The organism is Pedobacter heparinus (assembly GCF_032678725.1).
GTDB lineage: Bacteria > Bacteroidota > Bacteroidia > Sphingobacteriales > Sphingobacteriaceae > Pedobacter > Pedobacter heparinus_A.
The window spans coordinates 1-57,671 of the sequence record NZ_JAVTSC010000010.1 but is presented as its reverse complement, the minus strand read 5'-3'; the positions used below and the strand labels follow the sequence as shown (position 1 = coordinate 57,671).

The 57,671-nt window shown below is 43.7% G+C and carries 45 protein-coding genes (1 of these 45 running past the window's edge); 30 read left to right on the top strand and 15 right to left on the bottom strand.

Translation table 11 applies throughout. The annotated features are described in order from the left end of the window. Positions 1–1,188 carry the 3' portion of a hypothetical protein gene (locus R2Q85_RS15510; RefSeq protein WP_316812712.1) on the top strand. Its footprint begins 807 nt before the window's first position, so only the last 1,188 of its 1,995 coding nucleotides appear in the window; the start codon falls outside the window, past its left edge; it ends in the stop codon at positions 1,186–1,188. Here R2Q85_RS15510 and R2Q85_RS15505 read toward each other — a convergent pair. Then, the gene (locus R2Q85_RS15505; protein WP_316812711.1) at positions 1,185–2,723 is read right to left on the bottom strand and encodes a hypothetical protein; all 1,539 of its coding nucleotides are present in this window, start codon (positions 2,721–2,723) and stop codon (positions 1,185–1,187) included. The two genes, R2Q85_RS15510 and R2Q85_RS15505, sit on opposite strands and share 4 nt — an antisense overlap. A 198-nt stretch (positions 2,724–2,921) precedes the next feature. Between R2Q85_RS15505 and R2Q85_RS15500 the strand changes: the two genes are divergently transcribed. Both R2Q85_RS15500 and R2Q85_RS15495 read left to right on the top strand, forming a co-directional pair. After that, positions 2,922–3,158, top strand: coding sequence for a hypothetical protein (locus tag R2Q85_RS15500; RefSeq protein WP_316812710.1), 237 nt, complete (start codon positions 2,922–2,924; stop codon positions 3,156–3,158). Positions 3,159–3,160: 2 nt separating this feature from the next. Further along, entirely contained in the window at positions 3,161–4,162 is a 1,002-nt protein-coding gene (locus R2Q85_RS15495; RefSeq protein WP_316812709.1) for a hypothetical protein, read from the top strand. Positions 4,163–4,182: 20 nt separating this feature from the next. On the opposite strand, the gene R2Q85_RS15490 is transcribed toward R2Q85_RS15495, so the two are convergent. Further along, positions 4,183–5,076 carry an isochorismatase family protein gene (locus tag R2Q85_RS15490; RefSeq protein WP_316812708.1) on the bottom strand — a complete coding sequence of 298 codons (894 nt, stop codon included), beginning with the start codon at positions 5,074–5,076 and terminating at the stop codon, positions 4,183–4,185. Between the two features lie 384 nt (positions 5,077–5,460). Here R2Q85_RS15490 and R2Q85_RS15485 point away from each other — a divergent pair, with 384 nt between their 5' ends. The 8 genes from R2Q85_RS15485 to R2Q85_RS15450 all read left to right on the top strand — a co-directional run bounded on the left by R2Q85_RS15485 (position 5,461) and on the right by R2Q85_RS15450 (position 16,940). Next, positions 5,461–7,608, top strand: coding sequence for a hypothetical protein (locus tag R2Q85_RS15485; RefSeq protein ID WP_316812707.1), 2,148 nt, complete (start codon positions 5,461–5,463; stop codon positions 7,606–7,608). A 172-nt stretch (positions 7,609–7,780) separates the two neighbouring features. After that, positions 7,781–8,908: an alpha/beta hydrolase gene (locus R2Q85_RS15480; RefSeq protein WP_316812706.1), complete on the top strand. Its 1,128-nt coding sequence runs from the start codon at positions 7,781–7,783 to the stop codon at positions 8,906–8,908. Positions 8,909–9,148: 240 nt separating this feature from the next. After that, positions 9,149–12,313, top strand: a complete 3,165-nt coding sequence (locus R2Q85_RS15475) for a TonB-dependent receptor (protein WP_316812705.1) — start codon at positions 9,149–9,151, stop codon at positions 12,311–12,313. A gap of 22 nt (positions 12,314–12,335) precedes the next feature. After that, a complete protein-coding gene (locus tag R2Q85_RS15470) occupies positions 12,336–14,183 on the top strand; it encodes a RagB/SusD family nutrient uptake outer membrane protein (RefSeq protein ID WP_316812704.1) in 1,848 nt (615 codons plus the stop codon). Positions 14,184–14,204: 21 nt separating this feature from the next. Beyond that, complete coding sequence (locus R2Q85_RS15465) at positions 14,205–15,203, top strand: DUF5017 domain-containing protein (RefSeq protein ID WP_316812703.1); 999 nt, start codon at positions 14,205–14,207, stop codon at positions 15,201–15,203. A gap of 11 nt (positions 15,204–15,214) precedes the next feature. Continuing rightward, the gene (locus R2Q85_RS15460) at positions 15,215–16,033 is read left to right on the top strand and encodes a DUF4397 domain-containing protein (protein ID WP_316812702.1); all 819 of its coding nucleotides are present in this window, start codon (positions 15,215–15,217) and stop codon (positions 16,031–16,033) included. Positions 16,034–16,124: 91 nt separating this feature from the next. Further along, positions 16,125–16,262: a hypothetical protein gene (locus R2Q85_RS15455; protein ID WP_316812701.1), complete on the top strand. Its 138-nt coding sequence runs from the start codon at positions 16,125–16,127 to the stop codon at positions 16,260–16,262. 210 nt (positions 16,263–16,472) lie between these two features. Beyond that, the gene (locus R2Q85_RS15450; protein WP_316812700.1) at positions 16,473–16,940 is read left to right on the top strand and encodes a hypothetical protein; all 468 of its coding nucleotides are present in this window, start codon (positions 16,473–16,475) and stop codon (positions 16,938–16,940) included. A gap of 64 nt (positions 16,941–17,004) precedes the next feature. On the opposite strand, the gene R2Q85_RS15445 is transcribed toward R2Q85_RS15450, so the two are convergent. Further along, positions 17,005–17,643, bottom strand: a complete 639-nt coding sequence (locus tag R2Q85_RS15445; RefSeq protein ID WP_316812699.1) for a DUF6266 family protein — start codon at positions 17,641–17,643, stop codon at positions 17,005–17,007. Positions 17,644–18,080: 437 nt separating this feature from the next. Here R2Q85_RS15445 and R2Q85_RS15440 point away from each other — a divergent pair, with 437 nt between their 5' ends. After that, entirely contained in the window at positions 18,081–19,133 is a 1,053-nt protein-coding gene (locus R2Q85_RS15440) for a Gfo/Idh/MocA family oxidoreductase (RefSeq protein WP_316812698.1), read from the top strand. 43 nt (positions 19,134–19,176) lie between these two features. Continuing rightward, entirely contained in the window at positions 19,177–20,649 is a 1,473-nt protein-coding gene (locus R2Q85_RS15435; RefSeq protein WP_316812697.1) for a sodium:solute symporter family protein, read from the top strand. A 94-nt stretch (positions 20,650–20,743) separates the two neighbouring features. Here R2Q85_RS15435 and R2Q85_RS15430 read toward each other — a convergent pair whose 3' ends face one another. Further along, positions 20,744–22,705 carry a hypothetical protein gene (locus R2Q85_RS15430; RefSeq protein ID WP_316812696.1) on the bottom strand — a complete coding sequence of 654 codons (1,962 nt, stop codon included), beginning with the start codon at positions 22,703–22,705 and terminating at the stop codon, positions 20,744–20,746. 209 nt (positions 22,706–22,914) lie between these two features. On the opposite strand from R2Q85_RS15430, the gene R2Q85_RS15425 reads away from it, so the two are divergent. From R2Q85_RS15425 to nagA, 9 genes are all read left to right on the top strand, one after another. Continuing rightward, positions 22,915–24,282 carry a DegT/DnrJ/EryC1/StrS family aminotransferase gene (locus tag R2Q85_RS15425; protein WP_316812695.1) on the top strand — a complete coding sequence of 456 codons (1,368 nt, stop codon included), beginning with the start codon at positions 22,915–22,917 and terminating at the stop codon, positions 24,280–24,282. Positions 24,283–24,348: 66 nt separating this feature from the next. Further along, positions 24,349–25,701, top strand: coding sequence for a hypothetical protein (locus tag R2Q85_RS15420; RefSeq protein WP_316812694.1), 1,353 nt, complete (start codon positions 24,349–24,351; stop codon positions 25,699–25,701). 20 nt (positions 25,702–25,721) lie between these two features. After that, positions 25,722–27,134, top strand: a complete 1,413-nt coding sequence (locus tag R2Q85_RS15415; protein WP_316812693.1) for a DegT/DnrJ/EryC1/StrS family aminotransferase — start codon at positions 25,722–25,724, stop codon at positions 27,132–27,134. Between the two features lie 2 nt (positions 27,135–27,136). Beyond that, entirely contained in the window at positions 27,137–28,522 is a 1,386-nt protein-coding gene (locus R2Q85_RS15410) for a neutral/alkaline non-lysosomal ceramidase N-terminal domain-containing protein (RefSeq protein ID WP_316812692.1), read from the top strand. A gap of 20 nt (positions 28,523–28,542) precedes the next feature. After that, a complete protein-coding gene (locus R2Q85_RS15405) occupies positions 28,543–29,541 on the top strand; it encodes an amidohydrolase family protein (protein WP_316812691.1) in 999 nt (332 codons plus the stop codon). A 37-nt stretch (positions 29,542–29,578) separates the two neighbouring features. Continuing rightward, positions 29,579–30,853 carry a hypothetical protein gene (locus tag R2Q85_RS15400; protein ID WP_316812690.1) on the top strand — a complete coding sequence of 425 codons (1,275 nt, stop codon included), beginning with the start codon at positions 29,579–29,581 and terminating at the stop codon, positions 30,851–30,853. Positions 30,854–30,880: 27 nt separating this feature from the next. Continuing rightward, positions 30,881–33,019 carry a PVC-type heme-binding CxxCH protein gene (locus R2Q85_RS15395; protein ID WP_316812689.1) on the top strand — a complete coding sequence of 713 codons (2,139 nt, stop codon included), beginning with the start codon at positions 30,881–30,883 and terminating at the stop codon, positions 33,017–33,019. A 23-nt stretch (positions 33,020–33,042) separates the two neighbouring features. Continuing rightward, positions 33,043–33,459 (top strand): hypothetical protein, encoded by a 417-nt coding sequence (locus tag R2Q85_RS15390; protein WP_316812688.1) that lies wholly within the window; start codon positions 33,043–33,045, stop codon positions 33,457–33,459. A gap of 21 nt (positions 33,460–33,480) precedes the next feature. After that, the gene (nagA, locus tag R2Q85_RS15385; RefSeq protein ID WP_316812687.1) at positions 33,481–34,677 is read left to right on the top strand and encodes an N-acetylglucosamine-6-phosphate deacetylase; all 1,197 of its coding nucleotides are present in this window, start codon (positions 33,481–33,483) and stop codon (positions 34,675–34,677) included. Positions 34,678–34,681: 4 nt separating this feature from the next. Here nagA and rfbC read toward each other — a convergent pair whose 3' ends face one another. Genes rfbC through R2Q85_RS15370 form a run of 3 tightly spaced genes read right to left on the bottom strand, consistent with a single transcriptional unit; the run spans position 34,682 to position 37,370 of the window. Beyond that, positions 34,682–35,236, bottom strand: coding sequence for a dTDP-4-dehydrorhamnose 3,5-epimerase (gene rfbC / locus R2Q85_RS15380; RefSeq protein ID WP_316812686.1), 555 nt, complete (start codon positions 35,234–35,236; stop codon positions 34,682–34,684). 7 nt (positions 35,237–35,243) lie between these two features. Next, positions 35,244–35,546 carry a DUF4286 family protein gene (locus R2Q85_RS15375; protein WP_316812685.1) on the bottom strand — a complete coding sequence of 101 codons (303 nt, stop codon included), beginning with the start codon at positions 35,544–35,546 and terminating at the stop codon, positions 35,244–35,246. A gap of 15 nt (positions 35,547–35,561) precedes the next feature. Beyond that, positions 35,562–37,370: a tetratricopeptide repeat protein gene (locus R2Q85_RS15370; protein WP_316812684.1), complete on the bottom strand. Its 1,809-nt coding sequence runs from the start codon at positions 37,368–37,370 to the stop codon at positions 35,562–35,564. Between the two features lie 64 nt (positions 37,371–37,434). Between R2Q85_RS15370 and R2Q85_RS15365 the strand changes: the two genes are divergently transcribed. Beyond that, positions 37,435–38,943: a PAS domain-containing protein gene (locus R2Q85_RS15365; RefSeq protein ID WP_316812683.1), complete on the top strand. Its 1,509-nt coding sequence runs from the start codon at positions 37,435–37,437 to the stop codon at positions 38,941–38,943. On the opposite strand, the gene R2Q85_RS15360 is transcribed toward R2Q85_RS15365, so the two are convergent. Both R2Q85_RS15360 and R2Q85_RS15355 read right to left on the bottom strand, forming a co-directional pair. Further along, entirely contained in the window at positions 38,940–39,299 is a 360-nt protein-coding gene (locus R2Q85_RS15360) for a DUF1801 domain-containing protein (protein ID WP_316812682.1), read from the bottom strand. The genes R2Q85_RS15365 and R2Q85_RS15360 overlap by 4 nt on opposite strands. 121 nt (positions 39,300–39,420) lie before the next feature. Beyond that, a complete protein-coding gene (locus R2Q85_RS15355) occupies positions 39,421–42,693 on the bottom strand; it encodes a heparinase II/III family protein (protein WP_316812681.1) in 3,273 nt (1,090 codons plus the stop codon). A 210-nt stretch (positions 42,694–42,903) separates the two neighbouring features. Here R2Q85_RS15355 and R2Q85_RS15350 point away from each other — a divergent pair, with 210 nt between their 5' ends. The 3 genes from R2Q85_RS15350 to R2Q85_RS15340 are packed head-to-tail and all read left to right on the top strand — an operon-like array spanning position 42,904 to position 47,175. Continuing rightward, positions 42,904–44,802, top strand: coding sequence for a prolyl oligopeptidase family serine peptidase (locus R2Q85_RS15350; RefSeq protein WP_316812680.1), 1,899 nt, complete (start codon positions 42,904–42,906; stop codon positions 44,800–44,802). A gap of 11 nt (positions 44,803–44,813) precedes the next feature. Then, on the top strand, positions 44,814–46,481 hold the full coding sequence (locus R2Q85_RS15345; protein WP_316812679.1) for a HAMP domain-containing sensor histidine kinase: 1,668 nt from the start codon (positions 44,814–44,816) through the stop codon (positions 46,479–46,481). Between the two features lie 4 nt (positions 46,482–46,485). Further along, on the top strand, positions 46,486–47,175 hold the full coding sequence (locus R2Q85_RS15340) for a response regulator transcription factor (RefSeq protein ID WP_316812678.1): 690 nt from the start codon (positions 46,486–46,488) through the stop codon (positions 47,173–47,175). On the opposite strand, the gene R2Q85_RS15335 is transcribed toward R2Q85_RS15340, so the two are convergent. The 6 genes from R2Q85_RS15335 to R2Q85_RS15310 all read right to left on the bottom strand — a co-directional run bounded on the left by R2Q85_RS15335 (position 47,172) and on the right by R2Q85_RS15310 (position 53,425). After that, a complete protein-coding gene (locus R2Q85_RS15335) occupies positions 47,172–48,053 on the bottom strand; it encodes a hypothetical protein (protein WP_316812677.1) in 882 nt (293 codons plus the stop codon). The two genes, R2Q85_RS15340 and R2Q85_RS15335, sit on opposite strands and share 4 nt — an antisense overlap. A gap of 16 nt (positions 48,054–48,069) precedes the next feature. Beyond that, on the bottom strand, positions 48,070–49,323 hold the full coding sequence (locus R2Q85_RS15330) for a metallophosphoesterase (protein ID WP_316812676.1): 1,254 nt from the start codon (positions 49,321–49,323) through the stop codon (positions 48,070–48,072). Further along, the gene (locus tag R2Q85_RS15325) at positions 49,316–50,800 is read right to left on the bottom strand and encodes a sigma 54-interacting transcriptional regulator (RefSeq protein ID WP_316812675.1); all 1,485 of its coding nucleotides are present in this window, start codon (positions 50,798–50,800) and stop codon (positions 49,316–49,318) included. Before R2Q85_RS15325 ends, R2Q85_RS15330 begins: the two co-directional genes overlap by 8 nt. A gap of 23 nt (positions 50,801–50,823) precedes the next feature. Further along, positions 50,824–51,921 carry a vWA domain-containing protein gene (locus tag R2Q85_RS15320; protein ID WP_316812674.1) on the bottom strand — a complete coding sequence of 366 codons (1,098 nt, stop codon included), beginning with the start codon at positions 51,919–51,921 and terminating at the stop codon, positions 50,824–50,826. An 81-nt stretch (positions 51,922–52,002) separates the two neighbouring features. Then, the gene (locus tag R2Q85_RS15315; protein ID WP_316812673.1) at positions 52,003–52,884 is read right to left on the bottom strand and encodes a cupin-like domain-containing protein; all 882 of its coding nucleotides are present in this window, start codon (positions 52,882–52,884) and stop codon (positions 52,003–52,005) included. Positions 52,885–53,233: 349 nt separating this feature from the next. Continuing rightward, entirely contained in the window at positions 53,234–53,425 is a 192-nt protein-coding gene (locus R2Q85_RS15310) for a hypothetical protein (RefSeq protein ID WP_316812672.1), read from the bottom strand. Positions 53,426–53,772: 347 nt separating this feature from the next. On the opposite strand from R2Q85_RS15310, the gene R2Q85_RS15305 reads away from it, so the two are divergent. The 4 genes from R2Q85_RS15305 to R2Q85_RS15290 form a co-directional block, all read left to right on the top strand. Further along, the gene (locus R2Q85_RS15305) at positions 53,773–55,662 is read left to right on the top strand and encodes a class I SAM-dependent DNA methyltransferase (RefSeq protein ID WP_316812671.1); all 1,890 of its coding nucleotides are present in this window, start codon (positions 53,773–53,775) and stop codon (positions 55,660–55,662) included. A gap of 585 nt (positions 55,663–56,247) precedes the next feature. After that, on the top strand, positions 56,248–56,607 hold the full coding sequence (locus R2Q85_RS15300) for a hypothetical protein (protein ID WP_316812670.1): 360 nt from the start codon (positions 56,248–56,250) through the stop codon (positions 56,605–56,607). A gap of 171 nt (positions 56,608–56,778) precedes the next feature. Beyond that, positions 56,779–57,072: a hypothetical protein gene (locus R2Q85_RS15295; protein WP_316812669.1), complete on the top strand. Its 294-nt coding sequence runs from the start codon at positions 56,779–56,781 to the stop codon at positions 57,070–57,072. A 391-nt stretch (positions 57,073–57,463) separates the two neighbouring features. Next, positions 57,464–57,671: hypothetical protein (locus R2Q85_RS15290; RefSeq protein ID WP_410478891.1), on the top strand; the 208-nt coding region annotated here is incomplete at its 3' end.

The following is a 57,671-nucleotide window of genomic DNA, read 5'->3' as shown; positions in this document are numbered from 1 at the left end:
ACCTGCTGTTCCAGTTCAGGGCCTGCATTTTTAAATGTGCTGGCACTTAATCTTGAAAAAATGGCCCCACATCTGGACTTCTTTATGCTGGAGAATGGGGGGCTCAACGTCAATACCGTAAACTGGGTTCACAGGGATGCCGAAGCGGTACACCAAAAGGATATTGCCGATAAAAGAGGCAAGGCAGTTGCCATGGGCCTTTGTTATTCCACCTATACTGCGGGCGGATATTTAGGATGGGGCTTAAGCCGTTTCTGGGGTGTGGCAAGCTGGAGTGGTACTGTGACTCAGAACCTGGAAGAGGACCCGGCAGATGCCATGGAAATAGAAGACATTGTAGGTCCTTATCATCAATGGGAGAAACAGCACAGCGATCTGGATTACAGAGACGGAGAAGATCTGGTTGAGGTGCGGCTTGTAAATAACAGCTATTGCAGAGACAATGGCTGGAGAGGCGAAGACGGACTGGAACATTGGGACAAGGCCAGGGCATGGTCACGTTACCTGGTTAAAAATAACATAGGCTATCGCTTTGTCCGGGCCCTGGAACTTGCAGATGCAGGTGTTTTGGAAAAAGACCACACGCCGTTAATATTAGATAGTGTTGGCTGCGTTTCAGATGCCCAGTTTAATGCCATCAGCCATTATCTTTCCAAAGGCGGGATTGCCTGGCTTGCACTGCCATTTGGCACGCACAATGAAGAGGGATTTAAGCGTTCGGTTCCATTATCGGAAAAACTGAAAACTGGCGGATATAAAAATCTCATGACCATAGATACGGCCACAAAGCTTGATCCGGTAAAGAAAATGATCTCTGAAGGAAAGCTTAAACCTGTCATCACACAATTGGCAGGAGATGCCAGGTGGGCCGTTAGAATCAGATTTTATAAAGACAAGCCTGTTATTCACATGATGAACACCGCAATTGCAGGTGTCCCCCATCCGGGTTTAAAAGACAATTCAGGTGTGGGTATTCTTTCCGCTATAAAATCGCTTTCAGAAAACAACAACTTAAGTTATGAAGTAGACATTCAAAGACTGGCATTAAACCAGGTAAAGGCCATTAGCCCAGAGCTGGGAGACAGGTACGCTGCGGTAACAGTTAAAAAAAACAGAAAGGGTTATTCCCGGTTGACTGTAAACCTGGATGGCGTAAAGGTATATGCAGAAATTAAGGCGCTGGTTTAAAGCAGACGGCGCTCCCATTTCAACAATTCAGCCGTGAACGCCAGATTTTCTACGCCATTATTAAGGTAAGTCTGGCGTATGGCATGATAAACCTCCTGGTTTGCCGCTGCTAATTCCAGCCAGCCCCGCAGGGCCATAAAATATCCAGGGTGCTCATCACCACCATCTACTCTGCGCCTTACGGTTTTACGATCTTTGGTAATCACATTTTTTAATAAGGTATTGGAAAAACGCAACATATCTTCCTTGTTAAACACAATTCCTTCACGATATGCAGCTGCAACCATGCCTATATCCAGTGCACCGTGCGAAGCATCCTCCACATAAGGTGCGGCTTTAAAATACTTTACATTATGGGAAAGCTGGTCTTCCGGAACCCATCCCTTAGTTGTCATAGGCTCATACCAATAGTTCCAGGTATATAAGTTAGCCGCTGCATTGTAGTTTAACCGGTTTTTTAATAACAGGCACATTTTTTTCGAGCGTTCCAGATAGATCTCTTTTCCAGTCAGCCGATGTAAGATCAACTCCGAAGCAACATGCTTACCTAAATAATTTATAGGTGCCGGAACGTTATCGGCAGGAAAAGATTCGCCCCGTTCACAAGTGAGGTAGTGGCCTTCACCTTTGTTGGGGCCCTCCCGCCAGAGGCGTTTTCCCGCATCAGCATAAGATTCCTCCGCAGCCTGGATAAAACGTGATGCTGCCGGCTGTAAGTGTTTCAAAGCAGGATCTGCTTTAACCAGTTCTGCAAATCTGAGCATCGGGTAATAGATAATGCCGATGTAGCCTATATAGGCCAAAGTAATGGGTTGGATCATGATGGTCTGTTTGGCGGGTAAGGTATTACCTTTAACAGTTACAGCAATGAGGTTAGACTTATCTGTATAATGGCCCGACTTTGCACCATAAGGTGCCATCGGATCATTGATTATTTTTTCAGCATATCTTGCATCTGCAGGGTCCAGGCTTAAATCTTCAAATACTTCGTGGCGATTGTGATGGCTGTTGCTTACTTTAATGGTGAAGCGGTTTTTGTTTTTCCTGTCAAAAGGAGCAATCTCCACCCTGGTAAGCTGGTTGTTTGAAGAGGGGGTAGACACAATGGTAATCAGGGTTTTCCCATCTTCGTCTTTAAGTACGCCATTAGCCACAACATATTTAGAACCCATACTCCAGGCAGGTCTGCTTAGGCCCGATCCGTCTTTCACCCCACGTTTATCATCCCGGTGACCCAATACCCTGTCGCCTCTTCTTGCCAGTTCAACCAGGTATTTTGAATCCCCCGTAGCTTCATACAAATCTGCCAGCATATTTAAATTCGCTGTTTCCAGCCAGGCAATCGAACTTGCATCAGGCATTTTTTCCCATGGATCTTGCTGAGATGCATTCGCAAGCAATTTATCTGCCCGGAGTATCGTTAACGCTATCTTATGAACTGTATCCCCTCGCTGATAAAAATGGCTTAGTGCCTTTAAGGGCTGCATGCATGTCAATGTAAAAACGAGAGCAATGCAGGTTCCAAAGTATTTCATGTAGTCGTGGTTTTGGTAGATCATTAGTTGAGCGCGAGAACGGCTCTCAACAAAGATAATTTTTTTTCATAAAAAACGGTAACGTACACAATAATCTCCTATATTAGTATTATAGTCTTTATAAGGAACTTGTAAACCGAAGGACTGTGTTGATAAAAGATTAGATTTAATATACGATCATAACCGATAAGCAATACAGTGGAACACAAAAATGACCGGCGTGACTTTATAAAAAAAATATCTGTAGCCAGCCTTGGCCTGGTTCTGGCCGATGGATTTACCAATACTTATGCCAGCCCGGCCGGACAAACACTTACCGACGTCAGAAGTACCCTCCTTGGTAACCTGTCTCAAAATCCTTCCGAAGCGGAGATAGACCAAAGAATTGTTAAGGTCCGGGAATGCAAAAAAAATGTTGGGTATTTAATGTTCTGAATATGATGATAAGAATCGCATTCGTTATAGCCTTGGCTTTACCATTTAATACGCAAGTATTTGCGCAGCCTGTTTCAGTAAACTGGATGTTAGAAACGCCCAATGCTGCCTGGCAAGCACGCGATTCCCAGGGAGAATTAGTTTACAAAAACAAGCTCTGGATCCTGGGCGGCTGGTTTAACTCTATGGATGCGCCTCCGCGGGACGTGTGGAATTCTTCCAATGGAAAATCATGGCAGCTTATTAACAATAATGCTCCCTGGATCCATAGCGATCTACCGATGTCTATCGTTTTCAAAAACAGGATGTGGATGATGGGAGGGTGGTATAACGGGCGTTTGCCAGGCCATTCTGCCAGTAATAAGGTCTGGTCGTCTAAGAACGGTATTCAATGGGATCTTCAAACTGATAATGCAGCATGGACTCCAAGGTGTGCTTCAGCTGTTGTTGAGTTCAAAGGCAAGCTTTGGCTGCTTGGAGGGATTGAAGATTATTACTTCGGTACTGATAAGAACCTGAAAAATGATGTTTGGTATTCATCCAATGGAAAAGACTGGTCCCAGGCGACAGCTAATGCAGGATGGTCTCCGCGTGCTTACCACCAGGCAGCAGTCCTTAACGGGAAAATATACGTATTTGGCGGTGGTAACTATGTTCCCCAATATCAGGCATACAATGATGTGTGGAGTTCGGAAGACGGCGTTACCTGGGAGCAAGTTTCAGAAGCCGCTCCCTGGCAAGCACGATTATGGTTTTCTTCGGTTGTTTATCGTAAAAGGATCTGGGTGATAGGCGGATGGTCCAATAATCCTTATAAAAACCATGCGGATATTTGGAGCACTAAGGATGGAAAAAATTGGGAGCAACTGAAGTCAAATATCATTTGGAAGGAGCGGCATGAGTCTTCAGCTTTTGTTTTCAATGACAAAATTTGGGTTGCGGGCGGCATGACACCGCCACTTGTAAATGATGTTTGGTCGCTAAAATTACCCAAGAACTGGTGACAGGCCATTCAACAATCCCTTTATCCTGAAAATCCATTTAAGACCTGGTCAGATGTTATTGAATATTGCCCAAACATTTCAAGTAATAATATAGCTCCGTTAGTTTGCAGTAAACCTGCCTGTGTTTCTTTAGTTTCCATTCCCGTTGTGCAATCGCGAAGCAGTGTTACCGAATAGCCCCGGTTAGTCATTTGGGTAGCTCCATAATCACGACTTATAATACAAGCGTTCGTGTTAAAGCCAGCATACAGAAGGAATAATATCCCTTTCTTTTTGCAATAACGATGAAGCTCTTCACCTGTAGCTACTACCGCTTCGTTAGGCTGCGGTGTCACTTTTGGATGGAATGTAAGCTCCGGCAATGAGCGCCTCTCAGTTTCACGGGGTTCAAACGGCCTTCTGAAATCTTTATACTGACCCGATAGGCTACGAAACTCTGCCGGCGGCCATGAATCGTTAGGCGGATTCATTTCTGCCCGTGATACCAGCTTTACCCAGTTGGGATGTTTTATAGCAGCTTCGGGAGAGGGTGCATGTATGATCTGCATTCCCTGTTCCCTGCACTTGGCTAAGAGTGGTACATACTTCTCGTTAATGATCTTTTCTGCGCGGTCTTCAGTCTCTCTGATATAGTGTCTTTGCCACACGTCAAGCAAAACAAGTGCAGTCTGCGACATGGGAAGCTTCCAATCCAGGTTGGCATAACCGGTATTCGTTTCAAGCCATTCTTGTCCGGGATCGACATGCCAACGGTGATATCTTGGTTTAATATGCAGCTTTTTGTCATCAGCGGCAAAGGGCCGTCGGTCAACGATGTTGTCTGCATGTGATTCAAATGGTAAAGCCATCCCCAGTGCCGCACTCAGCCCTGTCACTGAACTCATTTTAATGAACTGACGCCTTGACTTTTTCATTTTCATAGTTTCGAATTGTTTGAACGTGTACCTACACAAAATAAAGAAAACTTATTATTTTTTCCACATGTGGGTTGATATTGCCAGGCTTCTCTAGCAATTTTAATAAACATATTGTCAAAATATGCCGTACCTGCAGTGCTAATCAGACCCAGAGTAAAGCTATGCCGGTACAGGAGAAGAACCGAGGTGGAGGTAATAGTTCGCAAATGCTATGAAGGGATTAAGAAAAAAGCGCAGTTCATATTTTTTTTCATAAAAAACGGTAACGTACACAATAATCTCCTATATTAGTATTATAGTCTTTATAAGGAACCTAGAAGCCGAAGGACTGCGTTGAAAAAGATTAGATTTAATATACGATCATAAAAGATAAGCAATACAATGGAACACAAAAATGACCGACGTGACTTTATAAAAAAAATATCCGTAGCCAGCCTTGGCCTGGTTCTGGCCGATGGATTTTCTAAAACTTATGCCAGCAGCCCGGCCGGACTGGCGCTTACCGACGTCAGAAGTACCCTTGGCAACTTATCCCCAAATCCTTCTGTGCCATTTGTTCCGCAACGGGCAGCAAGCTGGTGGGTTACCATAGAAGATCTGCAATGGTCACAAAAGAAGATCGTTGATAAAATCAAACGAAGGGCTGCAGCCTTTGCCGAAGCTGAAATAGACCTGGCCATCAATTACGGCTGGCATATCCGGTTTGATTTTTCAAATTATTTTGGACAGGTACATGGTTATATGGCCAATGTTTGCGACGAGCTTCACAAATACAACATTAAGTTCATGGACCATTATTCCTGTAACCATGTGGAACGGCCAAGAGGTGCGGCAGATTACAAGGCATTGCACAGAGGGCAACGTCATCATGTACTGTTATTTCACGATCCTAAAGCGGCGCAGTTTGCCCAGTATGAAGGACACTTCTTTAATGATATCTGTGAGGTAGATATCCGCGATGGCAGCAGGGGCTATTCCAGGCAGTATCAGATGGAAACCTTTTGTCACAATAATCCCGCCTTCCTGGATATGCATGGCAGGTACCTGGAACGATTGTTAAAAGAAGTGCCGATTGATGGCATAGAAGTAGATGACATGTGTGATTATTCGGGCCTTACCACCTGCGGCTGTAAATATTGCCGTGAGCGCTTTAAAAAAGATTATGGCCATGAGATTCCCGCATTTGGTGAAAAATCCTTCTGGGGTGATGTAAAAAAGCCCATGCTGCAATGGGGTAACTATGAAAATCCTGCTTTTCGGGACTGGTTAAGGATGAAAACGGACGTGATTGTTGACCATGTAAAAATGGTTAAAAAGATCGTTGGAGATAAACCTTTAATGTCCTGCTGTTCCAGTACAGGCCCTATCGTGCTGAACGGCATCTCACTTGATCTGGAGAAAATGGCTCCCCATCTGGACTTCTTCATGCTCGAAAATGTAGGTACAAATATTAAAAGTGTAGACTGGACACACATGGATGCGGAAGCTTTGAACCAGAAAGATATTGCCGATAAAAGAGGAAAATCCCCTGCAATGGCATTAAGCTATACCATTTATGAAAAAGGCGGGTATTTTGGCTGGGCATTAAGCCGGTTCTGGGGTGTAGGTAACTGGAGTAGTACGCATAACCAGCGATTAGAAGAAGACCCTGCAGATGCCATGGAAATGGAAGATGTGATCCGCCCCTCTAATTTATGGGAAGTTAAACATAGTGGGCTGAAGCCGCAGGAGGGTAAAGATTTAGTAGAAGTTAGGGTGGTGAACAATAAGCTATGTAAAGACAATGGATGGAGGGATCAGGATGGCCAGGAGCACTGGACCCATGCCAGGAACTGGTCAAAAAAACTGCTCGAAAATAATGTTGGTTATCGTTTTGTCCGTTACGAGGAACTGGCCGATGCAGCAGCACTAAAAAAGGAGCAAACGCCTTTGGTCCTGGACGGGGTAGGTTGTGTTTCTGATGAGCAGTTTAAAGCCATCAAAACTTATCTGGCAGCAGGAGGAAAAGCCTGGATGGCGCTCCCGTTTGGGACCCACGATGGAAAAGGATTTAAACGATCGGTTCCGCTAGCTGATGAACTGCAAAACGCGAAATATAAAAACCTGATTTTCATTGAGTCTATTACTAAAACAGATACATTAAATCAACTAATTGATAAAGGGATACTCAAGCCTGTATTGAGACAAACGGGCGGAAGCAAAGGCTGGGTGGCCAGAATCCGTATCTATAAAGATAAACCTGCTATTCATTTCATGAACACTGCGCTAATTGGCATTCCGCATCCCACTATAAAAGACAATTCTGGCATAAGTATACTGTCAGACATCGGTTCTAAAATAGAAAATAACAATCTGCAGTACGAAATACATACAGACCGGATAAAATTAACGGGCTTAAAAGTATCCAGTCCGGAACTGGCCGAAGATCAAAGAAATGTAGCTGTACTTAAAGGTAAAAAAGGTCATTCTACTTTCAATGTGAACTTAAATGGCATTAAGATTTATGCAGAACTGACAAGTTCTGTTTAGATCAGGTTACTTTTTGTTAAAAGAACTTAATTTACAAAGTGTTAATTATAAAATAATATTACTTTTCGTTTGTTTTTGAAAAATATTACCTATATTAGGGTACGTAACCGTAACTATAAAGATCACCAAACAATAACCTGACAATGTACATTGGCATGTAAAATTATTTACTATGAAGCTTACTATTTTTACTAAAAAACTTTTCGCTTTGATGACCTTGTTCATCCTTTTTTCAGGGAGTGGAATTGGTATGCCAAAAGATAGTTTGCTGGTTTACCGGAGTAAATCAGGACAGGAAAAATCTGTAAAAACCAAAGCCGAATGGGAGACCAAACGGAAACAGGTGCTGGACCGGATGCAGCTGGTCATGGGTAAATTGCCCGATAGCAAAAACCTGCCGCCGCTGAATATAAAGGTTACAGACAGCCTTAAAGAAGATAACCATACCCGCTACACCATTCGTTTTACGGTTGCTAAAGATGAAACCCTGACGGCTGACCTGTATGTCCCTCATCAATCCGGGAAAACTAAAAAGCTACCTGCTATACTGGCGCTTCATGGCACAAGTGATGTGGGTAAACGTTCAATCGCCGGAGAAATCCCCAAACCGAACAGGGCCTATGCCAAAGAGCTGGCCCAACGAGGCTATGTAGTCATCGCACCAGATTATCCCAGTTTTGGAGAGCAGAAAAATTATAATTTCGAGCAGGACAGGTACGAGTCGGGTACTATGAAAGCCATATTTAACCACATCAGGTGTGTAGACCTTTTGCAAGCCAGGAAAGATGTGGATCCCGAACGCATTGGCGTTATCGGCCATTCGCTGGGTGGGCATAACGCAATTTTTGTTGGTGCATTTGATCCCAGACTTAAAGTGGTCGTATCCAGTTGCGGCTGGACATTGTTTGAGAATTACAACGCAGGGGAGGATGTCACCAAAAAATTCGGTGGTAAACTGGGCGCATGGGCCCAAACCCGTTACATGCCATTGGTAAGAGATAAATATCAGCTGGACGCAGCGCAAATGCCCTTTGATTTTGATGAGGCAATAGCCGTTCTGGCGCCGAGGCCATTTTTTTCTAATTCGCCAGTGGGAGATGCAAACTTTGACGTTAAGGGAGTTGAAAAGGGAATTTCTAATGTAACTGAAGTATATAAATTTTTAAATGCTGCTGACCGGCTCCAGGTAAGTTACCCTGATGCAGCACATGATTTCCCGCCGGAAACCAGGTTGAGCGCCTATGCATTTATAGATAAAGCATTAAACCATACCAGTATCCATCAAAAATTATTGTTTTAAACCGCGAACGGAATTGGGGAAATAGGATAGATTCCGTTCAAAACAATATAAATAAACGAGTTTAAACTAAATAGGTTAGGTATTTTTTTGAGATGAGCTGATTTTTATAGGTCAATGTGCAGGTTATTGCGCTGGATTTATGAAAACCAATGCTGTTATTAAATATTTTCAAACAAAAGTATCGGGTACGCACACGAACAACATATTACTAATAAAACTTAAAAATTAAACCAATAAAACATGCTGAAAATTTACAACAAAACCAAAAGACCATGGCGAATTCCCTGCTGGGGAATTGCCATGCTGATTTTCCTGACCTCCTTTATGCCGGGGCGGGCGCTATCACAAGATTTAAAATTGATTAACGGTACAGTTACCGAAGCTAATGGAGAACCACTTCCAGGTGTAAGCGTTAAAGTAAAGGGTACACAAAAAGCAACCTCAACAAGTAACCTTGGAAAATACAGCATCCAGGCGACAAGCACGGATGTTTTAGTTTTTTCTTTCGTAGGCTCAGAAACGCAGGAAATTACAGTAGGCGCCAGAACAACGATCAATGTTAAACTGGCTGATGATTCAAAATCTTTAGAAGAAACCGTGATCATTGGTTACCAGACGGTAAGGAAGGCCGACTTAACCGGTGCCGTTGGACAGGTTAAAATGTCTGATATTAATAAAGCACCTGTATCGTCATTTGCAGAGGCACTTGCCGGACGTGTATCGGGTGTACAGGTTTCATCAGGAGATGGACAGCCAGGTAGTAACATGAGCATTATGATCAGGGGAGCTGCATCAATCAATAACAGCACCCAGCCGCTATATGTTATTGATGGTTTCGCTACTGAGGCTGTCGAAAGCACAAGTTTAAACCCCGATGATATTGAATCCATAACCATATTGAAAGATGCAGCAGCTACTTCTGTTTACGGATCAAGGGCAACAAACGGTGTTGTTGTGATTCAAACCAAAAGTGGTAAAGTTGGGAAACCAGTGGTTTCCTACAACAGCTCATATGGTGCCCAGATCGTAACCAAAGAAATTGATCTGATGAGCCCTTACGAATTTGTAAAATATCAGTTTGAACGTAATCCAACAGATGCAGCAGTGAATTACCTTACAAATGGTAAAACACTGGAATCCTATAAAAGCGACAAAGGCATTTACTGGCCTGGGCAGATTCTTCGCACCGGTACAGTGTTTATAAATAACATTGCCGTAAGAGGTGGTACTGACCAAACCAAATATGCCATATCGGGTGGCGGTTTCGATCAAAAAGGAGTACTCATCAACACTGGATACAAAAGATACCAGGGACGTGCAAAAGTTGACCAAAAAATTAGTGAAAAGCTAAAGGTAGGTATTTCTGCCGATTATATGGATGTCTCTGCTTTTGGCACACAGGCATCAGCGAGCCCCAGTGGCATATCCAGTGCGATTTGGTTTAGAACCTGGGTTTACAGGCCAATAGCCGGTAGTGGCACCAATTATGACCTTCTGGAGGAAGCTGGGGATACAGAAAGCATTAACAGTAGTGATATCAGGTTAAACCCAAGGGTAACTGCAGAGAATGAGTACTTATTTAATACTTATATAAATTTCAATGCCAATGCCTATCTTACCTATGACATTACAAAAAACCTGGTTTTAAAGGTTACAGGTGTAAAAAATGCACTTAGAAGGGGGCAGGATCGTTTTTACAATTCAAAAACACCTTCAGCCAGTCCATTGAACCCAAATGCTAACCAGGGGATATATGGATCGGTACTTCAGTCTTTTGCCGATACGTGGTCAAATGAGAACACCCTTACTTATAACAAGCTTTTTAAAGATACCCATTCCTTAACCGTAATAGGTGGTAACAGCCAGACATCTTATAAAACCAAGTCTAATGGCTTTACTTCAACTTTTTTACCTGAAGAAAGTCAGGGTATGGCCGGTCTGAATGAGGGCACGGTTACTGCTCCGGTAGCAACAGCCAGCAGCAATACGCTTTCCTCTTTTTTTGGAATTGTAGATTATAACTATAAATCTAAATATTACCTTAAAGCAGGATTAAGAGCAGATGGATCCTCAAAATTTGCGCAACGCTGGGGCTACTTCCCATCGGGGGCAATTGCATGGAATATGCATAAAGAAAGCTTTATGAAAGAGCTTACATTCATTTCCAATTCAAAATTGAGACTAAGCTATGGCGTGACAGGGAATAACAGGATTGGTGATTTTGACTGGTATGCCAAGCTCGATCTGGATGCCGGGGCAGGTTACTCTTATAACAATTCTCCAAATATAGGAGCTTTCATTTCGGGAGTTGAAAACAGGAACCTGAAATGGGAAAAAACAGAGAGTTCAGATATTGGTTATGAACTGGGCTTATTTGAAAACAAGATTGAACTTACAGTTGATGCCTATCGTAGAACTACAAAAGATCTGCTGATTACTAGTGCTCCGATAGCGGCGCATACCGGATTCGCAACAGCCACCAAAAATATAGGCTCATTGCGCAACCAGGGTTTGGAATTCGGCTTAAACACCGTAAATATCAAAACAAAGTCATTCTCTTGGGAAAGTAGTTTCAACATTACCTTCAATAAAAATAAAATTATAGCACTAAACAGGGACCAGGGATTTATACAAACAAGTCCTTCTTTTGATACCGCTTTTGGCGACATGTACCTTTCAGAAGTTGGGCAGCCATTGGGTATGATGTATGGTTTTGTATGGGACGGCAATTATCAGTATGCTGATTTTGACAACCCTTCACCCGGCACCTATGTGCTTAAACCTTCGGTTCCTACGAATGGAGCTTCTGTGATCCAGCCTGGAGATGTTAAATATAAAGACTTAAACGGAGATGGAACGGTAAATTCATTGGACAGAGCAATTATCGGCCGTGGTCAGCCCATTCATTTTGGCGGTTTTTCCAACAATTTTGGATATAAAGGCTTTAGTCTCAACGTATTTCTGCAATGGTCTTATGGGAATGATATATACAATGCCAACCGGCTTATCCTGGAAGGTAATGCCAATGGCAGAACCGATTTAAATCAATTTGCAAGCTATGTTGATCGTTGGTCACCAACCAATCAAAACAGCAAAAATTTTCGTGCTGGTGGCCATGGCCAGGTGGGTTACCACTCCTCCAGAGTGGTGGAAGATGGTTCATACCTGCGGTTGAAAACGGTTTCACTGGCGTATGCTTTGCCAACAAAATACATTAAAAAATTATTCCTGAGTTCTTTGAGCCTGAATGTTTCGGCGCAGAATTTATTTGTATTGACCAAATATACGGGTATAGATCCTGAGGTTTCGACACGCGGGCCATTCTCAGTATTGTCACCAGGTTTTGACTATTCTCCATACCCACAGGCCAAAACAGTCGTGGTAGGATTAAATGCAGCATTTTAATCATTATTTAAAAAGTATTGATATGAAAAAGAAATATTATTTATTCACCTTACTAATTTTAGTAAGCATAAGTTCGTGCAAAAAGTTTCTTGATGGGCCACAGCCGGAAGATAGTCTTGCCCCGGAGACCTATTATAACACTGCAGCACAATTAGATTTAGCGTTGAGAAGCGTATATGACATTCTTCAAAGTTCGGAATTGTACAGGACCAAGTTCCATTACCTCAAAGGGCTGGAGGCTGACGAAGGCTTTGCCAGGGCAAGCAATTTCAATATTTATCTTAACAGTAATACACATACCGCTTCAACTGCTGATGTTTTTGCTTATTGGAGAGACCTGTATAAAGGGATTGCCCGGGCAAATGTATTGCTGGCCAATGTGGATAAAAACACCGGGATTCCACAGGATTTAAGAAGTCAGATCAGGGGAGAAGCCATGTTTTTACGCGGATATTACTATTTCATGCTGGTACAAAGTTATGGTGGAGTACCATTGGTAACCGCACCTACCACTTCCATTGACAATACAGATCTGGCAAGATCTACTGATGTGGAGATTTATGCGCAGGTCTTAGCTGATATGACGGGCGCTGAGGCCTTAGTTCCTAAAATTACCACACTTGGTTTTAATGGCAGGATCAGTAAATCTGCAGTTCGTGGCATACTGGCCAGAGTTTGCTTAACCATGGCCGGATTTCCGCTTAAAGATGTTTCCAAATATGCGGATGCCAGAAAATGGGCTAAAATGGTTATGGATGATACAGAAGCAGGCCATTTACTGAATCCTAGTTATTCGGATATATTCATTAAAGTTGCCCAGGACAAATACGACATTAAAGAAAGCCTTTGGGAAGTTGAGTTTTCAGGGAACGGAACTGCTACTTTTAGTGCAGACGCAGGGCAGGTTGGATATAACTCAGGTGCGGTTCAGCCAGGAACTCCGGCAACAGTGGGTGCTGCCCCAGGTTATATATGGGCAACAGCAAAAATGCACAACTTATACCAGCCAGGAGACTTGCGTAAAGCCTGGAATATTATGAATTATTCTTTTGTCGGAACAACTGATGTTAAAACTTTCAGGCCTGTACCAACAACCCAGGCTACCCTTTACTCGATCCCAATTGCTAAATGGAGAAGGGAATACGAGGTAGTTACTCCCAAAACTTCCAATTTAACACCTCAAAACTTTGCCATATTGCGCTATTCCGATGTTCTGTTGATGTTTGCTGAAGCAGAAAATGAGATCAGCGGGCCAACACAGGCGGCAAAGGATGCGGTAAACCTGGTAAGGCGACGGGGATATGCAATTGGTGGGATTAAAGCATTTACTTTAACCAATGGCGGAGGAGCTGGTTATACTGCCGCTCCGGCTGTCACTATCACCGGTGGGGGTGGAACTGGCGGCGCTGTAGCTACGGCTGTTGTTTCCGGTGGAAAGGTAACGGCGATAAACTTAACGTTAAATGCGGTTACAGGATATAATTATGGTACTTATACATCGGCACCTACAATTACAATTGCAGCCGCACCCGCTGGCGGAACTACCGCAACTGCAACCGCTACCTTGTATATCAACGCTGATGCTGATATATCTTCTACCGTCAACAAAGATGATTTTCTGTTATTTATCCAGGATGAAAGGTCAAGAGAATTGTGCTATGAATCACTACGTAAATTTGACCTGATCCGTTGGGGAAAATATGTGAGCACAATGCAGCAAATCGGAAGTCAGGCAGCTATTGACGGCGCCGCTGTTACTCATATCATTGGCTGGTACAACGCTACCCAGGAGAAGCACGTTCTGCTGCCGATACCAGGTCAGGAGCTTGTCAATAACAAACTGCTGGTGCAAAACCCGGGATGGAATTAAACGCAATTTAAAACGAACATTATGAAATTAAGATATTATAACTTGTTGGCAGGTGTGCTATTGATGGCCTCCTGCGAAAAAGAATTACCAAGTGTCGATACCCCGAGTTTTGAAGTATCCACGGCATCTACGTCGTATAAAGTTGGGAGTGTTGTAAAATTTAACATTACCGGAACGGCTGGTATCGTATCGTTTTACTCAGGAGAACCTTTAAAAGATTATGCTTTCAGAGCAGGACGTATAGTAGATGCCGGCAATGCAGGTGCCAGGCTGTCTTTTATGAGCGCGGTTAACTTAGGCACACAAGGTACTTTAAGTGCTACAGTTCCACCACACCTTAAAGTAATGGCTTCTACAAACTTTAGCGGCAATTATGACATGAGCAGCATCCAGGCAGCAACCTGGTCGGATATCACTTCCCGGTTCCGGTATGCCATCAACAATACAGCTATAACCTCCAATCCTACACCTCCTGGTTTGCCGGTAGATATTTCTGATCTGATCGTGGCTGGTAAACCAATCTACATTGCCTATAAATATGTAACGCTGCCGCAGGGAGTAAATGGAACAGCGAGAACCTGGTCGATAACCTCTTTTCAGGTGATAAGTAATAAGGATATCAGTGTTGCAGGCCCTGCCATAAATCCCACCATAACCAATTATCCTGGGGCAGGTTTCAGACTGGTTGATCAAAACCCTGTTACTGCACCAGCCAGATCTTCTCTGACTACAACTACAATTAACCTTTTGGGTAATCTTTATGATGCCGTTAACGATGCCGGAAACGATCCATTAAGTGAAAACTGGGCGATTAGTAAGCCTATATTTACAAATACCATTGATTTGGGGCCGGACAAGGCTGTGGCTATTAAAGATCAGGCGAAGGCCACTGCCTTAATAGATCATACTTATATTTATACCCAACCAGGCACCTACAAAGCAACCTTTGTAGCTTTAAATGCTAATTTACATGACAGCAAGGAAATAGTTAAAGAAATAACTATAACCATAACGCCATAAAAAGAAAATCGATGAAAAAATTAAGCTTAAGAATGGTAAGCGCTCCAAGAGTGCTTACCATAAAATCAACTTTGCTGCTTATGCTAGCTATTGCTTCATCAGTGATATCTTGTAAAAAAGACAAAGACAATCCAACTGAAGAGCATATAAAGGCGGCAACTAGTATACGCCTGGTACACAGCTCATATTTAACCAGCGCTGCTACTGCAGATCTTTTTGTAGACGATGTTAAACTGAATGCCGGTGGTCCAGTCACGTTTGCGGGCGCATCTGCTTATTTCCCTGCAACAGCTGGATCCAGGAAAATTGTGGTAAAAGATGCTGCAGGACTTTCACTTGCAGATACCGTGTTAACGATTTCGGACGGTCAGCAATACTCACTTTTCTTAAAAGACCGCGCTTTGGTTGACGAGGTATCGCTTATCGTAAAACCTCTTAAAAGAGGTTTGGTGCCAGTTGTTGATAACAATACTAGCGCACCTGCCAGTGGAAAAGCAAAGATCCGGTTTGTAAATATGAGTTCGCAGCCCTTAAATTCGCTGGCTGCACCAATTACCTTTTCCAGGTTAACTAAGGTGGGTAACACAACGGTAGCTACAGCACTTACACAAACTCTTGGGCTTGATTTGCTAACCTTTAGTTCCGACTACACAACCCAGGATGCTGGGGAGATTACGATCAGGGCGCTAGGCGCCAGCAGCAATACCATAGACTTAACAACAACATTGGAAGCAGATAAACTGTATACTTTCTATGTGGTGTCTACACAATATACCGTGAAAACGCCGACTAAGTCGCCTATATCATTAATTGTAGTACAGAACAAATAACTGTTTGCATACCAGGAGATTGTTTTTTGAAGCATCTCCTGGTATCCTTACTATTATTTAGCTCATTTATTAACTCTCTAACAATCACCTGATGAAAGCGCTCCTATCTTTCTTAGCAATACCCCTGCTTTTCTATACCTCTGCAAACGCTCAGATCCCTTCCAATAAATTTAAAGATACTTATAAAGACCGCGTTCAAAAAGATGACCAATACCAGGGTCACAACTAAAACAGATCTTTATCAAACCACAATATGCCGCCTACCGAAAAGACATAGATGTTGTAGAGCTCAAATCTCAGCAACGCATGGATGAGTTAAACAGGAATATGCCCGGAAGAAAACTGCGGCTTAACAACTGAATTCAAGCAATATGAAGATAGGGAAAGGCTCCGCCCGATCAAATGAAGCCATCACCATTAACCATTTAAAACAATTATTATGAAAAATTTAATCAGCAAATCAAAATTTCTTTTCAAGTCAACTCTTGTAGCACTGGCTTTACTGTTTATTAATGCGATAAGTACAAACGCGCAAACGGTCTATGTTCAATTGGGTTTTAGTCCCGACTATAGTTACTGGACTTCTAGTTTTAACGGTTACACCACGCATGTTCTGTATTGGCAAGATGCTGAAGCTACCATTCCGGCCGCAGATCCTTATCTTGACATTAATGTAGCCTATGTGTCGCGCACCAATTGTGGTTATAAGTATGATCAGAATTTTACTGGGAATACCTCACAAATAGAAGGCAACTATTTTGGACAGCCGTATTGGGCTGAAGATTATGATTACGTCACCCATGAAACAACAACCACTACTACCTGGTACGAGTTAAGGCCAGGTACGGGATATCAGATCGCTAATGAGCCCTACATAATGGGTGGCCCGGCTGATTACTGCCCTTAAGTTTCCATTAACAAGAGCGGACGGATCATATATGATCATCCGCTCTTGAAGTTAATCTGCGTCCTCAAACCACCTCAACCACTCCTAAATACTCATTGGTAGAAGCTATTTTTCCGCTTTCTGAATAAAAGCTGATATAGCAATGCACACCATGACCACTAAATGTTTCAGGAAGGATCAGCCTGGCCATTTTTTCTCCCCTTAACGCAATGTTTTCCAGCTTGCAGAACTGCTGCTCTACAGGATCGTAAACCACCACCGTTACCTGGTCCGTAGCCGAGCACAGCAGTGTAAGGTTTCCATGTTCCCAGGTAAAATCTATCGAATGGCTTACCGTTGAAACTGCCTTGGGCAGCCATGCCCCCAACAATTCCCCCTTACTAAACAACAACTGATCAAAAGCGATGCTTTGCTCAGGGTAAATTCCTGCCACCGCGTTCTTCATATTGTAAGACAGCGCCTGGTTCATTGGTGTATGTTTTTCGATGTTCTGGATACAGTGATCGATGATGTCAGCCAGGCCGAGCAAAAAGCCCCTGAATAAGGTAACCTTGTTCCGCTGTGCAAGCTGTGCTTCAGTAGCTGGTTTGTTGCTTGGTTCAGCCAACGAACGAAAGTAACTGATACCTTTCCAGCTTGCGCCAACCACATTGCCTATTTTTCCCGAGAATGGGCCCAGGATCCCTTGTTTATATTTAGCCATGTTTTTATAATAAGTTAATTGCAGGCAAGATAATTATAAATTTTTTATCTTTTCAATTTACCGCCATAGTACAAACTGGCTAAAGAATAGGGTATTCCTGGTAACAGGGCTTCACATGATCCACACATGCTACACACTTTCTTCACAAAAAGGTACCTGATTGTGAGTTTAGTGTGAAGGAAGTGTGAACCAGGTGTGAAGATGTCCTTTTCTTGTGAAGAACCAGATAAGCCCCTGTTCCGAAACATAAAAAAAACATTTATTTAAAGAATAAATAGGTGATCTGATTTAAAAACTATACTTTAGTAGTATTAACGTGTACGTACCCTTTATTGTAACAACTAAGTTATTGTCGGTAATGATTCAGCTGAAGTACGTAACAATTTAACTTATTTTAGGGAAAAGGAAGCATAGGTTTTTAAAACAATAAATAACAGATGGAAGATAAAGTAATCGGTTTTGGAATAGTAGGCACAGGAGCAATTGCCGGTATTCATGCGCAGGCCATTGGCGCGATAACAAATGCAAAGCTTTTGGGGGCTTATAGCTTAACCAAAGCTAAAGTAACCGAATTTGCAGGACTGTACAATTGTGCTGCCTACAATTCACTGGATGAAATGCTGCAAACAGAAGGTCTGGATATTGTATGTATCTGCACACCTTCCGGTGCACACCTGGAACCTGCGCTAAAGTCTATTGCCGCAGGCAAACATTGCCTGATCGAAAAACCTATAGAGGTTACGCTGGAAAAAACCGATCAGATCATAGCTGCCGCAAAACAGAAAAATGTGCAGGTTGCTGTAGTTTTTCCAACCCGTTTTTATCCCGCCAGCCAGCATTTAAAACAGGCAATAGACAGTGGCCGTTTTGAAAAGCTTGCCTTAGCCAGTTCTTACGTAAAATGGAGCCGCACGCACGAATATTACCAGTCCAATCCTTGGCGCGGTACCTGGAAACTGGATGGGGGAGGTGCTTTAATGAACCAGGCCATCCACTCTGTGGATATGCTGCAATGGTGTATGGGGCCTGTCGAATCGGTAATGGCCATATCCGGCAATGTAAAGCACAAAGATATTGAAGTAGAAGATACTCTGGTTGCCGTACTGAAATTTGCAAACGGTGCCATGGGCACTATAGAATGTTCCACTGCGGTTTACCCTGGCGCTTACAAAAAGCTGGAAATCATGGGTACCGCCGGCACAGTAGTGATGGAAGATAATGACATCATCCAATGGCAATTTGAACAAACCGGGGTAGATGATCATCAAAGGAGTGAAGGGCCTTCAGCGCACTCCTCTAAAGGTGGTGTTGCCGATCCAAAGGCCATCAGTTATTCCGGCCACCAGAAACAAATGGAAAATTTGATAGATGCGATATACAACAACGGAAAACTGTTAATAGATGCCCAGGAGGGGCGTAAATCAGTGGAAATTGTACTTGCCATTTACAAAAGCGCCCAAACAGGCCAGCTGGTAAAGCTTCCCTTATAAATTATGCCATTAACCAATTATACCATATAAACTAAACACATCAATGGAACAAATAGATTACATCGTATTGGCCGGATATTTTTTAGTCCTCGTTTTAATGGGGGTTTGGGGATATACCAAAATTAAATCCTCGGCTGATTTTTATACTGCAGGGGGTAAACTGCCCTGGTGGTTATCAGGTATTTCCCACCATGTTTCCGGCTATAGTGGGGCCGTATTTGTGGCCTATGCTGCCATTGCCTATAATTATGGTTTTACACTGTACATGTGGTGGGCACTCAGTATTGCCATTGCCATGGTGGGCACCGTATTTTTTATTGCACCAAGATGGGCCAGGTTAAGGTCTAAAGCCGGCATACAATCGCCTACCGAATACCTGGCCACCCGGTATAATCTGCCTACCCAGCAGGTTATGGCCTGGAGTGGCGTCATCATTAAAATATTTGATGTGGGTGCAAAATGGGCGGCCATAGGTATTTTGTTAAATGCTTTTACCGGCCTTCCTTTGGGTACAGGTATTTTAACCGCCGGCGTGGTAAGTATGATTTACATTACCATGGGTGGTTTATGGGCCGATGTAGTGAACGATCTGGCTTCCTTTCTGATCCAGTTTACTACTGGTATCATCATGATGGCGATGGTACTGGTGCAATTAGGCGATGGTTTAAACGGAATATTTACCATGTGGGACAGGTTACCCGCGGCACATGGGCAATTGTATAATGGCCCGTACACCCCGGCTTTTGCCATTTCCTTTACCGTAATCTGCTTTTTTAGCTTTAGCGGCGGTACCTGGCACCTGGCTACGCGGTTTATTTCTTCTCCATCGGGCACCGAAGCACGTAAGGCCGCAACGCTTTCCATGCTGATGTACCTGATCTGGCCGTTGATCTTGTTTTTTCCAATGTTTGCCGCGCCTATATTTTTAGAGAACCTCGCTGATCCAACGCAATCTTACGCCTTGATGGCGATGAAATTCCTCCCTCATGGGTTGGTAGGCCTGTTGCTGGCCTCTATGTTTGGCAATACTCTGGCCATGACGGCTGCGGATGCCAATACCATTTCGGCAGTAATCACCCGGGATATCCTGCCGGTATTGTATCAGAAAATGCGGGGCTTTGATCAGAAAAAGCTGCTGGTTATTGCCAGGGTTACTACGTTCCTTTTTATATTTACTACTTTAGTCATTGCATTTCAGGCAAAATCTTTCGGCGGGGTGTTCGGCCTGATCATTACCTGGTTCTCCGCATTGGTAGGCCCGACGGCTATTCCAATGATATTGGGGCTGTTGCCAGCATTTAAGCACAGCGACAGCAGGGCAGCCTTGTTGTCTATCTTTGGGGGACTGATCACTTTTGCCGTAATGAAATCATTTATGACTGTAAGTTTAACCGCAGAGCTTGCTTCTCCAATCCTTACCTCTATGGTTATTTATATTGGCTGCGGCCTGTTTTTAAGGAGTAAAGTGAAACCGGAAGTGGAAGCTTTGCTGAATTCATTAAAGAATGATCATTAGTTAAGGTAGCCATATCTTTTTTTGAAATAGAAAAGGCCGGTATAAAAGATACTTGGTATCCTTTATGCCGGCCTTTGTATTTTGTTTTAATACATTAAAGCTTGTAACTGAACAAGTGCGAGCCACTTACAAAGAAGATCCGGCCGTCGGCATAATCTCCGCCGGCTTTAATGCTGGAAGGAGCCGTAGCTATGCGGGTCAGCTGGTAGTTGTCTGGATTGATCTGTACAATTGCCCCGTCATGGAACAGCATATATATTTCGCCTTTAGGCCCAGCGACAAATATCCTGGGGCATTGTTCGCCGGTTGTCCGGCCAAATTCAGGAAGCAGATCTTTCTGGTGGATTACCTGTTTTTTGACCGGGTCGAATACAAAAAAATCTTTTTTGTCTCTGATGCCATAAACCATTCCATTGGGCATTATGCGCATGTCACTGTATTCCTGGGCTCCAGGGACCAAGGCCTGCTGCCATTCTATTTTTTTGCTGGCCATATCCATGATATAGGCTACTGCTTCCTTTGCTTTCCTTTCTCCACCCGAACCTGGGGTAGTAGTGGTGCCGCCCAATATTTTTCCATTTTTTAAGGGTACAATGCTCATCGTAGACTGGTCTTGCACTACTTCCTTGTCTGTCAGCAATACCTGTTGCCTGGTCTTGTTGTTCCAAAACAACAGACCGCCACCTGTAGCACCATATTCCGGGCTGCCGCCCATAATGATTGTTTTTCCATCCGGATGGGCCATCAGCCGGAATGGCCTGATAATAGTTGGTGATGCTATGGAGAGGTACTGAGGGTTGGAAACACTACCTTTTTTTGGCCAGCCTTTCCAGGGCTGATAGGGGTTCCAATCAATCAGGTAGCCCCCATTGTACACCCCGAAAAACACTTTGCTGTTCTGGTTGACCAGTGCATTAAACTGCCCGAGGGCAGGGCGGTTTACCCAATTGTCGTTTTTAAGGTTGTAATTAAAAAAGCGCATCGGAAAAGCTGTACCACCTACTATAGTCCCATCTGGTGCAGTACCAACACCCATTACAATCGCGCCATCGCTGGAATAATTAAAGGTTACTTCCGTTGTTTTTTTTGTTTTGGGGTTCCATGTAACCAATATCCTGTTCACCAGGTCGAGGCTTTTCAGCAGGCTGCCATCCGGAAATTTATCATGGACAAGTGCTTGAGAACCGGTAATAACAGGTTTTGGTTTTGGCGTCGGATATTGCCCTACCTTGCTGGCTTTGCCTTTGTACAGTTCATACCAGGGACCACTTCCGGTGCTCAGGCTTTGTCCGTAAACTTTTCCGTTTAAATCCCTTAATACTGACGCTATACCTAATTTTCTTTCTGATTCGGGGAGTATACTTTTAATTTCGGCAGATACGGGATCAAAAGCAAAAATCTGGCTGGCGGCATTGCCTAACCCAAAATAGATCCAGCCGCTGTCATCTGCTGTGATCGACCTCGGATATTGTGCCCATTTTTCTTTGTTTACAGATTTATAATCTTTAAACTCACGGGTTTTGGGGTCAAAAGAAACCAGGCCGCTGCTAGGGTAAGTTGCAGCCCAGATTCTGCCGGTATCATCGGCGGTCATAGACATTGCCATTTGTGGCGTGGCCTTGCTCACAAAGGTGAATTTCCTTAATACAGGATCAAATTCTACAAGATGAGATCCATAGAGGGAATAGAGTTTGTTGCCGGCAGACAAGATGGAGGAAAACGGTGTATCCCCTTTGGTGTCAAAAGGGACTGGGAATTCCTCGCTCTTACCGGTCAGGGCATCAATCATCAGTAAGGCATAGCCTCCGCGATGGTCAAATAGCCAGACCAGCACTACGTTACGGCCTTCCCCGTCAACTGTTGATACCACGCCGCGATGGTTACTGATGGGCGATGCAACCCCGTGGTCATAAAAACCACCTCCAAGGTCTTTAGTTTTGCTTTCTACAGTGAAGCCGTTATTGTCTGCAAGCGGACTCACCTGGACATTCTGCTGTGCATGGCCTGTAACAATAAATGCCATGTAAAAGGATAAAAATAGAATTGTTTGTTTCATTTGTTTTGTTTTTGTGGTTACGTACACGTAAATATAAATATACTGGTTATTAAAGCACTATAAAATCTTAATTTAGCGTAAATTATTTGCTATATATATTTTTTTGTTTCAAAAGAATTCCTACCTTAGATATAAATCGGGTACGTACACTAAAAAATACATCATTTATAATCAAATACCCCGGAAAAACTAAAACCAAAACCAAAAACATGAAACCATCAGATTTTTCAAGAAGGCATTTCATAACTGCTGTAACCACCAGCTCATTGGCGGCAGCGTTTTCAAATGTAATTCCCGCATTCGGGCAGACTGCTGCGAAGGACCAGGGAAAATTGGCCATTTTGGGCGGAACACCGGTAAGGACGAAGGGCTGGATCAACTGGCCTGCTGTACTTGCAGATGAAAAAGTGATTGCGTCTATTGTAAACACCACTAAAAGTGGTAAATGGAGCCGCATCCAGAATCCTGCGAACGGTACGGTAGCCACTTTTGAAAAGGAATTTGCCGCTTTACTGAACGTAGGTTATTGTGTTGGTACGGGATCGGGCACACAAGCGCTCAGTACCTGCGTAGAAGCAATGGGCATTGGGCCGGGTGATGAGGTGATTACCTCTCCTTATACAGATTTCGGGACGATATCTGCTATTATCGGTAGCCGGGCACTCCCGGTTATGGCCGATCTGGACAGGGCTTCTTACCAGCTTGACCCGGCAGATGTAGAAAAGAAGATCAATAAAAATACAAAGGCTATCATGCCGGTTCACATGATGGGAATGCCGGCCGATATGGATCGCATTATGGCAATTGCAAAAAAGCATAACCTCCGGGTAATTGAAGATGCCTGCCAGGCCAATTTTGCGCAATACCAGGGCAAGCAGATCGGCACCATCGGCGATCTGGGCTGTTTTAGTTTTCAGGCAAGTAAACAAATGTCATGTGGTGAAGGTGGTGCTGTGGTCGGAAATGACCAGGCGCTAATGGATAAGGTATATACTGTGCAGAACCATGGTACAGATCGTAAGGGTAAAAATGTAACCATTGGCCCCAAATATCGCATGAACGAACTGGAAGGAGCCATTTTAATGGGACAGCTATCAGGCGCGAAAGAGCGCTTTGCCCGCAGAAATGAAAATGCCGCCTATCTGAGTGCTAAACTTAAGGGCTTTCCGGGCCTTATCCCGCAAAAACAATATACAGGTACACAAAGCAGTGGTTATTACCTGTATGCCATGAGCTATCAAAAAGAACATTTTAATAATGCCGACAGGATCAAGTTTCTGAAAGCAGTGGCCGCCGAGGGAATTCCCCTAAGTCCATATATTAAAGGACTGCATACTGAGCCATGGGTTGACCATATTTTAGGTTTGAAAGAATATAAAACCATGTATAGCCAGCAAAGGCTTGCGCAATTCAGGGAACAGGCTTTAAACCTGCCCAAATGCGATCTGGTCGGTCAGGAAATGATCGTGCTGGGCGGGTCTGCCCAGTTGCTGGGAACCAAGGCAGATATGGACGATGTAATTAACGCAATTATGAAAGTTTATGAAAACAGAGATAAGTTAAATACCATAGGATAAATATACCATTAAACACAACACACACACATGAGCCTGAGTCTTAAATATTTTAAATTGTTGTTTTGCATGCTGGTCTTAACCTGCTTTGTAAACGATGTAAATGCCGTTACTGTTGATTCTTTAAAGCAGCTGCAAACTACCCAACTCAGTTTAAGTACTTTTGATGTAGATGCGACACCGCCCGTAGGCACTGACCTGACTTATGATCCGATGATCAATTCCTGGGATTTAGGGCTCAGGGCCAAAGGGTATGTATTGATGGGCGCCGGTAAACCCATTGTAGTTTGTTCGCTGGATTGGATCGGTATTGCCAATGACAGTCAGGATGAATTTAAGCGTGCGATTGCCAATGCGGCCGGCACTACGCCAGACAGGGTAGCAGTACACGCCACGCATGTGCATGATGCCCCGGCTTCCGATTTTGGTGCCGAGAAGATCCTGCTTGATGCGGGTCTTAAGCCCATCTGTTTTGAAGGGACTTTTGCACGTGAAGTGATCCATCGCCTGGAAGTTGCCGTGAAAAATTCGCTGAGTAAGGCACAGCCCATCACTCATCTGGGTTTAGGCAGCGCAACAGTTTATAAAGTTTCTTCCAACCGGCGGATTGTCGGTGCAGACGGCAAGGTTAAGGCGAGCAGGACTTCTGCTACAAAAGATTCTGCCATACGTGCCGAACCAGAAGGCTTGATTGATCCCATTGTTTCGCTCATCAGTTTCTGGAATAAGGACAAACCGGTAGCTGTGCTCAGCTATTATGCTACTCACCCGCAAAGTTATTACCGGACAGGGGTAGCCAACCCTGATTTTCCGGGTGTCGCCAGGTTCATGCGTCAACTGGCAGTGCCAGATGCCCTGCACATTCACTTTAATGGAGCAGGAGGCAACATTACTGCTGGTAAATATAATGACGGTGCACACATCAACCGGCTCATCCTGGCAGAAAGACTGGCCGATGGGATGAAAAGGGCCTGGGATGCCACTAAAAAAGAACCGATTGATGCTTCGCAGGTGGCATGGACCATTGAACCGATCAAGATCCCTTTAAAAGAGGATGTAATCACGATGGAACAGAAGATGCGGACAGAAACGTCTGTGTTCCTGGCTAATAACATGTCTAAACTGGTGCTGCTACGCAGGGAACAGGCTGGAAAAAAAATTGACATGAGCTGCCTTAAACTGGGTAAGGCCCGTATTGTGCATTTGCCAGGCGAACCTTTCATTGAATACCAGCTGGCTGCCAAAGCCTTCCGAAAAGATCTCTTTGTAGCAGTAGCCGGTTACGGCGACTATTCACCAGGCTATATGTGTGATGAAAAAGGTTATGGCCAGGGTGGCTATGAGGCCGGTCAGGCCTCGGCCGCAGATCCTCATATTGAAAAAGTACTGATCACCGCCATACACAAATTGTTAAAGAAATAATTAACCTAACCATAATTCTGATGAAACCTAACACACACAAATCTAACTCAGAAACCAGAAGGAAATTTATCAAATCAACCGGTATATTTGCCGCAGGCTTAGCCCTGATGCCCTCCTTATCTATCGCATCCGAAAGTGATAAAGGGATGTGGAGCTTTCTGACCGGAAAACAAGACGACAAACTGGCTGTAATGGGCGGTAAACCGCTCCGTACCAAAGCCTGGCAAAAATGGCCGATGTGGAACCCGCAAACAGACGAAAAGCGGGTTGTTGACAGCATCAGGAGCGGTGTCTGGTCACGGGCAGGCATAGCCAACGAATTTGAAGCGGCATGGGCCAAAACCCTGGGCTGTAAACGCAGTTTAACTGTGGCCAATGGTACCAATGCTTTAATTGTTGCGCTCCACCAAATGAACATCGGTGCAGGAGACGAGGTTCTGGTTCCCCCCTATACCTTTATTGCTACTGTTTCTGCGGTGTTGTTAAATGGCGCCATCCCTGTTTTTGTGGATGTTGACCGGGAAACTTTCCAGATGGATCCGGATAAGATCGAGGCAAAGATTACCCCGCGTACCCGGGCGATATTACCGGTGCATATTCTGGGCCTTCCCTGTGATATGGACCGCATCATGGCCATTGCTAAAAAACACAACCTGCTGGTGCTTGAAGATGCCTGCCAGGCGCATCTGGCTGAATATGACCATAAGAAAGCGGGCACCATCGGAAATGCGGGCTGCTTTAGTTTTCAGAATTCTAAAAACCTGCCTATTGGTGAAGGCGGCGCAATTGTAAGTAACGACGACATTTTTATGGATAAATGTTTTGCTTACAACAACTATGGATATCCGGCTGGTACGGCTTCAGGGGCGATAGGCAATGGAAGCCCTATGCTCGGGACCAAAGTACGTACCACAGAATATGCCTCCGCGATAGGACTATCCCTTTTACCTTACCTGGAAACACAAACTGCTACCAGAAATGAAAATGCTGCTTACCTGAAAGCCAAAATAGAGAAAATTCCGGGTATCGTGCCTTATAAGCTGTACCCTAAAGTAAACAGGGCTGCTTTTCACCTTTTTCCTTTCCGTTTCCAGCAACAAAAGTTCAAAGGTTTAAGCAGGGCCAAATTTTTAAAGGCTTTAAGAGCCGAAGGGATCCCTTGTTCAAGCGGGTATACACCCTTGCAGAAAATGGATTTTATCAAAAGTGCTTTTGAGTCTAAAAACTTTAAACGCATGTATACTGCCGCCGAGCTGAACTATGAAAAATACATGGAGAACAATAAATGTCCGAACAGTGATATCCTTTGTGATCAGGAAGCCGTATGGTTTACACAAAATATGCTGCTGGGCACAAAGTCTGATATGGACGACATTGCTACTGCTATCGCCAAAATCTACAAAAATGCGGACGAACTAAATAAAATGGGCTAGTGATGAAGAGAACAATTTTATTTTCTATCCTTTCCTGTTTTGCGTTGATCGGCACTGTTGCGGCACAAAAAACTGCGCAAGCTGAAGCGGCCGATTGGAAGGCCGGTATTGCCAGAACTGTAATTACCCCAAAGCAGCACATGGCAATGGCCGGCTTTGCCAGCCGGAACCATCCGTCCGACGGTAAGCTGCACGATCTGTGGGCTAAAGCCCTGGCATTGCAGGATGCCAATGGCAAAAAGGTGTTATTGGTTACTACCGATCTTTTGGGTTTACCCAGAGAAATATCCAATCACATCCGGGATCGTATCAAAACCAAGTTTGGATTAGAACGTGACCAGATCATTTTAAACAGCTCACATACCCACTCCGGTCCGGTTTTGCAACATGCCTTGTCTGATATTTATTTACTGGATGCCGATCAGCTGGAAAAAGTTAAACAATATTCCATAGCCCTGGAAGACCAGATCGTAAAACTGGCAGGCGATGCTTTAAGTAAAATGGAACCGGTTTCGCTGTATGCGCAAAACGGTGTGACCCGCTTCCAGGTTAACCGCCGTAATAATCCCGTAAGTACCTTAACTAAAGTTCCTGCACTGCAAGGTCCAAATGATTATGCGGTGCCGGTGATTAAAATTCTCGATAAGAAAGGTAAGCTGAAGGCCATTGCTTTTGGGTACGCCTGTCATCCCACCACCCTGGAGATTTACAAGTGGTCGGGTGATTATGTGGGTTTTGCACAATTGGAACTGGAAAAGGCCCATCCAGGAGTAACGGCGATGTTTTTTCAGGGTGCGGGAGCCGATCAGAACCCTTTGCCACGTCATACGGTGCCATTGGCCAGGCAATATGGCCGCGAACTTGCTGCTGCGGTTGACCGGGTAACCGAAGAAACCATGCGAAAGTTACCTGCTACCGTTTCTTCTGCCTATTCGGAAATCGATTTGCCACTGGGAGCGATTCCAGACAAACAGGAACTCTCTAAAATTGCTAAAACTACGCCTGTTGCTTATCAAAAGCGCTGGGCAGAGCGTATGATCAGCAAGTTGGATAAGGGCGAGCAGCTGATCCGGACTTATCCTTACCCGGTGCAGGTCTGGTCGCTTGGCGGACAGCCGATTGTTGCCCTGGGCGGAGAACTGACCATTGAATATTCGATTAGAGTAAAACAAGTGTTCGGTCAGGATACCTTTGTACTGGGTTATTCCAATGACGTGATGACCTATATTCCTTCCTGCACCATTTTGAAGGAAGGTGGCTATGAAGGAGATGCCGCCAGGATGGTTTATGGATTGCCTGCAAAATGGGATTTAACGATTGAGGAGAAGATTTTGAGCGAGGTAGCTGCTTTGGCTGAAAAAGCCGGTGTGCCAAAAATTGCAAAATAATTAGACTTTAGAGAAGATTTATGAATCTTAAAGAATCAGAACCTACTGCATCAGCATCCCTATCCCGGCGCAAGTTTATTGCCGGGACAGGTCTGTTGCTGGCTGGAGCAACCTTAAAATTGCAGGCAAACCCGCTCGTTTCAGGCGCCCCGCTTTCCACGCTTTTTGCAGAGCCCATTATCGATATCCATCAGCATACCGATTATATGGGCCGCACCACCGATCAGCTCATTGCACACCAGCGGGCAATGGGTATCACCAAAACCATCCTGTTGCCTTCAGGGCGTCCGGTTAATTCTGCCAGCACGCATTTTGGCGTAGGCAACGGTTTGCAGGCAAAAGCAACTGGAAACACGATCTGTTACGGACTGGCAAAAAAATACCCCAAGGAATTCTTATTCGGAGCTAATGAAGTACCTGATGTACCGGAAGCCATCGAAGAAATAGAACGATACCTGAAGCTTGGGGCTTGTGTGATCGGTGAATCAAAGTTTGGCGTAGAATGCGACTCGCCCGAGATGCAGAAGATCTATGAACTGGCACAGGCCTATAATGTACCGGTGTTGATGCACTGGCAGTATGGAATGTACAATTATGGCCTGGAACGTTTCCACAAAATGCTGGAAAAATATCCTAAAGTGAACTTTATCGGGCATTCACAAACCTGGTGGGCCAATATAGACAAAAACCACCTTGACCAGAAAGTGCTTTATCCGAAAACTAAAGTTACACCAGGGGGATTAACTGATCAGCTGCTCAGTAATTACGAGAATATTTACGGCGACTTTGGCGCGGGTTCGGGTTTAGGCTCGATGACAAGGGATGAAGACCACGCCCGTATATTTATTGAAAAACACCAGGACAAACTGCTTTTTGGCAGCGATTGTACCGACATCACAGGCCATATAGACAATTGTCTGGGCGCAAAGATCATTGCCGAAGTCAGGAAGTTATCGCCTACCAAAAAAATAGAAAGAAAAATTTTATATCACAATGCAAAAAAACTGTTCCGCTTGTAGTACCTCCATTATAGCTGGAACCCATTTAAAAAATAAAATGAGCAATACCTTAATCGCAAAGCAATATTATTCCGGATTCGAACTGGCCCACGATACCTATAATGCGATATCGGCAGCCAGCGATGGCAGGATCTATTATGTGCTTTCTTCAGAATCTTATGATATAGGTGGAAAAATTTACGTTTACGATCCTAAAACAGACCAAACAGCACTGCTGGCCGACCTGACCGAAATCTGTGGCGAAAAAGACGGCAAAACCATACCGCAGGGCAAAAGCCATGTGCGCTTTTACGAAAGTAAAGGCAAACTGTATTTTGTAACCCATGTAGGTGTTTATGACATGATAGACGACATGGAGCGGCTGCATGTTAAAGCTCCGGAAGGTTATGAACTGTATCCGGGCGGGCATATCCTCTCCTACGATCTGGTTACCGGTAAATTTGAAGACCTGGCCATTGCCCCGGAAGGGGAAGGCTTGCTTACCATGGCCATTGATAAAGAAAGGGGACACATTTATGCACTGACCTGGCCACTGGGCTACCTGGTTCACTATGACATGAATACCGGTAAATTAAGAAATCTGGGCCTTCCATGCGGAAGGGGAGAAGCCGGACAGGTAGGGACAGACTATAGGGTGATCTGCCGGTCGATGTTTGTAGATCCGGCCGACGGCACCTTGTATTTCTCTACTGCCGAAGGTGATATCCTTACTTTTAAGGCGACTGAAGCCTCTTTTTCGAAACTGGAAGGTATTGACCTGAAACTGGATTATTTTGGTGCTTACGATGCCACAAGACCTGGCAGCATGGGTTATAACTGGCGCAAAATATTCTGGTATGCACCAGAAGAGGTAGCCTATGGCGTACATGGAAATTCGGGTTACCTGTTCCGTTTCGACCCAAGAAAACGCAGTATCGAAATTGTAGACCGTATAGCTTCCGAACCGTCCCAAAAAAGTGGAATGTTCGATCAGTTCAGCTATGGCTACCTGGGTTTCCAGCTGGGGCCGGATGGTAAAACCATTTACTACCTTACCGGCGGGCCAATCTACATAGATGGCAAACGCCTCAAAGGAAAAGAAAGCATTGCTAAAGGTGCCGCTAAAGGATTAGAGAACCTGCACCTGGTTACTTATGACTTGTCCAACAGAAAATATACAGACCATGGGGCCATTTTTTATGAAGACGGTTCCAGGCCAACCTATGTCAACTCCATTACCATTGATGCAGCAGGCAATGTGTATACCCTGGCCCGGTTTGAGCATAACGGAAATGAGATACAGGACCTGATCAAGATCCCGAACCCTTTTTAACAGACACACCAAAAAACAAAATAAAAAATGAAAACCCTGAACCTTAAAAGAAACCTGATATGGATTGCCATGGTGGCAGTCGTATTTGTCTCCTGTTCAAAAAAGAAAAAGTACCAGGACTCCCGGACAGCCGAGGAATCTATAGGTACATTCGATATGCTGAATGGCTTTAAAGCGGAAGTATATGCTACTGAACCCAATGTTACAGACCCCGTTGAGTTAACATTTGACGAAGAAGGGAATGCTTTTGTCATTGAAATGGGCGATTATCCATATAAGGCAATAAAAGGACAGGGCAAAGGGCAGATCCGGAAGCTCATCGACAAGGATGGTGACGGAAAGATCGATACCTCCGTTGTTTTTGCCAGCAAGCTGGAAAGCGGTACCAGCATATTGCCATGGGAAGGCGGCTTACTGGTAACTGCTGCGCCGAATATATTTTTCATGAAAGATACCACTGGTGATCACATTGCTGACATTAAGGAAGTTTTGTTTACTGGCTTCTTTGAAGATAATTCTGAGGCACAGATCACGAGCTTAAGGTACGGTATCGACAACTGGATCTATGCCAATAATGGCGGCATGGCTGGTGAAATCACCTTTACCCGCAAACCAAATGCCCCTGCCTTGCAGATTAAAGGCGGCGATTTCAGGTTCCGCCTGGACAAAGGTCTGTTCGAGGTAGAATCAGGCGCCGGGCAGTACGGCATGGACATGGATGATCTTGGACACCGTTTTTATACCAACAATTCCAGACACATCTCCAACTCACCCATTGCAGCCAGGTACTTGAAACGTCACGATCACCTGAACTTTAAATCTGTAGTGAACATTTATGCGGCAGAGCCGATCATGTACCAGGCTACCCCTGCGCCATGGTGGCGTGCAGAACGTACAAAAGCACGCAACGCGAATTTTGAAAAGGAAAAGCTGGACAGGAAAGAATATGCGGAAGGCCGCTTTACGGCAGCCTCCGGCGGTACCATATATGCCGGCGATGCTTATCCTAAATCCTATTATGGCACGCATTTTATAGGTGAAGTTGCCGGTAACCTGGTGCACCGTGATGTTATAGAAATCAGTAATGAGGGCCCATTCTTCGCTGCTAAACGTAGTGCCGAAGAAGAGAAACGGGAATTTATTTCTTCTACAGATCCATGGTTCAGGCCATGTAACTTTACCCTGGGTTATGATGGCAACCTGTATATGATCGATATGTATCGTCAGCACATCGAAACACCGGTGTCTATCCCTGATTCCCTGAAAATGGATATGGATTTTATGCGTGGCAACAACTTTGGCCGGATTTACCGTATTGTTTCTACAGAAGGAAAAGCCCAGAAATCGCTTCCACCGCACATGAGGAACCAGTTTACCCAGGAGCTGGTGGCTTACCTGGGTCATCCAAACCGCTGGTGGCGCCTAAATGCGCAGCGTGTAATTATAGAGCGTAAAGACAAATCAGCGATCCCGGCATTGACCAAAATGTTCAACGAGGACAAGAATCCGATTACCCGCTTACATGCTTTGTATACTTTAGAAGGCCTGGATGCCTTGAATGCGGAACTTGTTGGCAAAGCATTAACCGATGCCAATGCAGGTTTAAGAGAACATGGCGCCATTTTAGCCGAACGTTTTCCGCAACTGTCGGATCAACTGGTAAAAACCATTGCCGATCCTGTTGGGCTCGTTTCTTTACAGGCTACATTAAGTGCCGGACAGTTGGGAGCCGCACAGGTAATACCTGCTTTTGCCAGCCTTATCGAAAACAAATACAAAGACCTATGGTTTAGCAATGCGGTATTGAGCTCGAACCCAGGTTCTTCTTTTGAACTGCTGGATCAGCTGGCCAAAAACGGTACTTTCTTTAAAGCCACGGATTCGGCCAAACTGGCTTTTGTAAAAAACATAGCTACAGCTGTCGGATCCAGAAAATCGGCTGCTGAAGTTTCCAGACTGCTCAGTTTCTTGTCATCGCCAATCGCTACAGCAGACAGCAAATGGGTACAAACCAGCTTAAGCGGTCTGGCAGCAGGCTTTAAAAAATCTAAAAATAAAAGTGGTGCTGCAGGCATTGTAAGCAATATCAAAAAAATGGGAGGTAGTGCTGCAGCAGAAAATAAAAAAGCATACCAGGAAGCAGCTGATGCTTTAAAAGAGATTTGATGGTAATAGAAAAACAGATATAGATGAAGACTCAAAACAACTCACGCAGGGCTTTCCTGCAAAAATTTCTTTCGGCAGGGCTGGCCATTGCTGCAGGTAGTGCTGGTTTAGCCAGCTGCAATTCGGAAAGCCCGAAAGAAGGGCAGGCCGCAAAAGATGCTACACCAAAAGTTGGTGCGGATACCTCCGCATCTGCTTCGACAGGTAGTGCTCCCGAGGATTTCAAATGCGGCGACTATTCCAATGTAAGCAAGGAAGAACTGGCTAAACGTAAAAAGCTGGGTTATGAAGAGCATTCTTCTGATCCGGAAAGGGAATGTGTAAAGTGTAACCTCTTTATTCCAAAAGGGGAAGAAAAAACCTGCGGAGGATGTATTCTTTTTAAAGGGCCGGTTAATAAAGACGGTTCCTGCACCTATTGGGTTGAACAGGTTTCCTAAACATATTTAAAACATAAATTAATGCTTCAGCAAACTTATAAAATAGTTAATGGGAAAATCATCACGCCTTATCGAATTATGGATAGAGGAACGCTGTTGGTTAAAGAAGGTAAAATTGCGCAGATCAGCGAGTCTGATATACAGGCAGCGGATGCGGTTGAAATTGATGCCCGGGGGAACTATGTTTCCCCGGGGTTTATAGATATTCATATCCACGGTGGCGGTGGCCATGATTTTATGGATGGGAATGAGACTGCCTTTCTTAAAATAGCTGAAACACATGCCAGGTACGGCACCACAGCAATGGTACCCACCACTTTAACCAGTACGCGTGAAGAACTGCTGAATACCCTGGACATTTATAAGGAGGCCGATAAAAAGAATACCATGGGCGCAAAATTTCTGGGTATGCACCTGGAAGGACCTTATTTTTCACCTGATCAGCGAGGGGCCCAGGATGCGCGTTTCATCCGCAATCCTGACCCTAAGGAATACAAAGCGATCATTGCCTATTCTGATGTCATTAAACGCTGGAGTGCTGCCCCTGAATTGCCGGGGGCCATTCCGTTTGGCCAGTACCTGAAAAGCAAGGGGATCATCGCCGCTATGGCGCATACCGATGCCATTTACGAAGAAGCGCTGGAAGGTTTTGAAAACGGTTATACACTGGCCACTCATCTTTATTCCTGCATGTCGGGTGTTACACGCCGTAATGCTTATCGGTATGCAGGCGTAATAGAAAGTGCTTACCTGATTGACGAAATGGATGTGGAAATTATTGCCGATGGCATACACCTGCCCGCCGCCTTGCTGCAACTGGTTTATAAGATAAAAGGTGCTGCAAAAACTGCATTGATCACTGATGCCATGAGAGGAGCGGGCATGCCGCCCGGCGACAGCATATTAGGTAATATCAATACGGGTATGAAGGTAATTGTGGAAGATGGGGTGGCCAAACTACCCGATCGCAGTGCTTTTGCAGGTAGTGTAGCTACTACTGATCGCCTGGTACGTACCATGATCAGCATGGGACGGGTACCACTTATCGAGGCCATAAGAATGATCAGCAGCACGCCCGCGAATATTATGGGTATTGCCCATAGTACAGGCGCTCTGGTTGAGGATAAACAGGCCGATATTGTCATCTTTGATGACAATATTAATATCCAGATGACCATGGTGAACGGTCAGCAGATCTATACCAATTCTGAAATTTAAAGGATCAGAAAGGGCTTTTAAAATCTGCAAAAAGGGGAAGTACCTGATCTTTATCAGAAAGCAGCAGTGCTGCTTCAGGAATTGTGGCGTTCCAGTTAATGTTCAGATCAGGGTCGTTCCAGATCACACCGATTTCTGAAGCCTTATCATAGTAATTGCTTACTTTATAGGTAAAAATGGTCTGATCTTCCAGGGTTAAAAAACCATGAAGAAAGCCCGGAGGTACCCAAAGCTGTTTGTGGTTCTCGGCACTCAGTTTAATGTCAAAATGCTGCCCATAGGTTGGAGAATCCTTTCTGATGTCTACTGCAACATCCCAAACTGCACCTTGTAATACACGTACCAGCTTGCCCTGTTCAAATGGCTGGCTTTGCGCATGTAAGCCACGCAAAGCTCCTTTTTGTGAAAAGGACTGGTTGTCCTGTACAAAAGCAGCACTAATGCCTGCTTCAGCAAAAAGTTTGGCATTGTAACTTTCATAAAAATAACCGCGGTTGTCTTTCCAGACTTTAGGCTCAATAACTAAAAGGCCCGCTAATGGGGTGGAGGTAATTTGCATAGTTCTGTTAATCGATATATTCCATTAAAGTGCGGAAAGCCACAAATTGATTTTCAAAATGCTTATTGACATCGGCCTGCAATGCCGGGGCAAATTTTTCCTGGTAATCCTGGTAATCGGCCATGTTTGCTGCAACATACTGGGCACAATAGGTTACGCCTTCATTCGGCGAATCCAGCACCTTTAGTAAACGATGGGAAACAAATTTTCCGGCGGCCATTACGGCTGGTATATGTACCTCCTGCATCCATTTCAGCCAACGTTCGGCTGCTGCATCTTCAATGATTGTGGTGACGTTGTATAAAAGCATGTTGCAAAGATAATACTATGTACCAATATTGTCTCCCCTAAGTTTTCTGAAGCGCTTGCGGGCTTCGGTGGTAAACATGCTGCCTGGATAATCGTTGATCAGTTTCTGGTACAGGTTTTTGGCCTGTTCATTGTCTTTTAAGTTTTTTTCGTACAGATCAGCCAGGCTAAACAGGGCATCATCGGCCCAGATGCTACTGCTTTGCTGTATGGTAAGTTCTTTAAGTGCTGCTACAGCTTTATTGATCTCGTTGCTTTTGATGTAGATCTTCGACTTGGCCATTAAAATATCATCTGCCAGGCTGTTGTTTGGAAAGGCAAGGGCAATGCTGTCCAGTTTGGTTATGGCTTTTAAAGGAAGGTTCCGGAATTGCAGCATTTCGGCATCAGCATACATTTTCAGTGCACTACTGTCCAGGGCAGATTGCAAATTGTCTGAGATCAGCAAACTCAGGTTCAACGCATCATTGGCAATCAATTGCGAGGTAGAGGCTTTGAGTACATCGGCCTGTGATTTGGCATAGGCAAAATTGCCCTGGTAAAAAGACAGCCGGGCCGATCGGTACCTGGCCTCATTGCTAATTTCCTGGTTTTCAAACTTCCTGGCCACCTGTTCATAGATCAGAAAGGCCTCCCAGGGTTGCTGGGTAAGGATGTAAATATCGCCAAGTTCCAGCTTAACCTGCCCACTCTCTGTAGCCGAAATGCCGGGGGTTTTGAGCAGATCTTCCAATGCTTTTTCGGCTTCAGGCAGCTTGTTCAGGTAGTAAGCCTGCAGGTTGGCCCATTTTTTTAAGGCAAAAATAGTCTGCCGGGTTTTGCCGTATTCGTCTATGATGGCCTGGTATCCTGCGGCCAGCTCGGTTATCGCTTTTTGATCAAATTGCCCTGCAATGACCAATTGATATTTGGCATTGATCATTTCTACCTTTGCGGGCAGGTACCAGGGGCTTTCCTTGCCCTTGGTCAATACATATTCGTAGGCCTTAATGGCAGTGGGATAGGCCTTGTTGTCTAAAAAGGTGCCGGCAGTATTGAATAAAATTCCCCCGTCATCTTTGGTGCGTTTATCTTGTGCAATCAGCTGTCTCAGGGCCATTTCATATTCCTGTTGCTGCAGATATTGCCAGATGAGCAGTTTGGTATAAATCTCTGTTTGTGGTTCTTTCTGTATCTTTTTTAACAGGGCAGCCTGTAAAATCTGATAATCGCTGTTGTCTTCAAATATAGAAGAAAGTACACTCTCGGCCTGTGGCAACAACTGCGGCATCTGAGGCAGGGCATTGATGTACTCCTGTACCAGCATGTTCTTATCCTTTTTATAGCGGTAAATGCTCAGCAGTTCATAAGTAAAAGGTTTGTCGTCGTTCAGTATTTTTCTTCCCTGTAAAAAAGCAGAAATGGCCAGGTCATAGGCCTGGAAGCCGTAAAAATGATTGGCAATTTCCCTGATCTTAAATTCATCGGGCGGCAGGTTACTGATGACCTGCATGTATAACTTATTTGCTGCCTCAGTTTGGCCTTTATCCTGGTAAATACGTGCCAGGGCTATACCGTATTGCAGGTTTTTTGGGTTTTGCCTGCTCAGTTTTTTAACTAATTTTTCGGCATCATCAAATCGCTTCAGTTTTAACATCGAGTTAAAATAAAGCTCAAAGTAAGCGTCGTTCCTGCTGTTGTTAAAGAGTTTTTCCAGCAATACAACAGCCTGCTGATACTGGCCCTGCTGGTAGTACTGATAGGCCAGGGCATCGTCCACATTATCCTGCGCCAGGCCAAATAAATGTGTAAAAGACAACAGCACAACTGCAAATAATTTCTTCATTCCGTGAACTAAGATCGGGAATTTGGTGAATAAATAGTAAATTCATTTTCTAAATTCATTCGCTATGTCAACAATTGATGGATTACTCAATCTTGAATCGCTGGAGAAAAAAGTATTGGAGTTAAATTCAAAATCTGATGTTTTGCTAATCCGGGTATTGTCTTATTATGTTCAGGGCATTGAAGCGATGTTCCCCGAAATGCATTGTTCCATTATGCAGGTTAAAAATGGCCGGCTGTATGGCTGGGTCGTTTCCTCTTTGCCTAAAGATTATACTGATGAAATTGAGGGGGCGCAGATTACTGATCATGCAGGCTCCTGTGGTACAGCAGCTTTTTTAAAGCAAACGGTAATTGTAACGGATATTGCTAATGATCCGCGTTGGGATGACTACAAGGAAGCCGCTTTGGCAGCTAATCTTCTGGCCTGCTGGTCGAGGCCGATTGTCAATTCGGAAGGTCAGGTTATGGCTACATTTGCCATTTATTACAGTGAAGTTAAGGAGCCTAATGAGGATGAATTAAATATCATTGAGCGGGCCAGCTCTTTGCTAAAGGTGGTACTGGAAAGCAGGCAATATGCTGAAGCTTTGAAATCCAGTAATGAGCTATACGATTATGTAAACAGGGCCACCAACGATGCCATATATGACTGGGATATCATAGCTAACAATATCGAATGGGGTGAGGCTTTTTTCAGGATATTTGGCTATGAGCCGGATGGCGAAAAATTTCCTGTTCAAAGGTGGATTGAAATGATCCATCAAAATGATATTGATCCGGTTACCAGGGGGCTGCGTGAGGCATTAAGGGATCCTGTTAAAACGAACTGGACGTCAGCGTACCAGTTTAAGCGTGGCGATGGTACTTATGCATTTATAGAAGAAAACGGATATGTTTTAAGGAACAGCGATGGAGAGGCCATCCGAATGATTGGTGTGATACGGGACATCACCCGGCGGATGGAACAGGAGCTGGAGCTCAAAGAACATCTGGAGCGTTATAACGCGGTGTCGAAGGCAACCAGTGATGCCATCTGGGATTGCAACCTGTTAACCAAAGAAGTAAAATGGAACAATGGGGTCAAAGAGATCTTTGGGTACGAACAGGTGGAGGAGAATTATCAGTGGTGGTATGATCATGTGCATCCTGATGATGTGGAGCGTATTGTTGCCATTGTGGATAACTGTAAAAAAGAGAAACGCTCACGCTGGACTGCCGAATATCGTTTTCGTTGCCAGGAGGGATGGTATAAATTTGTACTGGACAGGGGCTTTTTGTTATTCGATGAGAATGGGGAAGCGATCCGGATGATCGGGGCCATGCAGGACATTACCGAGCGCATCAATTATATCCATACCATTGAGGAGCAGAACATCAGGCTTCGTGATATTGCCTGGGCGCAGACCCACCTGGTCAGGGCACCCCTGGCGCGCATTATGGGACTTGTCGAGTTACTCAAGGAGCCTGAAAGTCAAAATATAGATGAGCAGCAGGTACTCACTTACCTTCACAATTCGGCAAAGGAGCTCGATGAGGTGATCAGTGGGATCATTGAAAAAAGCAGGAATTAGGATTCCATTATTCTTATCCATTCCTGCACCAGGCCTTCCAAAACCGGTTGCGCTTTTTTTACTTCAGCCATGGTCCGGATTTTAACAAATGCTTTTCCTTTTGTGCCTTTTTCAAGCAGCCCTGATTGGTCATTCAGTAGCTCACCTTTGTGAAAGATTAAGGCTACACAATCTTTAAGTCTCGGATTAAAAGTAGCCATAGGCTCTTTATAGTCAAAGCTGGGACCACCCCATTTAACGTCTTCTTCCATTCGGGAGTCTGCTTTTAAAATGATGGCCCGTATTGCCTCCATTTCAGGTTTTAATGGATGATCTAATTTTTCCATAAACTCATCAACCTGTCTGTTATTGCTCATGATTTGTTTTTTATATTAATATTTCTTTCAACATAGTCAAAGGTAGATTCGCTGGGTTAAAAAGGAAGGGGGTAAATACGACAATTACAGGGGGATTTTTACCTGATAAGACGATTATTGATCATTTTTCAATTAATTTTATAATGGCGGCCCCTTGTGTTTTCCAGGTTCCGGTTTCATTTCGTTTAGCCTGGCCCCAGGTGCTAACCTCCACTGAATCACCTGGGGCCAGTAAACGGATCTCAAACTGGTCCCCTGGTTTAAAAGTGCTACTTTTACTATCCAGGAGAATGTGTGTCCGCTTATTTGTCATGTTCCTGATCATCGCTTTTTTCCTGCTCTGACTGTCCACTAGCCAAAAGCCATTATAACCGCCATTGTAATCGCGGTTTGCTGTACTTATTGCGGGCAATCCTGTTTCATAACTGTAATTATAGGTATAAGGCCGTGTGTGTGGAAAAGGTGCATCGGTCACAACGCCATGGGTTTTAGGATCGTAACGCTTTACTTTCCCAACTGCATGTACATTGCTTGAAGCATCGAGCATAAGCCAGCTGTTTCTGCCATCAGCCTTTGCTGCATTTACGCGCAAAGCATAGGGCCGTGCAAGGGCAACCCTGTTTACCCTGATGATGCTCCCTGCTAAATTTCCAGTGCTTGCATAAGGTGCATTTACCTTTATCCGCAGCGGTCTGCTTTTTACCTGCAGAATTTTAAGCGGTGCCGTAAACAGTGGCTGAACGGTCATTTTAAAGTTTCCATTACTGATGTGGCCTGCACCGGTTAAAGAAGCCGCCAATACTTTTCCAGCAGCATCTATCCCTAAATATCCTTCTTCACCTGAAAAAGAAAGGTTAGTATCAAATGAAAGGCTCGTCCGGACCTTGTCAGCAGCGATATAGAAATGCTGGCGTATGCTGGATTTGACCTCAGCCGTTGGTGTTAGCTGCAATGCGAATGCATTTTTAATCCCATTTAACGGCATCAACTGCCGGACGGTTGCAAGTTTGTTTTTCCCGGATGTCGGGAGAATTACAGAGCTGAAGCGGACCAATTCAGACACGGGAACCTTAACATGCGATAAAGCATAGCTTAAATGAATGGGGTTTCTTGGCTGCGGTGAATGGGCTGTGATGAGCTGTGCTGAAGGGGGAGCGAAATGTGAAACATAGAGTTGATGACCGGTGGTATCTGTGGCTGACCACTGCAGATTGACCGGGCCATTTAAGGTATAAAAAGCAGGCCCGCTAAGAAAGCCATAACCCTCTCCCGGAGGTGCAAAATAAAAGGGCTTATCCGCATAAGATTTTACACGTCCGTTTGGATCCATTTCGGCAGCATAATCGACATCCGGGCTCCAGACTGATCCCGCACGTGTTTGTTTTAATACGGTTTGGCTGGTATTGAGCACTTGTAATTTGCCTTTACTGATGCCATGTAAACTGTAATCATACTCTTGCCCGCCCTTAGCCCAGAAATTATCAATCAGGTAACTATCGTCATCAGACAGATCGATCAACGCAATCCGGCGTTTATATAGTTTAAGATTCTGGTCGGCATATGCAGGCAAATCATTCACTGCTGCGGAGCGCAGCACGCTTCCGTCTGTCCAGGTTTGCAGATCTCCGCCTGCTGAAGGTTGCCGGAGCTGGTTTCGGCGGTTTACAACCAGCAAATTGTGAGCTACTGTAGTGGTTGTAAAGCCAAAGCGTAAATGGGTATTGAAATAACCGGGGTCAAATGAAAACTCCCGCCCTTTGGCATAAAATGCCAACCCCAGTTCATCGGCCTGGCCATGATTAAGTGTTGGACCAAATCGCAGGAGTGCAGCCCGTTCGTTTTCGTGCTGACCTGAACGCAATACCAATGTGCCGGAATCAAAGAATAAGGTGCTTCGTCTCTCTGAAGCACTGCTTGGGGCTTTATGCTGCGCTGCTTTAGTAAATTCTTCCCAGCCGTACAGATCAAAGAGGTCGGCTCCGGAATGCGGACCACCAGGAGGCGCGTTCTGCAGCATTAATCTACCTGTTTTCAATGCGGCATCTCTTAATGCATTGTTATCTGTGTAGCGATAAAACTGATAAGCTGCCTTCAGTGTACCTTTGTCAAATGCCCTGCCGCTGGTAATGAGCGCATCATCAGGGCCGGCATCTCCATATAGAGGCAACCTGCCGGCAACCTGGATGCCGGTAAAAAAATCAAAAGCAAAAAGTGCAAACCTTGGGTCATCATAGGCAGCGTAACCCTTTGGGTAGGAAGGTAACTGCATGCGTTTCAGAAAGTAAGCTGTAGAAAGCAACAGCTCACGGGTGTGGCTGGCATATAATGTGCCTGTTTCGAAATACCGCCCGTTAATATCGATGGTGTTACTTACTGCATTTTTAAAGCCTAATGGCCCGTTAAGCGCCCAGTTTACCCATTCGGGGATACCCAGTAAAGCCCCTACAACCAAAGGGGCACGGTTGTAATCAATATTTCCATTGTTAAGCTCGTAACTGGCCCCTTTACCTGACTTTGCCATGCGCAGGCAATAGTCGGCACCGTTCATCAGCATGTTGAGCTCAATATTTTTAAGCATCGTATAGCCAGGATTAGACATTGATGGTTTAGCCGCATGTTTACTCGCGGAAAGTATTTCCGTAAAATATGCATAGTTCATCAATGCCCGTGCAGCCTGATAATAAGGCCGGTCCAACCGGCCGCCGTCAGGTTTTCCTGGTTCATTATGGGGATAGTCGATCGGACCTTCATATGCCCTTGGATAAATGGTTGCAATGGCATCCAGAATCCATAATGCCCGCTCGGCATACGTTTCATTTTGGGTTAACGCATAGGCGTTCACTAAAGCGGGAAGTTCTGTGCTTTCCAGTTTAGCAATGGTCATGCCATTTGCAAGTGCTATAAAATAATACCTACTCTTGTTTTTGGGATCATTCCAGCCCATACCCTCATCCAGATGTTCCCCGTTCGGATAAACAATCCCATTGCTGGCCTCAACATGCCTCGGATCGTTCCAGCCCCTCCATGTCATGCGCTTTTGCTCTACAGGATCAAGGTTCAGCCCAAGTCCGTAAACATATATCGATCCTTTGACCGGGATGACCTGCTTCACAAATTCATAATCACGCTTAATCCATGCATCTGCAGTCTTAACGTAGCTGTCCTTCACTGATCTGGCCCATTCTTCTTTTTCAACACGGTTGCGTACAGCGGTCAACTCCTGTTGGTTGATATATAAAAACGGGCCTTGTGGCACCTTCACACGCAGTATCTTTTCAAATTCACCCGCTGATTTCAGGGCCGGATCCCGATCGGCTGCAGATTGTGCAGCTGCATGGAAAGCGCAGATCAGAAAAATTATAGCGTGCAAACAAGATAATTTAATAATTTTCATTGGTGCCGGATTTGGTTTCCCCGGATTTAGGTATTCAGGAAACGGGTTATGCTCTTTTATTTTAGATTCGGTAACGTACCCTAATATAGTGATTTGTATTTGCAGGAGAACGATTTATTTTCCGTAACATTAAAGCTTTAAAGTAACAATATTGGTGTATTAACAACATACAAAGCAGGTGTTGTGTAGCTTTGCAGACTAGTAATGGTTATGATTGGATTTAAAAGATATTTTTTCCTGGTACTGATAATTCTTGCTGCTGCCTGCCAGCAGAAGAACGAATTAAGAACGATACCTGTTGATGATTTCTTTAAATCGCAGGATAAGATAACCTACAGAGTGTCGCCTGATGGAAAAAATCTTTCTTATCTTAAGTTGCAGGGCCAGGATCAGAACATTTATATTGAGGATATTGAAACAGGCAAGGGCAAAAATATCACCAGACTAAAGGATAAAAACATCGTTTTCTATTTTTGGGTAAGTAACAACGAGCTGATCTATTATAAAGAGATAGATGCAGTAAGCCGGAAATCTGACGTATTTATCATCGACAAGGATGGGAAAAATGAACGCCAGCTCGTGAACAATGAAAAGAGTAGGTTAAGGGTGATTGAAGATCAGCTGATCGATGATAAGTACCTGCTGGTTTCTTCTAATAAAAGGGATTCGACTGTTTTTGACGTTTATCGTTTAAATGTGCGTAACGGGGCAATGGAAATGGCAGCAAAAAATCCAGGAAATATTATTGACTGGAAAACGGATGCTGACGGTAAACTTCGCCTGGCAGTGCGCAGCGATGGCGTTAATTCGACCATTCTTTACCGTGCAAACGAGAACCAGCCCTTTAAAAAGGTTTTGGCCAGCAATTTTAAAGATACTTTTTACCCGATTGCTTTTAGTCATGAAAGGCCTAATGTTATTTATGCCATATCAGACGTTAACAGGGACAAGACGGCCCTGGTTGAGATAGACTGTAATACTGGTAAGGAAATAAAGAACATTTTCTGTAACGATACACTGAACATCACTGATGCCCAATATTCGAGGAAAAAGAACAAACTCTCTTTTGTGGTGTATGAAACCTGGAAAAAAGAAAAACATTTCCTGGATGATTCGGTAAGGCAGGTTTACAGCAACCTGGATAAGCTGTTGCCGAAAACGGAAATGAGGATTTATGATAAAGATAAGGCCGAATCCGTATTTATACTAAGAAGTTTTACAGACAGGAATCCGGGCTCTTATTACCTGTATTTTGCAAGTACCGGCAAGCTGAGAAAACTGAGCGATTTTAATGCCTCTATTCATGAGAGTGAACTCTGTGAGATGAAACCGGTGGCTTATACGTCCAGAGATGGTCTGAAAATTCATGGATACCTCACTCTTCCACTGAATGTAAAAGCAGAAAACCTGCCGGTAGTGGTGTTGCCACATGATGGGCCGGTGCAAAGGAATTTATGGGGCTACAATCCGGAAGTGCAGTTTTTAGCCAATAGGGGCTATGCGGTATTCCAGATCAATTACAGGGGATCTTCGGGTTACGGAAAGACATTTGTGGCCGCAGGTTTTAAGCAATGGGGCGCTAAAATTCAGGATGACATTAATGATGGGGTAAAATGGCTGATCGGCCGGAAAATTGCTGACCCAAAAAGGGTTGCGATATATGGCACGGGTTTTGGCGGATATATTGCATTGAACGGATTGTATTTAAATAAGGGTACTTTCGCTTGCGCGGCATCGAATTCAGGAGTGATTAATTTATTTACCTATTTAAAATCAATCCCCCCTTACCAAAAGCCAAACCTGCAGATGTATTATGAAATTATCGGGAATCCATTAACGGATATTGACAAGATACGTAAGGTTTCACCATTGTTTCAAGCGGATAAGATCAATGCTCCCGTACTGCTGGCAGAGAACATTAAAGATCCGAACAACAATTCCGGCGAGGCCATACAATTTGTGAAAAACCTTAAAAAACGCAATGTCAGTGTTACTTATCTGGAAAATGATGGCGACATAGCTGTCTATTACAGCAGGAATCCCGAGGGACGGCGCAAATTTTATAATGCCCTTGAAGAATTTTTAGAAGTTAACCTGAAAAGGAAGTAAATTGACATTTAATGGCTTCAGAGAAAAAAGACGGCTACCGTAAGAATTTTTCATTGATAATCACTTTCATTGTGCTGATGTCTGTCTTGTTCCTGCTTTCGCTGGGACTGGCTTATCGTTTCAGTACCAAGTATATAGAGAATGAGTTCTCCTCTGAAAAAGTAAATGTGCTGGAAGAAAGCATTAAACCATACAACGACTTTTTTCAAAAAAAGCTTCCAGAGGTATCTTATTATAACGGCTACCTCGATTCTGCCACAGCAGCCAGTTTTGTAGATACCGTTTTACTGGAATATCCCTTTGTTTCGAAAGTTGTCTTTTATGATTCGGAGGTCAGTAATACTCCGGTTAGTGATGGCTTAAATATAGGGAAGTTCTCTTTCGGGCCTAAAAACATTTACCAGTTTGGTAGTTTGGTACCCCTGGATTCGGTGCAGCTGTTCTCGAGAAACAATACCCGTAATTTCATTGTAGGGGATGATTTTAATACTCTGGGTTTAAAGCTGGTGTCTTATATTGAAAGCCTGGATACCACCCGTGTGCCGGGGCAGGATGAATTGTTCAGCAATTTCAGCATTGTAAGATCTAATAAAATCACCTACCTGAATATTCCCCGGATGGAGGACCTGAAGGTATACAAGAACATGATGCGCAGCCGCCTGGATGCCAATCCGGTTTACCAGCAGGATATGTTGTCTTTTCAGTTGGATCCCTATAAAATAAAGATCGTAAACACCAGGCCACTCTTGTTTCAATACATTAAAATTGAGCCGCTCACATATGATCCGCTGGATACTACGGAAGTGTACCTGAGTACAGAGATTACTTTGCCTGGACCGTTTTCCGACTATAAACTCTATTTTATTTCTTCCAAATCCTTTATTGAAAAGGAGATCCTCAGTTATTTTCTGCCCATTGCACTGGCTATTTTGATGTTTTACAGTATTGTAGTGCTGGTTGCATTTTTAATTTACCGGAACCTGAACATTAACCAGAAGATGTTCAAGCTGCAATATGATTTTGTGAATAACCTTACACATGAGTTTAAAACGCCGGTAAGTGTGATCAAGATTGCAGGAAACAATATTAAAAGTGCAGCAGCACTGACAGACAGGGAGCTGAAGATGTATGGTAAGATCCTGGATGAGGAAGCAGATAAGCTGAATGGCCTGATGAATAAACTGCTGGCTTTTACCCAGATAGAAAACAAAGCAATTGCCCTGAACAGGGACGAGATCAAAATTATAGATTTTCTGGAGAGTACAGTAGAATCGCACCGCTTAAAACATCCGGATTTCAATTTTACTTATGAGGTTTCAGGATTTACTACGTTTATTACAGATCCGGTACTGCTGGGTAGCTTGTTTGATAACCTTGCCGAAAATGCTTATAAATATTCTCCGCCGGAACGTAAAAAGCTCCACATTAGCGCCAGACAGATTAAAGGAAAAGTAGTATTCAGATTCATCGACCAGGGTATTGGCATCCCTGCATCAGAAATTAATAATATCTTTAAGAAGTTTTTCCGTATCCAAAACCAGTATAACCAGAATGGCAGCGTGGGTTTGGGCCTGGCTTTCTGTAAGGAACTGGTTAACTTTATGAAGGGTGAGATTACCGTAAGGAGCAAGGTGAACAAAGGAACAGAATTTAAAATTGTACTACCATATAATGATTAATACTATGTCGAAAGGAGTAAAAATACTGATAGTTGAAGACGATGAAAATTTACGTTTTTTAGTGGTGCATCGTTTAAAGGCCGAAGGCTATGAGGTTTCGGAAGTGAGTGATGGCGAAACTGCAGAACGTATGATATTATCGGAAAAACCTGATATCGTTTTACTGGACTGGATGCTGCCGGGTAAACAGGGCGCGGAAGTTTGTGAAGAGGTAAGGAAACAGGGCTTTGATAACCTCATCATTATGATGACTGCCAAAGCGCAGGATATAGATAAAATTGATGCCTATAACTTCGGCGTTTCAGATTATGTGACAAAGCCTTTTAATATGGATGTGCTGGTGGCCATGCTGGATAGTAAAGTGAAGTTTATATTGAACAATGACCGTTCAGAAGTGCACCGCTTTGGCAATATGGAGCATCATCCAAATGTACATACGTTGTTCAGAGATGGAAAAAAGATAGAGCTGACCATTCTGGAAAACAGGATATTGCTGTATTTTTTGCGGAATCCGAATAAGGTGATCAACAGGGATGAACTGATGCTGGTGGTATGGGGTTATAATTCTGATGTGAATACACGCACGCTTGATATGCATATTGTGCGTTTGCGTAAAAAGATTGAACTGAACCCTGATAATCCGCAATTGCTGCAAACCGTCAGAGGTGTTGGTTATCGCTTTAATCCTGCTTAAAACCGGAGACTGATCAGTACGAGGATTAAGTATTGCAGCAACATGGTTCCATCCAGATAGAAAAAATAGTAGTATTCATTCTTTTTGATATTGGATTTGAAAATTAGCCAGCCGGTAAGGAGTAACGTTAAGGTTAACGCAATGATGTCTGCGTTTACGGTCTGGCTAAAAAGTATAAGGAGCACAAGATAACCGGCCAGCAAAAGCTGGCAGAAAATGTAAGCTTTTTTTTCGCCCAGCATGACCGGGATAGTTTTTAGTGCATATAACTTGTCCTGGAAAAGATCTCTGATGTCGAATGGAATCGTGATGGCGGCAATGAAGAGGAAACGTTTGGCCACCAGCAATAGTGTTTCTGCCGAGGAGATGCTGACCTGATAATTGTGTTCCAGCTCGACAACAGGTAGCAGCACACAACTGATAGACCACACCAGCGCGATAAGAAATAGTTTAATGCCGGGGATATTGCGCAAGCCTATTTTTTGGTTGTTGAGGGTAAGAAAGGGGATGTTATATCCTAGTGCAAGTATCGCTGTAAATATCATGAGCAGTTTGGCCTCAATGCTCAGGTAAAGCAACCCCAGAGGAATGAGACAGAGCATGGAAATCAGCGTGATGGAGATGATCAGCCTGTGATGTGCAAAGATCCACCGGACCCTCACGAACTTCGAGTCTGCCGGGTTTTTAGGCTTTGACAACAGCATACTGAAGTTATAAATGCCTATGGTGCCAAAAAATATAATGGCAAGAATGTATTTGTCGGGCTGTGCCTTTAATAAATGATAAGTGATCAGACCCTGGGCTACCGCACAAACGGCAATGAACAGGTTACTGAACAACAAAAAATCAAGAATGGATAAGAGCACTTTTTTTATCATGTGCAGTAACATTTGGTTAGGCGCGCTTCAGCTCAAATATCGTTATTTCCGGCAAAATTCCAACTCTGCCAGGATAGCCGAGAAAACCATAACCAACGTTTACATACAGCTGCTGGTTTTGTTCCTGGTATAAGCCTGCCCATTCTTTATAAATGTATTGTACCGGGCTCCATTGAAAATGTGCTGTCCTCACACCAAACTGCATGCCATGGGTATGGCCGCTAAACATAGCATCTATCTGTGGATACTTTTCAAGTACCTGGCCGCGCCAGTGCGAGGGGTCGTGTGAGAGCAGCAGTTTTACAGGCAGATCGTCAGTGTTTTGAACTGCCAGTTCCATCTTGCCGTATTTTGGGAAACGGCCCATGCCCCAGTTTTCGATACCCAGGATGCCAATTTCTTCGCCATCAACTTTTAACCTCCTGTTTTCATTCATCAGCAGGTCCCAGCCCATCAGCTGATGTGTTTTTATCACGTCTTGCAGGTTCTTTGCTTTTGCAGCTGAAGGGGCCTTGCCAAAGCGATAATCACCGTAATCGTGGTTGCCGAGGGTGGAATATACACCCAGGGGCGCTTTTACCTTATTGAAGATGTCCTGGTAGTTGCGCATCTCTGAGGCCATGTCGTTAACCAGGTCTCCGGTAAAGAAAACAAAATCAGGCTTTTCGCCCAGTAGCATTTCAACACCGCCAAGCACTGCTTTATGGTTATAAAAACTCCCCGAATGAATGTCAGAGATCTGCGCCATTTTAATTCCATCGAATGCCTTTGGCAGGTTTGGCAGCACCAGTGTACGCCGTTTAATTTTATAATCGTAAGCGCCTGATATCACGCCCCAGCTTAAAGAAGCTAGGGGGATGGTAGCAGTGATCATCCCGGCTTTCAGTAGAAAGGCAGAACGGCTGATGGGTTCCGCTGTGCTTGCAGGTATAGTATCTCTTGCTTTTTGTTTTTTATTAAAGCGGGTTAGTCTGATCAGACCCCGGCGCAGATCGTCAATCAGCAGGAAGGGCAGCATCACAAATTTGCAAACCACAGTTAAAAAGAAGGCAACCAGGATCACCGCCCTTAAGGTGAGGTACAGGTTGAGGTAGATCCCTGCAAAAACACCGATCAACAGGCCAAGGGTATAGGTCCACCAAAGTATGCTGAATATTTTCTTCGTTCCGGGACGCCATTTTTTAAACACCGCCAGAATTGCCCGGTAGCAATAATAATCAAATACTAAAAGGAAAATGCAAAGGAAAAAGATAACAGATAATCTACCCATAATCTTCATCTTCAGTATCCATATTGAACAGGCTGTCAAACATATCAGAGAAACCAAAACCGCCTTCCAGGTATTTTTTATTCAGTTGGGAATATTCGGCCAAACCATGCAGGGCAAACTCCATCAGTAAAAGGGTTTGGTTTTCGCTGATCTTGGGATGGAATTTCTTAACCAGGTCATATAGGCCTGCGGCCTTCATCAATTCTTTTTTGTATTGTGCATTATTCAGCTGGTCGGAGATGTCCAGGGTATGGCCTTCGGTAAACCATTCGGTAATGATTAAATAGGGATTCGCTGATTTGCTTTTCTTCGCTTTTTCCGGATCGGGAAAATAACGGGCAAAGAGGCTTTTAATGGCCTTTCCGATTAGGGTATTGGCTACTTTTGCCGGTCCTTCGAGCTCGCCTTCGTAAACCAGCTCAATTTTACCGGTTACCGCCGGGATGATGCCGGTTAGGTCAGATAGTCTGACTACGGTATTTTTTTCTCTGTTGATCAGCATTCTTCGCTCTGCGGTACTGATCAGGTTTTCGTATGCAGAGATGGTAAGCCGGGCGGAGACACCAGACTTTTGATCAATGAACTCGCTTCTCCTTGCTTCAAAAGCGACCTGCTCTACCAGGTCTTTTATCAATCCATCTGCTTCAATATTCTGGCTCTGCTCTGGGCTGATCTTCGCTTCCTGAAAGGTTATCTTCCTGGAGATGGCGATGGTTTTAGGATAATGGGTCAGGATCTGGCTTTCAATGCGGTCTTTCAAAGGGGTAACAATAGAACCTCTGTTGGTATAATCTTCAGGATTCGCTGTAAACACGAACTGAACATCCAGTGGTAAACGCAATTTGAAACCCCGGATCTGGATGTCTTTTTCCTGGAGCATATTGAACAGGGCTACCTGGATCCTGGCCTGTAAATCAGGCAATTCATTAATGACAAATATGCTGCGGTGTGCTCTTGGGATCAGGCCAAAATGGATTACTCTTTCATCGTTATAGGTCAGTTTTAATGTAGCAGCTTTAATAGGGTCTACATCGCCAATCAAATCGGCAACGGTTACGTCTGGTGTAGCCAGTTTTTCCGTATAACGCTCAGTACGGTGCTGCCAGCTGACCGGGGTGTTGTCGCCATGGATTAATATTTCGTGTTTGGCGTACCAGGAGATTGGATGAAGCGGATCGTCAAAGATCTCACTGCCACTTACATAAGGAATGTATTCATCGAGTAAATTGACCATCAAGCGTGCAATCCGGGTTTTTGCCTGCCCCCGCAAACCGAGTAAAAGGATGTTGTGCCGGGATAATATAGCGGTCTGTAATTCTGGTATGACGGTTTCATCATAACCTAAAATGCCATCGAAGCCCGCATCTTTATCCTGTAATTGTTTGATCAGGTTTTTGCGCAGTTCATCCTTTACAGAAAGGGAGGTATAATTGGAGGCTTTTAATTCGCCAAGTGTTTTAATCTTATTGTGATCCATGGGTTGTTTGCAGTTAATACAGGCTATCTTACCGTTTTCCTTCTGTTTTTAATGTAATCTTCAAAAATATATTCGCCCAGTCCGTTTAAAGAACTGTAAAATGCCCTCCCTCCATTGATCTGTGTAAATTCCCGTACAAATTGTTGTAAATAGGGATCCTGGGCAATCATAAAAGTGGTGATCGGGATGTTGAGCCGCTTGCATTGTGCGGCCATATTTAAGGTTTTATTGACCACTTTCCTGTCCAGGCCCATGCTGTTCTTGTAATAACGGCCATTTTCTTTTAAACAGGTTGGTTTGCCATCTGTGATCATAAAGATCTGTTTGTTGTGCGTTTTACGCCTGCGCAAAAGGTCTGTTGCCAGCTCCAGGCCGGCAAAAGTGTTGGTATGATAAGGGCCAACCTGCAGGTAGGGCAGGTCTTTTACGGTAATGGGCCAGGCGTCATTGCCAAAAACCACGATATCTAAAGTGTCTTTTGGATAGCGTGTCTTAATGAGCTCGGCAAGGGCCATGGCTACTTTTTTTGCCGGGGTGATGCGGTCTTCCCCATACAGGATCATGGAATGGGAGATATCGATCATCAGGACGGTAGAGGTAAGGGTTTTGTAGTCCTTTTCTTCTACTTCGAGGTCTCTTTCTGTTAAGGTAAAATTGCCAATACCGTGGTTGATCTGCGCATTGTGAATAGAGGCAGTCATGTCGATCTGGTCCAGACTGTCGCCAAAAGTATATTCCCGTCTGTCGGCATTCTTTTCTTCACCTATACCCGAAATGTTGCTGTTGTGGTTCCCTTTTCCGGCTTTTTTTAGTTTGCCGAAAATCTCTTCAAGCGCCGATTTGCGAATGGTCTGTTCTGTTTTAGCGGTAATGCTCAAGTCGCCATTTGCAGGATTTTCCTGCAGGTAGCCCTTTTCTTTCAGCTCATCTATGAAATCACCCATCCCGTAATCGTTGTTGGTAAACTGATATTGTTTATCGAGCTCGTTCATCCAGGCCAGCGTTTCCCCGGCATCGCCCGCAGTATAGTTGAGCAATTGGGTGAATAGCTTGAGCAATTCATCAAACCCACCTTTTGGCAGATCATCAGGCTTAAAGTCAGAAAATTGGAACCCTCTCATGTATTCAGTATAAACGAATTATCGAAGGTAAAAGTTTGTGCCGGCAGTAATGTTATCCGGTTGTAAAAATACCCTGACCGGCTATTTTGGACTGCCTGCTGCCAATGCACTTTCTGCGCGCTTAACCGCCAGTTTTTCTCTCCATTTTGCATAAGGAGCTTTAAAGGCCATTTTTAGCACACTGTCTAAGCCGCCCTTTATGGCCAGGTTAAAAACACTTTGAGCTTTCCGGGTGATGGAAGCGTCCCAGGCCCTGAGACTTAAGGAGAAGGAGCCATCCAGGTATTTCATCCAGTGCCACATGCCGGTAGGCATAAAGAGGGTATCGCCATGTTCCAGGAAAACTTCGTAACCCTCTACGCCTTTTAAAGCAGGGAATTTTTCGAAATCAGGGTTAGCGACATCATAGTCTTCCAAGGCATAGGTTGCATTAGGGATACAGTAAAGTCGCTTTTTCCATTTATTGTCGAACAGGATGATGTGTTTTCTGCCCCCAAAATGGGTGTGAAACAGGTGGGGTAGATCGATATCATAGTGTAAAAAAGTAACAGAGTTAGAGCCTCCAAAAAACATGGCAGGCATACTTTCTATAAATCCGCCCATTAGGTCTTTAGGGATTACGATGTCATTTACGAGATCGGGATAATGTTTAAAAAGGTTAAAAAAGAAAATACGGAGTTCTGTAGGTTCTCTTTTAATGAGGTCCAGATAATCTCCAAATTTCATTTCAGCTACCGAAGCATTGATGGGCTTGGAAGGGTCTGCTTTTGAATTGTCCATCAGACTGACCGTGATGTCACCGCCAATTTGTTTGAGGTAATCTGTTGTCCACTTTTCTCTTGCCGGCCAGGTTTTGGTAAGGCCTTTGATGATTAGCGGACGACGCGCATCCAGGTAATTCTTTTTAAAATCAGCAGGGCTGATGCTTTCAACGGTATCTACCGGCTTTAAAATAAAGCTCATATTGTTTCATCATAAGATACCAGGAACCGCTCAATGCCTGTTGCCGATCTTATTTAAAAACAAATGTAAATAAAATTTACATTCATCATATTTTATGTGGCAAAGGCTTTTTGTAAAGCCAATTCAGGATTACCACAATCCTGATTCTCGGCAACTGCACTTCAAATATGGGTCTACTATGCACCTCGGGCGTATTTTGCTCGTAGCTTGTGCACACCTGGCCCATAAAAAGGATACTTTTTGCGAACAAGGTACGACTGAGGTATTGATGAGGTAATATCGAGGTGGCTAGTTGGCCCTTGCCAGTCCCTAAATATCCATATAGGTGAGCAGGCCGTTATCCCGGTAACTAATCATCGGCGTAGGTTATCAGTGCCATGGATAACCATTGATATTGCAAAGCTGTTTGTAGTAAGGTTTTGATATCACCGAAACCAGCTGCTGCATTGCCCATTTTTCGCGTATGTTTTAATGTACCTGAACAGGCAAATAACTGCAGCCAGTAACCACTTGCTCGAGGCCCGATTACTTCTTTTGCCACTTTGTAGATATGGTAACTGTTGCCTGGGATATACTGGTGGCCTGTAGGGGGTTGCCTGCGGTTATACTGATAATTGGGCTCGTTTAGCAGGAATGCTGCGGGTTAATTGTAGAGTAAATATGTTTATATGTATAAAATCGGTTGCACCTGTGCCCAGTGCCTTTGACTTTAGATAGAGGACGGTATTTTTAAATAATATCGCTCTTTATATTACTAAATTGTATTTAAACAGAAATAACAGTATATAAATGATTGATAAGTAAGCTTATGTTAAATATTCTCATGTATTTATTTAAAGCATACATTTAAATAACTAATTTTATCAAAAACCATAAACTTAACTGACATTGGAATTATTTTCAGAAACATTCATTGAAAAGATTGGATATTTGGACTTCCAAGTTTTAGATTCAGAACAATCTCCAGTTGTTTTCGTTTCAGAATTAGATAAGCCAGTTTCGCGGATTACACCATATCAAATTCTAGCTTTAGAAGAAGCAAAGTCGTTTCAGGCCGATGCAGTGTTTTTTCGTTATTTTGGGGATGAGAGATCGCCTCAAGCTCAAATTTATATCTACGACAATATAAACGGAATTATCGATGGGCATTATGCGCAGATACATAAAGAGTTATGGAGCAGTTGCCGAATACCTATTTTTATAGTTGTAGAGGATTTTAAAATCAAAATATTCGACTGTCGAAAACCTGTATCGGTAACGAAAGAAGGGTCAGTTTATACTGATGATATTGCATCCATTGATACAAGAGATCTAGAGAAATTTTCGGATGTTATTCAAAAATATAATGCTCAGAAGTTTTCCAACGGAACTTTTTGGGAAAGTTCGGAAGCGATAAACCATTTTACTTATGGGGCGACAGCTTATAAAGATTTGATTGAGGGACTAAAAAATTTACGATCTAACTATAGCAACAAAAAAAATAATGTAATTTCAGACGATCTTTCAGACTATATAATTATCATCTCGATCTTAGTTAAATATTTGGAAGAGAATGGGGTCGACGAAAATGAAAATAACTTAGCTGCCGATTTTTTCGATAGCCATGTCGGATGTAGAAGTTTTATTGAGATTCTAGAAAAAAATAAATTAGTTGAAATTTTGGAAAGTCTAGCAACCAAATTCAACGGCGGGATATTTTCATTAAGTAACTTACAAAAGGAGGAATTATTAAAAGCAGATCTATCATCAATAGCTACTTTTTTTGACGCACGTACGACCCATGCCCATCAACTGGTTTTTTGGCCTATGTATTCATTTAAACATATTCCAGTCGAATTAATTAGTAATATTTATGAGGAGTTCATACCAAAGCATGATAAAGGCGCAGTTTATACGCCACACTATTTAGTTAATTTATTGATAGATGAATGTTTGCCGCTTCCAAATAAGGTTATCAATAACCCGCATTCTGAAAATGTGAAACTAATCGATATCAGCTGCGGATCCGGTATCTTTTTAGTTAATGCATTTAAGCGATTAGTACAGATTTATAAAATAAAGCAGTATCATGATACAGGCACATTTACCAATATTGTGCCAATCAATATTTTGCAGCAAATAATTAAAGACAATATTTTTGGCATCGATATTAACCCCCATGCTGTCAACTTGACGAAGTTTAGCCTCTGTCTTGCTATATGTCAAACCTTATCACCCCAACAGATTTGGACTGAATTGTCATTTGAAGATTTGGGTATTTCAAATATTGTGAAAACCGATTTTTTTCATTTTGTTTCAAATGAGGACAATCATAAAAAATATGATCTGATCATTGGAAATCCGCCATTTAATACCCCTGTTAATCCATCAACGAACGAACCTTACAAAAAATCAGAGTTTGCAACTCTGATGAAAAAAACATACCATATTGATTCTGCCCCTATTGGCGACGATGATTTAGCATTGTTTTTTCTTCAACAATCTTTAAAATTACTGAGGGAATCCGCCTTATTATGTCTAATTCAAAAATCAATACCACTTCTTCATACAAAAGAAAATGAAGGCTTCAGGACTGAACTCTTCAAAACATATTCCGTTCCTCAAATAATTGACTTTACACCATATAGAAGAATACTTTTTCACAATGTGACTGTTCCAACCTGTGCTATATTCATAGAAAACTCTCCGCCAGTAAATGAGTTCATTAGCCATATTGTAATCAAGCGTGCGTATTCCGATGATATTGACCCCCTCATTCCGGGGCAAAGTGACCGTTAAATCGATTGCCGGGGGTGGTATGAAAAGTTACTTCCTCTTTAACTAATATAACCAATTCCCTTCTACCTGCCGAACTACCTTCTCTTAACCCTTCAAATTTCCTTCAGCTTTATCCAGGGCACGTTTTAGAACCAGGACCAGGCGCTCAAAGTGCTTTTTATTGGATTCCAACCTGGCGGCCTCAAATAAGACGATTTAAGCTATCCCAAATCTGCCTCCTGATACAGAGCTCAGCTTAGGTTGTATCGGCGAGCCTAAGGGCTTAAAAACGCCTAAAATCGCAAACTGATTTTCAAGAAAGATGATGGTAAAAACGCGGCTCTGGCTATCAAAATGGTCACTTTGCCCCGGAATGAGGGGGTCAATATGGTGCGGAATGGGGGGTCAGTTTAAATGCGGAATCTGTGCTCATTTTACCCGGAATACCCACCTGAAGTGATGGACACAAATTCTTTAATGAAAAAAATGGGTATTACTCGTGATCAGGCCAATGCCATCCTCTGGGATTTATTCGAAAAAGAATACATCGATTTAATTCCGGTGCTGGATGAAGAAAAACTCAATCTATTGAAAGCAAAAGAATAAATGGAAGCGATGCCTGAAGATATGAAACTGCTATACAGGAGGCTGTGGGATGTGGTACATTTTGAAGAGCTGTTCCCAGTTCCGGCATACTACCATATCGATGAGTTCCTGCTGAGCCTGATCATCGAACTGCACAGGCTATGCCTGGAAGAAGACAGGGGCTTGGCAATGGCTAAATACCACCAGAATAAAACGCAATTGCTGCAGCTGCAGGGAAGAACACTGGAATTACTGTCTGATGCCAATAAGAAACAACGCAAACGGATTAAAAGAATAGATGCAGGTTTAACAGAACTGTTGGATTTACTGGAGCTGGTAAAAACAGAGCGTATTGACACGTTTTTTTTTAACATCAATTAAACCAATATTTTGATAATCGATACGGAAAACAATATTAAACTTCATAAAACATCTGGATAAACTATTTGTCATCCAGAGTGAACCCTTTGTCATCCAGAGCGAATGCGAAGGATCCCTCGGGACCTGGGATGACAATGGACTTGGGATGACAAGAAATAAATTTAAATTAACATGATCTCTACTAACCTGTTACTGGCCCACTTCTGGGCTAATGCAAATAAGATCACTACGTCTACCGGTGTTGAACTGGACCTGATTGATGATGAAACCATCAGTTTATCTGTTACGCTAAGAAACCAGGAAGAATATCCGGAACGCTACCAACTGAAAGCCAGGTTTGGCTTAGCGCAGTTTATGGATAAGCTTGAACTGGAGCAGTTGCAAGATATTGACGAAATCAGCATCGAAACGATGTTTACCCTGATGGTAATCGGCAATGTCGGTTACAAATTGTTTAGGGTATAAATTACATACCCATACCCAAAACAGGAAGAATTTTTTTTCTCATGTACCATTTTTCGCAAAAAATTACTGTACTAAGTACCAGGAAACTAGAAAACTTACTTATTAAACTGAATAAATAACCTTAAAAAAACTGAAAAATACGACCATGACATAATTCTACCTCATCTCCCTATCGAAAAACCGATTATAATTTTAGGCTGCTAAAGCAGTTTAAACGCAGCACCAGGAACAGCTTAAAGCTGAAGGCATGCCTATGCCTTTTTTACTGGTTTTTACTAACGCAATCATCTGATAATTAATCTATTAATTTTTAAAATATGCCATAACGCAAGCCTGAAAGGGTAAAACGCGATATACCTTGGCACCATGATTTTTTAACAAATACTCAATAATGGATATACACGAGAACGAAGATTTTTCTACACACAGCTTTAAAAATTCGGAGAACCCGGAAGGAATGGACATGTACCAGAAGGCGCACTATTTTGGGCGCTATAAAAATCATTGGGCCAGCCTGGGTCGGTTTAACTACAGGCAGGTATGCCTTAGTGGCGCATTGCCTGAAGTGGAACTGGACCTGCCGGGCAACCCGAACAAAG

Coding starts and splice junctions, on each gene's coding strand:
- R2Q85_RS15505 (WP_316812711.1), bottom strand. CDS start 2,723: ATGAAATACTTTGGAACCTGCATTGCTCTCGTTTTTACATTGACATGC.
- R2Q85_RS15495 (WP_316812709.1), top strand. CDS start 3,161: ATGATGATAAGAATCGCATTCGTTATAGCCTTGGCTTTACCATTTAAT.
- R2Q85_RS15490 (WP_316812708.1), bottom strand. CDS start 5,076: ATGAAAAAGTCAAGGCGTCAGTTCATTAAAATGAGTTCAGTGACAGGG.
- R2Q85_RS15485 (WP_316812707.1), top strand. CDS start 5,461: ATGGAACACAAAAATGACCGACGTGACTTTATAAAAAAAATATCCGTA.
- R2Q85_RS15480 (WP_316812706.1), top strand. CDS start 7,781: ATGAAGCTTACTATTTTTACTAAAAAACTTTTCGCTTTGATGACCTTG.
- R2Q85_RS15475 (WP_316812705.1), top strand. CDS start 9,149: ATGCTGAAAATTTACAACAAAACCAAAAGACCATGGCGAATTCCCTGC.
- R2Q85_RS15470 (WP_316812704.1), top strand. CDS start 12,336: ATGAAAAAGAAATATTATTTATTCACCTTACTAATTTTAGTAAGCATA.
- R2Q85_RS15465 (WP_316812703.1), top strand. CDS start 14,205: ATGAAATTAAGATATTATAACTTGTTGGCAGGTGTGCTATTGATGGCC.
- R2Q85_RS15460 (WP_316812702.1), top strand. CDS start 15,215: ATGAAAAAATTAAGCTTAAGAATGGTAAGCGCTCCAAGAGTGCTTACC.
- R2Q85_RS15455 (WP_316812701.1), top strand. CDS start 16,125: ATGAAAGCGCTCCTATCTTTCTTAGCAATACCCCTGCTTTTCTATACC.
- R2Q85_RS15450 (WP_316812700.1), top strand. CDS start 16,473: ATGAAAAATTTAATCAGCAAATCAAAATTTCTTTTCAAGTCAACTCTT.
- R2Q85_RS15445 (WP_316812699.1), bottom strand. CDS start 17,643: ATGGCTAAATATAAACAAGGGATCCTGGGCCCATTCTCGGGAAAAATA.
- R2Q85_RS15440 (WP_316812698.1), top strand. CDS start 18,081: ATGGAAGATAAAGTAATCGGTTTTGGAATAGTAGGCACAGGAGCAATT.
- R2Q85_RS15435 (WP_316812697.1), top strand. CDS start 19,177: ATGGAACAAATAGATTACATCGTATTGGCCGGATATTTTTTAGTCCTC.
- R2Q85_RS15430 (WP_316812696.1), bottom strand. CDS start 22,705: ATGAAACAAACAATTCTATTTTTATCCTTTTACATGGCATTTATTGTT.
- R2Q85_RS15425 (WP_316812695.1), top strand. CDS start 22,915: ATGAAACCATCAGATTTTTCAAGAAGGCATTTCATAACTGCTGTAACC.
- R2Q85_RS15420 (WP_316812694.1), top strand. CDS start 24,349: ATGCTGGTCTTAACCTGCTTTGTAAACGATGTAAATGCCGTTACTGTT.
- R2Q85_RS15415 (WP_316812693.1), top strand. CDS start 25,722: ATGAAACCTAACACACACAAATCTAACTCAGAAACCAGAAGGAAATTT.
- R2Q85_RS15410 (WP_316812692.1), top strand. CDS start 27,137: ATGAAGAGAACAATTTTATTTTCTATCCTTTCCTGTTTTGCGTTGATC.
- R2Q85_RS15405 (WP_316812691.1), top strand. CDS start 28,543: ATGAATCTTAAAGAATCAGAACCTACTGCATCAGCATCCCTATCCCGG.
- R2Q85_RS15400 (WP_316812690.1), top strand. CDS start 29,579: ATGAGCAATACCTTAATCGCAAAGCAATATTATTCCGGATTCGAACTG.
- R2Q85_RS15395 (WP_316812689.1), top strand. CDS start 30,881: ATGAAAACCCTGAACCTTAAAAGAAACCTGATATGGATTGCCATGGTG.
- R2Q85_RS15390 (WP_316812688.1), top strand. CDS start 33,043: ATGAAGACTCAAAACAACTCACGCAGGGCTTTCCTGCAAAAATTTCTT.
- nagA (WP_316812687.1), top strand. CDS start 33,481: ATGCTTCAGCAAACTTATAAAATAGTTAATGGGAAAATCATCACGCCT.
- rfbC (WP_316812686.1), bottom strand. CDS start 35,236: ATGCAAATTACCTCCACCCCATTAGCGGGCCTTTTAGTTATTGAGCCT.
- R2Q85_RS15375 (WP_316812685.1), bottom strand. CDS start 35,546: ATGCTTTTATACAACGTCACCACAATCATTGAAGATGCAGCAGCCGAA.
- R2Q85_RS15370 (WP_316812684.1), bottom strand. CDS start 37,370: ATGAAGAAATTATTTGCAGTTGTGCTGTTGTCTTTTACACATTTATTT.
- R2Q85_RS15365 (WP_316812683.1), top strand. CDS start 37,435: ATGTCAACAATTGATGGATTACTCAATCTTGAATCGCTGGAGAAAAAA.
- R2Q85_RS15360 (WP_316812682.1), bottom strand. CDS start 39,299: ATGAGCAATAACAGACAGGTTGATGAGTTTATGGAAAAATTAGATCAT.
- R2Q85_RS15355 (WP_316812681.1), bottom strand. CDS start 42,693: ATGAAAATTATTAAATTATCTTGTTTGCACGCTATAATTTTTCTGATC.
- R2Q85_RS15350 (WP_316812680.1), top strand. CDS start 42,904: ATGATTGGATTTAAAAGATATTTTTTCCTGGTACTGATAATTCTTGCT.
- R2Q85_RS15345 (WP_316812679.1), top strand. CDS start 44,814: ATGGCTTCAGAGAAAAAAGACGGCTACCGTAAGAATTTTTCATTGATA.
- R2Q85_RS15340 (WP_316812678.1), top strand. CDS start 46,486: ATGTCGAAAGGAGTAAAAATACTGATAGTTGAAGACGATGAAAATTTA.
- R2Q85_RS15335 (WP_316812677.1), bottom strand. CDS start 48,053: ATGATAAAAAAAGTGCTCTTATCCATTCTTGATTTTTTGTTGTTCAGT.
- R2Q85_RS15330 (WP_316812676.1), bottom strand. CDS start 49,323: ATGGGTAGATTATCTGTTATCTTTTTCCTTTGCATTTTCCTTTTAGTA.
- R2Q85_RS15325 (WP_316812675.1), bottom strand. CDS start 50,800: ATGGATCACAATAAGATTAAAACACTTGGCGAATTAAAAGCCTCCAAT.
- R2Q85_RS15320 (WP_316812674.1), bottom strand. CDS start 51,921: ATGAGAGGGTTCCAATTTTCTGACTTTAAGCCTGATGATCTGCCAAAA.
- R2Q85_RS15315 (WP_316812673.1), bottom strand. CDS start 52,884: ATGAGCTTTATTTTAAAGCCGGTAGATACCGTTGAAAGCATCAGCCCT.
- R2Q85_RS15300 (WP_316812670.1), top strand. CDS start 56,248: ATGGAAGCGATGCCTGAAGATATGAAACTGCTATACAGGAGGCTGTGG.
- R2Q85_RS15295 (WP_316812669.1), top strand. CDS start 56,779: ATGATCTCTACTAACCTGTTACTGGCCCACTTCTGGGCTAATGCAAAT.